Genomic DNA, 57,671 nt, shown 5'->3' on the forward strand with positions numbered 1-57,671 from the left:
TAACAGCTCCAATCTTAGTGCTAGTTTTTGCTAGTTTAATATTAAAAGAGAGGTTGTTTTTAAAAAAAGTTCTAGGGGTTGTAATAGGCCTCGTGGGCGCCGTTATATTAATTCTATATGGGAACGCAGGCGGAGAAGGAGCGAAAAGCATGATGCTTGGAAACTTACTTGTTTTTATAAACGCAGCTTCTTACGGTTTATTTTTAGTAATTGTTAGAGATATTATTCAAAAGTATAACCCAATTATATTTGTTAAATGGTTGTACCTTTTTGGTTTTTTTATGGTTTTACCGTTTGGGTGGAATGAAATTATCATTGCAAAATGGTCCTCAATGACATTTTCAATCTACTCAAAAATAGGATTTGTAATTGTTTTTTCAACCTGTGTAACATACTTGTTTAATTTATTTGCATTATCAAAACTGAAACCTACTACGGTAAGTGTATTTATTTATTTACAACCAGTTGTTGCTACTATTTACGCTTTGATGGTAGGAAGTGACTCACTTAATACCGTTAAAATTATAGCAACCATACTTATATTTACAGGAGTATATCTGGTTACAATTCAAGGAAAAGAAACTACTGATAAATAAATGTATATTTGCATCCAATAAAATTGAAATTATGATCCACTCAATGACTGGGTATGGTAAATCTATTTTACAGCTACCGACAAAAAAAATTACAATTGAAATAAAATCATTGAATAGTAAAACTTTGGACCTTAGTGTTCGAATGCCTTCGTATTATAAAGAAAAAGAACTTCAAGTAAGAAAAGGTTTAGCAAGCGATTTAGTAAGAGGAAAGATAGATTTTTCAGTTTTTGTTGAAATTACTGCAGATGAAACGACAACTACTGTAAATAAGGGGGTTGTTAAGGAGTATATGAATCAGCTAAGAAATATTATTCAATCAGGCACAGGAGAAGATGTAGAATTGCTTAACATGGCTATTAGGATGCCAGATGCCTTAAAAACAGAAAGAGAGGAGTTAGATGAAAAAGAATGGGAAGAAATTGAAAAAGGTATCAAAAAGGCTACAAAGGAGATTGTTCAGTACAGGATCGATGAGGCAAAATCTTTAGAAAGTGACTTTAAGCAAAGAATAGCAAATATTAAAAACGGGCTTTGCGATATAGAGAAGTTAGACCACGAAAGAATTGAGCATGTAAAATTACGTCTTAAAAAAGCTTTGTCCGAAATCGAAACAGAGGTAGATGATAATAGATTTGAACAAGAACTTATTTATTATCTGGAGAAAATAGATATTAATGAAGAGAAAGTACGTTTAGCTAATCATTTAGACTATTTCCTAGAACAATTAGCTACGCCAGATTCTAACGGAAAAAAATTAGGTTTCATTGTACAGGAAATCGGTAGGGAGATAAATACGACTGGATCGAAAGCCAACTACGCGCCTGTGCAGAAAAGCGTGATACAAATGAAAGATGAGCTAGAGAAAATCAAAGAACAAATTTTAAATATACTATAAATAATGGCAAAGGGTTTTCAAGGCAAATTATTCGTGTTTTCGGCACCGTCTGGATCTGGAAAAACTACTATTGTACGTCATCTTTTAGCTAAAAAACGTTTCAATCTTGAATTTTCAATTTCAGCTACTTCAAGAGCGGCAAGGAGTAATGAAAAAGACGGAGAGGATTATTATTTTATTTCTCTAGAGAATTTTAAACAAAAAATTAAAAAAGGTGAGTTTCTAGAATGGGAAGAAGTATATAAGGATAATTTTTATGGAACTTTAAAAACAGAAATTGAACGAATTTGGGATCAAAAAAAACATGTCATCTTTGATATTGATGTCGTTGGAGGGTTAAGAATTAGAGAAAAATTTCCCGATAGAACATTAGCGGTATTTGTGAAACCTCCAGATATTAATGAGCTCATTAGAAGATTAAAAAATAGAGGAGAGGAAAGTGATGAAAAAATAGCATCAAGAGTGGCAAAGGCTTCTGTTGAATTAGCAACGGCACCTCAGTTTGATAAAATTATCAAAAATTATGATTTAGAAGTAGCGCTTAAAGATGCTGAATTTTTAGTGGATGAGTTTTTAGGAATTAAATAGTTAATGAATAAAATAAATAAATAATGAGTAAGAATATTGGGTTGTATTTTGGAACTTTTAATCCTATTCATGTAGGACATTTGATTATAGCAAATCATATGGTTGAAAACTCTGACTTGGACGAAATATGGATGATGGTTACTCCTCATAACCCTTTTAAGAAAAAAAACTCGTTACTTGATAATTATCATCGATTAGAAATGGTGTATTTAGCTACTAAAGATTATGATAAAATTAAACCATCAGATTTTGAATTTAAGTTGTCACAACCAAATTATACCATAACTACACTAATACAACTTACTGAGAAATATCCAGATAATAAGTTCAGTCTTATTATGGGAGAAGACAATTTAAAAAGTTTTCATAGATGGAAAAATTATGAGGCTATTTTAGATGATTATCAGGTATATGTGTATCCTAGAATTTCAGAAGGAGTTATTGAAACTAGGTTTCACAATCATCCTAAGATTATTAGAGTAGAGGCTCCTGTAGTACAAATATCATCTACTATGATCAGAAGTGGAATTAAAGAACAAAAATCGATACGCCCACTTATCTCAGATGCTGTATGGCGTTATATTGATGAAATGAATTTTTATAAAAAATTGTAACTAGAAATCATCATAAAAAAACAGAAAACTCTCCGATAGGGGAGTTTTCTGTTTTTTTATGGCTTGATAATAAGTGTCTGTTTGATTTTTAGTTAATATTTTTTTAAAACTTTTTAAGGCTTAATGGGTCAAAGAGCTAATTAACTTTAAAAAGGTAGAAATTATGATCGTAAAATTTATTAGCAGAAATGTGTGTGTCTTTTCATTTTTAGGTTTATTAACATTGGCTTCTTGTGAATCTGATGAAGAACCATTGACAATCAATGAAGCGCTGCCTACGGAAGAAATTCAAAATGTGGTTTTGACAGACGATTATGTCGCAGACATAGAATATATAATTGAAGATAATTTACTTAAATCAGAGGTGTCAGAAAAGAAAAAGATTGTTCTTGATGATAATTCAGATTGTTTCATAAGAACTATTGAAGAAACTGAAAATGGTAAAATAGTGACGTTAAATTTTGGTGAGGGATGTGAAGGAAGAAGAGGCCGAATTTTTGCGGGCAAGATAATTATTGAATATGCTAAAGAAAATGAGATTTTTATAAAAGAGACTACTTTTGAGGAGTTTTCGGTTGATGATACTAAAGTATTCGGTAATATATATTTATCAAAGGTAGATAAGAATGATAATGGAAACCCAGAGAGAGTATTTATTGTTGATATGACAATGAGCTTATCAACAGGCGAGATAATTTCTAAAAAAGGGGAAAGAATAAAGGAGATGATTGAAGGAAGTAACTCGATAGAAAGAGAAGATGATGTTTTTTTAGTTATTGGTTTTTGGGAATCAGTCAATAAAAATGGAAAATTTTATAAAACAAGCATAAAATCTCCATTAAAGAGGAAGTATGCTTGTAAGTATATAGTAAGTGGCGTTTCTCAAATAATAAAAGAGACAGAAAGTTATGTAATAGATTTTGGAGATGGCGAGTGTGACAATTTAGCAACAATAACGGACGAAAATGGCGTAAAAAGAGAAATTGTATTGAAAGATAAAAGAAAAAGTAAAATTTAGGGGTAATGAAAAACCCGTATTATTTAATACCAAAAAGTATTAGGAAGACTTATTTATTCATTTTGTTTATTATTTTATTTTGTGATAGGTGTTCAAAGTATAATGCGGGTTTAAATTAAATGTAATAAGGTAATATTTTAAATAACACAATACTGCTCCAAAAAACAAAGATTAAATATTACCGAATATATTACCATTAATCGATAGCCAATACACTTGTGCTATTGTCAGAAATTTAAAAGGTATATAAACATTTAGTATTTATATCGAATCTGAGTATGGGCTTAAAAATAACTCGTGATTATTTGGTATAATAGATTTTTACATATTTTGAATTGAGACTTTGATTAGAGGAGGTTATTGTTTTTTATTAGTTTTTCACAAATGAGTGCTACGCCCCACAGAGCACAATATGTAAATAAAGCATATGCAGTAACATTTATGAAATAAAATCAATCCCGTATTATTTACTGGATTTTTAAAAAATTTATAAGAAGGTTTTTTTAAAATAATTTAAGTATTTGTTCTGGTGTTTAATACGGGCTCAATTCAATAAATAAAAAATATTATCAAATTAAATTTGTAAATTATAAGAATAAAAAAGACTTTTCATAGTGTTTTAATCTTCTTAAATCATATAATATTAATATTCTATAAATTTCCACATGAATGAAGCTATTTTTGTAAAACAATTAATTAGTAAAAAACATAGAGAAAAAGCTTTTAGTAAGTTACTAGATCTATACCAAGAACGTTTATATTGGCATATTAGAAAAATAGTTGGAACGCATGAAAATGCAGATGATGTTTTACAGAATACTTTTATAAGAGTTTTTAAAAGTATAGAAACTTTCAAACAAGAAAGTTCTTTACACACATGGATGTATAGGATAGCATACAATGAGTCTATTCGATTTATAGAAAAAGAAAATAGAAAAAAGACCTTGTCAATGCAGAGTTTTGATAGTCAGTTTCTAATAAATTTAAAAGGAGACGAGTATTTTGATGGAAAGGCAGCTCAGATTAGGCTAAATGAAGTTTTAGAGCTACTTTCAGAAAAGCAAAAAAGAGTTTTTCAATTGAAATATTATGATAATCTAAAATTTAGAGAAGTTGCAGAGTTATTACAGATGAGTGAAAATACGATAAAAACACATTATTATAGTGCTGTAAGGCACATAGAAAAGAATATAACAGTAGTTTCCTATATAGAAAAAATTAAAGCATAGTTTGTTATGAAGAAACAAAATAATAACTTTATGTATCGCAATACATTGGATTTGGATATAGAGAAAAAACATAAAGAGGATCTAGGTTTAGAACTACCTAAAGATTACTTTATTAAGTCAAAAAACTCGATAATAGATAAGACAATTAATAATTCTAAGAACAAAGTGATTTCTTTATCTAAAAAAATACTCTTGTGGTCTTCGGCCGCTGTAATTGCATTGGTTATAGGATTTGCTATTTACAATCCTTTCCGAAGTAATTCTTCATCGGTAGAAACAGATATTTTAATTGCAACTGCATTAGCTGATGATAATGAATTAGATGCTATATTAGATAGTTTTGTAAATGATAAACTGTTAACAGAGGAAGTTTTTACAGAGTAAGTAAAGTTATGATTAATAGTTAAAACTTTTTAATTGAAGAAGGTCAAATAAGAAAAAGATCTGTATTTGTAAAATTTTATTACAGATAGATAATAACAGAAAAGATAAAGATGGAAAAAATGAAAAATATAAGTTTAATATTGTTGTTATTGAGCTTCTTTCATGTTTTTGCTCAAAAAGAGATAGAAAAGTTGGACTTATCTAACGAGCAAAAAGAGTTGTTGAGCTCTCAAAAAGAAATGATTAAAAAAAATAGTGCATACTTTAAAGCATCGCTTTCTAAAGAACAACGAGCTATTTTAAAAAATAAAAAGTTATCTAAAATTCAAAGGCAGAGAGCGCTAAAAAAAACGCTTACGAACTCACAGAAGAAGATTATTTCAAAAAATAAAACAAATATAAGATTAGCAAAAGCCAAGTTTAGAGCAACTTTAACAACTAAGCAAAAGAATTTAATTCGCGAGCGAGTATCAAATAAAGACAAAGTCAGAGCAAAAAAAAACATAAGAAGAAATATGCAAAGAGTAAAAAACAAAAGAGTTAGAAATTGATGTGAACACAATGTTTATCGTGATATTTATAAATTAATTTTTTATAATCACCTATTTTAATATTGTATATGTTTCTAATGGAGTCTCAGATTTGAATTGAAAATTATTTTTGTTGAAAAGCAAATGAAAAATATTGTTTTATTTTTATTATTAATTATATCAGTGTCTCTAACATATGGACAAGTTATAGAACATGATTTTACTGATGATGAAAATGAAATAATAAGTAATATAATTAATGAAGAAGGTTTTGATAAATTTTTGGAGTTAGCTAAATTTAAAACAGATTTTTTAGTTATTTCTATTGATTACAATAACAATACCTACTTTTCGGGAAGGGATGTTGGAATAGATCAGTTTAATATAGCTCCTCAGATAACTTATTTTAATTCACTTGGTTTGTTTCTAAATTTTGGAGCTACCTATTTTAGTGAATTTGATCCAAAATGGGATTTTACTTCTATTTCTTTGGGTTATGGGAATAATATTGTGAAAAGTAACAGGTTGAGGTGGTCTGTTTCTTATGATCGTTACTTTTACAATAATCCAGAATATAATCCCTTTAAAAATAGCTTTAATGCAGGAGTAGAGTTTGACAATAAAGGCAAAAGTATAGGAGCTGATATCATTTTTAGCTATTTATTTGGAAGTGAAAATGCCTCTCAATTTGTATTTGGTGGCTATAAAGAATTTAAATTTTTTGAAAAAGGATCAAGTCAATTTAAATTGAAGCCAGAGTTAAGAGTTACCGTGGGTCAACAAACAGTTCAGTTGGCAAGAACTTTTACATTTAGAGGTCGTCAAATCACTTTATATCAATATCATGAAGATTATGGCTTAGTTAATACACAGTTATATGTTCCAATTCAATATTCAAATAGGAATTTTGATATAGATTTAGGTTATGTTTTTAACATACCCTCAGCGTTTGAAGGAGAAGAGAATCTGTCAAGTACCAATACCTTCTCTATATCCATTTCGTACGTATTCGATTTTAATTAGATTGGATATTACAAATACACCATGATTTAGAATCTTAAATTATCGAAATAAAACATTCTTTTGTGTCTTCTATATCAGAATTAAAAGCACATATAGCTATTAGTTGTTTTTTAACTTTTTAATTTATACAAAGAAAAAATATTCTCTTTTTCTTTTTTGGAAATTTCAAATATAAAGCGTTACCAATATTGGTGTCGAATAATCAGTCGAAGTTTTGAACTATTTATGATTCAACAGAAAATATTTTTGAAATTTTCAAAAAAAAGAAAACAGAAGATAAGATGATGAAAAAGTTAAAAGACTTCATTGTATATTTGAACTTATAAATTAGTAGACTGTGTCCAGAAAAGATAAAAAACGAAAGTTCAAACAAAAACTAACAGATAAATACCGTTTGGTAATTTTAAATGAGGATACTTTTCAGGAAAGGTTTTCATTAAAACTATCAAGATTAAATGTTTTTGTTTTAGGTGGTCTTTTTTCAATTTTATTGATAGTGTTAACAACACTCTTAATAGCATTTACGTCATTAAGAGAATATATTCCTGGCTATTCTTCGACTTCTCTAAAGAAAAAGGCGACTAGGTTAACCTATGAAGCGGACTCTTTAAAGAGTAGGTTAGAAGTTTTAGAGGCTTATACAAGCGCTTTAAAACCTGTTTTAACAGGAGAAATCAAACCAGAAAAGATAGATTCAATTGTGAACATAAATGATAATGGACTTGATTTGGATGAATCAAAACTATTAGCAACTAAAAAAGACTCTTTATTCAGAGAGCAAATTGAGAGTAAAGATAGATTTCCATTATCTGATGTTAACGAAGATAGGGCTAAAAACGTTTTTTTCGCTCCTTTAACAGGAATTATTTCACAATCTTATGATGTAAAAAGTAAACATTACGCCGTGGATATAGTATCAAAAAAAGGAACACCGGTTAAAGCAATAGCAGACGGAACTGTAATTATATCCGAATGGACAGCAGCAACAGGGTATGTCATTATGATTCAGCATTCAAATGAGTTTCTGTCAGTATATAAACACAATGGTACTTTATTAAAACAGCAAGGAGAGTTTGTGAAATCAGGAGAAGTAATCGCAAATGTAGGGTCTACTGGAGAACTTACAACAGGTCCTCATCTACACTTTGAATTATGGAACGATGGGTATTCTGTAAATCCAACTAACTATATATCTTTTGAATAAATGAGTATCAAGTCAAAATTAGCAATTCCATTTGCAAATCAAATTAGGAAACAAGTATATAAATGGGCTAGTAAGCCACACAAGACTCAAAAAAAAGTTTTTGAATATTTAGTTTCGGAAGGGTGTAAAACTGCTTTTGGAAAAGATCACGATTTTATTTCTATTAATGATTACGAAGATTTTAAAAAGCGCGTTCCTATTAATGATTATGAAGGGTTGAAACCATATATAGATCGTGTAGTTGAAGGTGAAGATAGTGTAATTTGGAAAGGAAGGCCTTTATATTATGCAAAAACCTCCGGTACTACCTCAGGAGCCAAGTACATTCCAATAACCAAGGAATCGATGCCAACTCATATAAAAGCAGCTAGAAATGCCCTTTTATTCTATATCGCAGAAACAAAAAACGCAAGTTTTGTTGATGGTAAAATGATATTTTTACAAGGAAGTCCTAAGTTGGATGATAAAAATGGAGTGAAATTAGGACGACTCAGCGGTATTGCTGCGCATTATGTACCAAATTATTTGTTAAAAAACAGATTGCCAAGTTGGGAAACTAATTGTATTGAGGATTGGGATGAAAAGGTAGATAAAATTGTAGAGGAAACCGTTTCAGAAAACATGACGGTAATAAGCGGAATACCTTCTTGGGTTCAAGTCTATTTTGAGAAATTGATCGAAAAAACAGGGAAGAAGGTTACTGAAATTTTTCCAAATTTTAACTTTTTTGTCTATGGAGGAGTTAATTTTGAACCCTACAAAAATAAATTTGAAACTTTAATAGGTAAAAAGATCGACTATGTTGAGTTGTATCCTGCATCAGAGGGTTTTATAGCATATCAAGATTCTCAAACAGAAAAAGGAATGCTATTGCAATTAAATTCAGGAATATTTTATGAATTTATTCCGTCGTCAGAATTTTATAATGAAAACCCAACAAGAATATCTTTAAAAGATGTAAAATTAGGTGTTAATTATGTAATTATCTTAAATACCTCCGCAGGCTTATGGGGTTATAATATTGGAGATACAGTTGAGTTTACATCATTAAAACCCTATAGAATAAAGGTTACAGGAAGAATTAAGCATTTTATTTCTGCTTTTGGGGAACACGTTATCGGTAAGGAAGTTGAAAAGGCTTTAAACGATGCCATTCAAGGAACAGATATAAATATAAGTGAATTTACAGTGGCTCCACAGGTAAACCCTGAATCAGGATTGCCATATCATGAGTGGTTTATCGAGTTTGAAAACGAACCAGAAAACCTCGAAGAAATGGCATTGAAAATAGATGTATCAATGCAAGCTCAGAATATTTATTATAAAGATTTAATTGAAGGTAAAATTTTAAAGACTCTAATTGTAAGGAAAGTGAAAAAAGGAGGTTTCCATGAATATATGAAGTCAATTGGTAAATTTGGAGGACAAAATAAAATACCTCAATTATCTGATAACCGAAAAATTGCGAATGTTCTTGAAAATTTTTTGATTAAAAATTAAAATTAGTCAAGTCAAAAATATTTGCAGATGGAAATTATTGCAACCAACATAGGAGAACGTAAAGAAATAGATTGGAAAGGGAAGAAAGTAATAACAGGTATTTTTAAATATCCAACAAGGCATGCTATTTTCTTGAATACAGAGAAGGTTAAAGGTGATGCTATTTGTAATAGAGAACATCATGGTGGAATTGATAAAGCAGTATACGGATATTCTTTTAAACATTATGATTATTGGAAGAAACTGTATTCTAATTTAGAATGGAACTTCGGAATGTTTGGTGAGAACTTAACTATTACTGATTTAGATGAGTCGAAAGTTTATGTTGGAGATATTTATAAGGCAGGAGAGGTAATTTTAGAGGCAACTAAACCAAGACAGCCTTGTATGAAGTTAGGAGTGCGATTTAATAATATGAAAATTGTAAAACAGTTTTGGAAACAAGATTTTTCTGGTATTTATTTTAAAGTTTTAAAAAAAGGAGAGGTTAGGGCTGGTGATAAATTACAACTAATAAAAAAATGTGCCGATAATCCAACAATTGCAGAGGTATATAGATATAAAAGGATTAAAAAAAGCTTCTTAATATAACATACTAATCATAGGGGTAATGTTTTGATAATTAGTTCAGTCTTTCAATAAAAAAAAACAATATCACGAATCGTTGTTTTTAATCCTCTATTTTTTGTCTAAAATAAAAAGAGGTTATTGATGGTGCTAAGTTTTTAGTGATATTGTTTTTATTTCAGTTTATTTATAAAGCCAACTGTTTCTTAACTCTACTATTTTTTTTGATGAATTATTACTGTCTTCAATCAGGTATAGTTGCATTACTTTTGGAGGAAAAGCTTTTCCTTTTAGAGTAATTTCTTTCTGGTTTCTTAAAACCTTTATTTCTATAATTTCATTATTCTTCCACAATAAAGATTTATCAATAATAGTCAATATATCCTGTAAGCCATTGCAATTTATATTATCAACAGAAATAAGGAGGTCATTCTTTTTTAGGCCTATTGATTTTTGCCAATCATTCATTGGATATATTCCACCGATTAACCATTTATTATTTTCGTTTCTATTTAAATAAACTCCTAAAGAATTATTTGTTGGGTGAGAGAAGTAATTAGTGCTAACTTCTTTTTCTATTAATTTCAGTCCTACTTTTTTATAAATAGAATCATATGGGATTGGAATACCTCCTTTCACATGATTATTAAAGAAATTACCGATATCTTTATCTGTGATGTTGATAATTTCATCGATAAACGTATCATCTTTAAATGGTCGTTTTTCTCCAAATTTTTCAGATAATTTTTTGATAAGCTGTAAAATTCCATACTCCCCTTTGCTTTTTTCTCTTAACATAATATCTAATGCCATGGCAACTAAAGGAGCTTTATGGTAAACATTATTATATTCTCTTGAATAGGTTTTTTTTAGTATATTTTTACTTAGAGTTGTTAAAGGAAAGCTATCTGTATATATTTTTGAATTATAGTATTTTTTCAAGAGTCTTTTGTAAAATTCATTCTCGCTAATTATATTTCGATTTACTTGATAAATATTAGAAAAATATTCGGTGACGCCTTCATAAAGCCATAGATGTTGAGACATTTCTTGTGGATTATTGTAAGTAAAGTCATGAATTTGATCAGAATGGAGTTGTAATGGTGTTAGTAGATGAAAAAACTCATGAGATAAAATATCCCTAACCCTCCCAGCAAGATAGTCGTTCCCTAGTTCTTCACTAAATATACCTTGAGTTCCAAAATAATGTTCTAAACATCCAACATCAGAGTGAAATGCAGCAGGTGTTTCGTATAAAATAATTGTATATTTCTTAGGGTATTTAAAATTACCAAGGTATTTTTTTTGTTTTATAATTAATTCTTCAATACCCTTTTTTATTCCTATTACATCTCTTTTTTCTGATTTAGAAAATAAGATGAACTCTATTTCGAGGTTATCAACATTAAATGTTATTTTTTGATGGTTACTAATAAGTATTGGATTGTCTATTACTGAAAAGTAACGATCAAATTGGAAAGAAGATATTTTGGTGCTGTCTTTAGTAATTGTAGAATAATTATTCCATAATGAAGCTATATCTAAATTTTTTGGGTACGAGATATTAATATTATAGGGTACATCTTTATGATTTGAAAAGTATCCAATAACAGCCTGCATATTGAGTAGGAAATTATCGTTTTTCTCAAAATTTGTACCAAAGGTAGCTAGCATTTGATCTTTACCATGAGATATTTTTTTTGGATTTTCTCTTTCAATTATATCGTCTACCCAATAGGTTATTTTGTGTAATTTATGAATATCATGAATATACCATGTGTTTTTATCTTTACGGTCAACTTTTAGTGTATTACCATGATTGTCTTCGGCATTTAAATTATGGATGTATTGTCCGAAATCTAAATCCACATACGTACCAGGGATTATTTCGGGAATATAAAACAAGTTAGATGTAGCTGTGAAATTATTTGCGACTAAAGTTACCTGAATTTTATCATCAACCATATTAATGAGGTCTATGAAAGCCTTAAAAGAAGTACTTTTATCAGCTTTTTTACAAGAAAAAAAAGTGAGTAGTAATAGAAGTACAGTTATTTTTTTAAGATTTATTCGATACATTTATTCGTTTTTTAAGTGTTTGTCTCTTAGATATATGTTTCCTGAAATAGTAGATAAAGTTAATTTGTTTTTACCGGAATCAACAATTCCTTGAATCTTATTTGAAATTAATTCTTTATCTGAATGCCTCAATTTAATGTCTGTATTAGAGTAAATTTTCCCTGTGATTGTCTCTGCTTGCAATACTGTGTCAGAAATAAAAATATCAATATCTCCACTAATCGTTTTTAGTTTTAAATCGTTAGTGTAGTTTTTAATAGAAATATTTCCACTGATAAGATCTAGATCTAGTTTGCTATTAATTAAAGAGCTATTAACAGAACCCGAAATACTTTTTACTTTTAAGACGATAGATTTGGGGAGGTAAATTAGATAGTTAATCTTGACCTGAGGATTACAATCATTGTGATGTTCAGTACTATTTTTATTATTTTCATGATGATATCTACTTTTATTTCCACATCCCTTAAAAAAATCACCAAAGTCAGAATAAATATTTAAAACGTTATTAGATATGTTGCTTTTCAAAGTATACATATCATTATAATCGATATTATCATCATTCTTTCTAAGGCTAACAGATGCTTCAATGTATATTTCATTTTTACCCCAGTTTTTGAGTTCTATTTCATTAGCAAATTTAAAGTTTGTATCAATATTTGATATTCCTTCAGTATGCTTCTTGAAAATTACTTTTTTTTGAGAATATAGAATGTTTAAGTTCAATAAAATCCCGATGAATAATAGTATTTTTTTCATTTTATAAGTGTTTTAGTATTATAGTTTATAATAACTAATATATAAGTCAAAATAACCTGAATTAAGCGGTGTTCTTTGATTTTACTTTCTTCTTAAGTAGATATTTCCCTGAGAAGATTTTAAGCTAATTTTTACGCCTCCCTTGTTTATAGAGCCTTTTATTTTTCTATTTTCATTATTCGCAGAAAGCTCTTCTTTGGTAGGTTTTTTAAAGTTAAAGTTAGAGTAAACAGTACCGTTTGTTTTGATATCCAAATCAGCGTTTGTAGTAGAAGGCAAACTAACATCTATTTCTCCGATTGAGGAACTTATTGTTGTAGGAGAGGATTGATTTATAGTTGAAAATTCAATATTGATACCGCCAATTTTTGAATTTACAGTAATGGGACCAGTAATATTTTTCATATTAATTTCTCCAATATTTGATTTGGCTTCAATTTCTGAAGAAAATCCAACAATAGTAATATCTGCAAATTTTTTTGATTCAATTGAAAAGTTTAGGCTCTTAGGTATCTTTATAATAATAGATTCAGCATAACGTGATTTTAGATCATTCAGATGCAATATATTATTGGTCTTCTCTACGGAAAATCCAAAGCCATTAGTGTCGTCTTTACCTCCAGGAAATATGGCAGTAAGTCCTGCTTTTTTATCCTTTTTTTTTGATTTTATTAAAGATATTTTTGAGTCGAATAATTCATTGTTTTTATTTTTTTGTAAAAAAGAAAGAGTTAAATTTTTAGTATCTACTCCAACTACTTTTATTGGGGTATTCGATTGTATTTGTACTTTTTTTATTTCTTGTAAGTTGTGAGTGTATTCTTTATTTTGTGCGTATAAAGGATATAAAACGAATAATGCTATTAGTAAACTTAATTTTTTCATATTTTTCTTAGTTATTTCCTACAAAAACTTAGCGATGTTAAGTTGTAGTTCTTGTTTTACATAATTGGGTGTGTCTTTATTTTCTAATAATTTTTTCATAGGCATAAGTGCTCTCTTTTCCTGGATGTTCGTTAATATTTGGATAAGCTCTATCTGTATAATTGGTTCATTTTCAGATTCTAATGCTTTTGTAAGAGAGGATTTAACGATCTCTAGCGATGAAAATTTTGAAAGGGCCTCTGCTGCAGCTAAGCGCACGTTGGTATTTTTATCATGAAATAATTTGCTAATGATCACCTCTATAATTCTGATACTTTCTTTAGGGAAATTTTTTGAATTCTCTACAGCTAGAATTCTTTTGCTAGCTGATTCACTATTGATTAAGCTTAAAAAGTCTTTCTTTTCTTTGGTGTTAATTTCGCTAGTAATCGTTGTGTTGTTATTTCCTTGATACCAACCTAAAAGAAATGTGCTAAAAATGATAAGAATACTTGCGGCAATTCTTATATGGGTTTTCCATTCTATTTTTGAAGTTAAAGGAGTAATTTTGTTTTTATTAACTTCTTCAAGTAATAGTTTATTGAAATTTGACGTTAACCTTTGGCTGGGTGCAGTCATTTTAACGTCAGAAATAGTCAAAAAAAGCTCTTTATATTCTTTTAACTCTTTAGTACAACTATGACAGGTTTTAATATGTGCTTCAAACTTAGAAAGTTCATTGTTGGCTAAATCGCCATCTAAGTAGTTAACTAATAATTTTTGAACATTGTTACAATCCATATTTCTTTGTTTTTCAAAGTTGTTGAAAATAAATAGTTTTTAGCTTTTTTATTGCTCGATGCATTTTAACCTTTATTGAGCCTACAGATGCTCCTGTTATTTCAGCTATTTGCTCATATTTAATTTCTTGAAAACGATGCATTACAATTAATTCTCTATCATTTTTAGAAAGTTGTAAAAGGGCATTTTTTAAATGATTTATATTGTCTTCGGTTTTGTTGTTGGTAGTTTCTGTATGGTTGTAAATGTCATCGTTTAATAAATGAACTCTTTCACGTTTGTTTTTTTGATAATGATTAGTAAAACTATTTCGAGCAATAGTGAATATCCAAGAAGTAAAATTTCCGTTTTTATAGGTGTGTCTACTTTTTAGTATTTTCATGAATACCTCTTGCGTTAAATCTTCACTAATTGTTTTGTCTTTTATCATTTTATTGAAAAAATTATATAAACGAATATGGTATCTGTCAAAGAGCGTAGACAATTTGTTAAGATCACCATTGGCTACTTTCAGCATAAGTTCTTCATCTGTAAAATTTTTCAAAAGTCTTGATTTTGATCGGTTGTTATCTTTAAAACAATTAAAAATTGAAAAGGTTACATATAAGGTAGTTTTTTTTAAATAAAAAAAACTTGCTCTAAGGCAAGTTTTTTGTTTGTTTTTCAAGTTTAAGTACTTTTTGGATCATTTTATCATCTTTTTCGCTAAGCTTGTAGAGTCCCTCGTCATTAAAAAGATCTCTTGCGATTACTGTTTTTAGGCTATTTCTTATTTTGGATTTTCTTTTATTAGAAAGTTTAAAATCTTTTATTTTAGAGAAAAAGAGTTCAGAAACTTCACGATTACTATCAAATGTTTTTATAAATTCATCAATTGATAGGGTGTTTAATGTAGCACGATTATTATCAACATAATCAAAAGCAAAGTTTTGTAATGGTATAAAAATAAAAGTAGAAATATTAGAGGTAGTGTCAATTGGAACAAAAACATCAGGTATAATTCCACCACCACCATAGACAATTTTTCCTTTTGGGGTTTTAAATTGTAAGCTATCTGTTGTTTTAATGCTGTCTTTATTAAAAAGTTCTCCATTATAGAAGCGGTTTTCTATGTCTTCTCTGTAATTCGAACTTTTTTTATTCTTTTTGTATGGTTTTTGAATTGATCGACCTGTAGGAGTGTAATAACGTGCGGTAGTTAGTCGAATAGCAGAGCCGTCACCCAAATCCATTTCTTGTTGCACTAAACCTTTTCCGAAAGATCGTCTACCTATAATGATTCCCTTGTCATTATCCTGAATAGCTCCAGCTACTATTTCTGATGCAGATGCCGAGTTTTCGTCAATCAAAACATAAAGTTTTCCATTTTCGAAACTACCTCTATTTGTTGCAAACGACTTATTTATAACTCCTTTATTATTTTTTGTGTATACAATAAGTTTGTCGTCTTCCAAAAACTCGTCAACTAACTTATTGGCAATATCAATAAAACCTCCACCATTATTTCTTAAGTCTAAAACTAAGGTTTCCATTCCTTTTGTAAGTAATGTGTCTAAGGAAGTCTTGAATTCTCTATAAGTATTTCTAGCAAAACGATTTACTTTAATGTATCCTATGTTTTCGTTTAGCATATAGGCGATATCAACACTTTTAATATTAACTTTTCCTCTTGTGATATCTATATTAAAAAGACTGTCATTTGTTTTGCGGTATATTTGAAGATTAACTTTAGTGTTTGGTTTTCCTTTTAATTTTTTTAAGATTTCACTAGACTTTATTTTTTTTCCGTATAAAGTATCATTGTCTGACATTAGAATTCGATCTCCAGCCTTTATACCAACCTTTATACTAGGACCTCCTTTTATGGCATCAACAACTGTTATGGTATCTCCTTTCATTCTGAACTGAATACCGATTCCTACAAAATTGCCTTGCATATTTTCAGTAACTGATTGGAGATTTTCCTTTGGGATATATACAGAATGTGGGTCTAATTTATCCAGCATTTCAGCAATAGCATTGTCTAATAATTGGTCTGTGTTTACCGTGTCAACATAATCGCTCTGAATGTACTCAATAAGTCGTCGTATTTTTTGTTCATTACTTGAAGTTCTTTTCGTAATGGAAGAATAAGATTTTCCATTATTAAAAAAGGTACCAATAAGTATTCCGAATATAACGGCAATTGAAAAGTAAATAGGTAAATTATTCTTGTTCATAAGGTAGATGTGTCAATTTAACTCCTGCTTTTTCAAGAAAGTTTAAACCAGAGGGGTCTTTATATGCGTCAGCATATACGACTCTTTTTATTCCTGCTTGATGGATTAATTTACTACATTGTTGACATGGAGAGAGTGTTATGTATAAAGTTGCTCCAGCACATGACTGTGTTGAGCTTGCTACTTTTAAAATAGCATTTGCTTCTGCATGAAGAACATACCATTTTGTATATCCACTCTCATCTTCACAATGATTTTCAAATCCTGACGGAGTACCATTGTAGCCATCGGAAATAATCATTCTGTCTTTTACAATAAGTGCACCTACTTTTTTTCTATCACAATGAGATAGTTGTCCCCATTCTCTAGCCATTTTTAAGTAAGCTTTGTCGTATTTCAGTTGTTTTTTATTCAAAATTTAAGGCATATACAAGTTAGGCTAAGATATGTAAAATAAGGTTAACAAAAATATAAAACAAGTATGGTAAAGTTCAGTTTTACAGATTGTTTATGTTTTTAAGTTAAAAGAGCTTTTGTGTAAAAGTCAAATTACCAAAATACCCGGTTAAACATCATTTGTAAAGCAAAGCCAACAACAATTGAAGAAGTTACAAGTATCCAATCTCTTCTATTTACACCTAAAATTGATTGAGCTAATGTTCCAATAAGTAAAATACCAACAACTATTATAATTTGTGCGGCTTCTACCCCAACAGCAAACTCTAATAAAGGTATTAGTTTACTACTGGTTTTTCCAATCATTATTTTAAAATAGTTTGAAAAACCTAATCCATGAATTAAGCCAAAAAATAAAGCGAAAAATAAATTTTGATTTTCCTTTCCTACAGAAGCTTTTTTTGCAGTCATAATATTCATTAAACCTGTTATGAATATAGTTAAAGGTATCAAGAATTCTATCCAATCAGACCGAACATTTAAGATACCAAATACAGCTAAAGTTAGCGTAATGGAGTGTCCAATTGTGAATAGAGTGATAAGCCATAAAACTTTTTTCCATTGTTTAAACTGATAAACGACTGCAAGTACTATTAAAAAAAGAATGTGATCATAGCCTTTAAGATCTAATACATGATAAAGGCCCATTTTAAAGTAAAAAATAAAATCGTTCATTTAAATTTTAATTTGTCTGTTAATTTGTTGGTCTAAAGAGATAAAGGTTTCTGTTCTTGAAACGCCTTTAATTGTTTGAATGTCTTTGTTTAATAAGTGCATTAGGTCTTCGTTGTTTTTACACATTATTTTTATAAAAATAGCATAATTACCAGTTGTATAATGGCTTTCAACAATTTCGGGAATTTCTTTTAATCTTTTTATAGCAGATGAATATAAACTTGAGGAATCTAAAAATACCCCTACGAAAGCGGTTGTATTGTAACCTAGACTTTTGGGGTTCAGTGTCATTCTATAGCCATCAATAAGGTCAGAGTCTTCCAGTTTCCTTAGTCGTTGATGAATGGCTGCACCAGAAATACCAACTTCGCGCGCAATACTTAATACAGGTGTTCTTGCATCCTTAACAAGTCGTTTTATTATAATTTTATCTATACCGTCAATTTTAAACTTTTTGGTCATAAATTTATTTATATGGGGAACGCTAATTTCAGGTGTATAGAAATTATTCCAAATTGAAATTTCAACAAAGGTATTAGAATATTTAATTTCTATTGTTAAGTAAAAATAAAAAAATCCACTAAAATTAGTGGATTTCAAGAATTCAATCTATCTATCAATATAGATCGTAATATTTTTTAACAGTATTCATCATACGCTGCGGCTAAATTTTGGGCAATAGCTTGCGCTGATCTTCCTTCAATATGATGACGTTCTAGCATATGGACTAATTTTCCGTCTTTAAATAAAGCGATTGCTGGTGAAGAAGGAGGGAAAGGAATCATGTATTCACGTGCTTTTGCGGTTGATTCCTTTTCAACACCAGCAAAAACAGTGGTTAAGTTATCGGGTACTTTATCAGCTCCTAACGAAGCCATAGCTCCTGGTCTTGCTGTTCCTGCAGCACAACCACAAACTGAATTAACAACGACTAAGGTAGTTCCTTTTTTTGCCAATGCATTGTCCACATCAGCAGCAGTATATAAAGCGTTAAAACCCACTTCGATTAATTCATCTCTCATCGGTTTTACTAATTCTTCTGGATACATAAATTAAGTTTTGTGCAAAGATAATTGTTTTTATTCATATTGAAAAAACAAAAAAACTATTTTAGGCGGTTTTTAGAGTTCTTTTTACGTGTGGTATGTATTTGTATGTATTTTTGTTTTAGGACTCTTAAAAGGTTGTTTACAGTGTTTTTTTTGATAGTTTTTTGTTATTTTTTAAATATTTTAAATAAATTTTTCTTATTATTATTGGTAGGGTTTCAAAAAAATAAACATTTTGAAAAGCGTAAAAAGTTTAATCTTTTGAAAATGAAATAATAGTATATTTGCAAAAAAAATACATGAGTAAGTTTGCTAAATGGTTAGGTGCTGGTGCAGGATTCACATTAGGAGGTCCTATAGGGGCTGTTGTAGGCTTCGTCGTGGGGAGTTTTATAGATGGAATTTCGATAGAAGACTTGGAAAGAGAGCGAGAAAAAAGTAGTTATGATAAAAGCAGATCAAAAAATAATGCGCATTCGGGTGATTTTGAAATTAGTTTACTTATCCTCTCATCTTTGGTTATTAAGGCAGATGGAAATGTAGATAAAAAAGAGTTAGATTTTGTAAGGCATTATTTTATTAGGCTTTATGGAAAAGAAAGAGCTAATAATGCTTTTAAACTTTTTAATGGAATTGTAAAAAGAGATGTTTCTTTGAGGCAGGTTTGCTTACAAATAAGGAAGTATATGTCACATTCGTCTAGATTACAGTTAATTCACTTTTTATTTGGAATTGCTTATTCAGACGGTGAAATAAAAGTAAGTGAAGAGGAAGTGATAGCAAGAATAGCTTTTTATTTCCGTGTAGGTGAAGGAGATTTCAACTCAATTAAATCAAGTTTTTTGTTGAAAACTGAAAATGCCTACGCAACTTTAGGAGTCTCTAAAGAGTCAACCGATGGAGAGGTAAAGAAGGCTTATCGAAGAATGGTTAAAAAGTATCATCCTGATAAATTAGTAGGCTTAGGAGAGGAGCATATAAAAGAAGCAAAGAAAAAATTTGAGCAGATTCAAAAGGCTTATGAAGAAATAAAGGCTGAGCGTGAAGTATAAAGTAGTTCGTGCTTTATCAGTTACTGCTAAACGTTAATTTCGACTTGTTTGGTCGAAATTAATAAGAAAAAAATTTGTTAATCTATGTTAATTACATATATTAGCGTTAATGAAAAGTTAAAGTTTTTGAAAAGAAAAACTTTAGATAAACAATAATTCTTTTTTAAGAGTGAAGAATTATTCAGATAAAATATTAAAATACACAATAATTCTTTTTTAAGAGTGAAGAATTGTTGATAAAAGATATAATAAAACCCCTATTAAAATGAGAAATTCCAAACCTGAAAAATTCTGAAGACAATTCTGTTATTCTTTGAATCATATTTCTGTGTTTTAAAAACATATTTGTTTTTAATTGCTTGAATACATTGCGTGATTTATTTTTTTTGAATTCGTAGTTGTGTCTAAGTTGTGGTATTCTTTTTTTGCACATGAGTGCACCGGTTTCATTATTACATAAGATTTTTTGGTTTTTGTGCTTAACAAAAACTTTGATGTATAGTTAAAAAATAATTTTTACCCCTTGATTATGAAGAAAAAATACTTTTCGTGTCTGAAAATAAATAGTTTAAGTACAGTGCTGTTTATTTTTATTCTATTAATAAAATCAGGAGAGATTTGTTTTAGTAATAAATCCAATGAAGTAAATTCATTCAGTTCTGGAGTTGACAAACTGACTAACAATATTCATAATTTACTTTTTATTGATGATGCTATTAAGGATAAGAATATTATAAAATCCTTCTTTGATGAAGAAGCTAATCTTTCAGAATGTTCCGAAAAAAATGATAAAAGATTTTTGATTTTTTCTCATGGAGAACCAGGAAGACTTTTGATTGATGGTAAATGGCTTGATAAAAAAGGAATTCTTAATTGGTTTCAAAACTTAGATATTGATATAGAAAGTATCGAGTCGATTAGTATTTATGGTTGTAATTTTGGCTCGGGTGAAAAGGGGAATAATGCAGTCAAATTTTTAAAAGAAAATTTAAATATACATATAGCTGCATCTTCCAATATTACTGGTATTGATGGAGATTGGAATTTAGAAATAGGAGGAAATAAAGTCAAGCAATTTAATATAAAGTCATATAATCATAATCTCCAAGATAAAGATGGTGATAGTATCTCAAATTTTCAAGATTCAGATGATGATAATGATGGTATTTTAGATGTTAATGAAGGACAGTGTAGTGTGCAGGCCCAAACTGGAGTTTGGACAATAGTTTCTTCTAATGTAGCAACTTATAATTTAGGAGGAGGTGTGGTTGTAAGGTTTACAAAAACTGTTACCAATGCTAGTTTATGGTCTTCAAATAACTTTAATAATCAGAACTTTTGGTCCGACCCATCATGGGCGGGGTCCCCTTCCTTAAGTGGAGTCTTTGATTTTGGAAATTCATTAATTGTTGGTTTTGAAGATATTAATGGGGTGCCCGTTGAGGTTACCAATCCTATATTGCACATGGATAGGATTGGAGGTAGAAATGGTGATAACACACAAAATTCTGCATTAGTTACACTTAGTGGGACTACTGTAGATGGAAATCCGCTGACATGGAATGAACTAGCTGGGACTAGTGATTTTGGCACTACTAACACAACTGCTAGAGACTCAGGAGCAGGTACAGGGGGTGTGAACCATGTTGCTGAAAGTACATTAGATGACCCTAGTGGGACGGCAGCAGGGTCAGTACAAATTAATGGTACCCTTTCTACCTTTACACTATCTTTTCCAATGGATCCAGCAGGTCCAGGATCAGGAACTCAAGATGGTATAGAATTTGCGGTAACTGCTTGTACCGGAGTAGATACAGATTTAGATGGTATACCGGATCATCAAGATGTAGATAGTGATAATGATGGATGTTATGATGCATTAGAGGCAGGGCAAGGAGTTTTTAACATCGGACAATTAGTAAATGGGTCTTTTCCAGTTGGAAGTGTCAATGCAAATGGAGTGCCAACTGCAGTTAATGGTGGTTCAGGACAAGCTACAATACCTGCTGTGACGAGCCCTTTAGATAGTTCTGCGTGTTGTGATTCTACAGTTTCTAGCGCAGTTGATTTTGATGGAGATAATGTGGCTGACGTCTGTGATTTAGATGATGATAATGATGGAATTCTTGATGACGAGGAATGTGCTTTTGTAAGACTAAAACCAGCAGATATATCCAGTAATCCTCCAACATCAAACCAAACTGGTTATAATGTCGTCAATGAAGATGTTAGTGGTGTTTTTAATTTACCGTTAGGTAGCCTTTTTGTAACAATAACCAATGCTTCAGTAAACTCATCTGCGGGAGCATGGAAAGCCAATGATGCTACAGGGAATGCTACTTTTACTTTCTCAGGTCCTTATGCAAGTTTGGCATATATGAAAGTAGCACATGCAGGTGCTTTGGCTCAAGGGAGTCAAGATGGATTTATAGCGACTAATGGAGAAAGATTTAAATTTACATCGACTAGTTTAGTCGGTGATTTTGTGCTTAAAAGCCAAGGAAATACATTTGTTGCTGAAAACCCTACAGGAGGATCGGAAACAAGTAACGGTCAACCTTTTGAGTGGACTTCAGAAAACCCAGGCGTTCAGAGTGTTGAGGTGTTTTCTAACGGAGGAAATGGAAATAATCAGTATTTTATAGAGCTAAGGCTATGTGATACAGATAGAGATGGAATTCTTGATCATTTAGATGTAGATAGTGATGGTGATGGATGTTATGATATTTTAGAAACCTCAGGAGGGTTTGTCCATACTGCCGTGCCTTCAGGATCTTTTCCTAGCAATAATGTAAATTCAAATGGAGTTCCTAATACTGTTAACGGAGGAGCAGGGCAAGCTACAGAAGCGGCAGTTACAGATGCTGACCCTAATTCAGCTTGTTGTGATCCATTAGTTTCTGGTTTTGATGATGCAGACGGTGATGGTGTTGCAAATTCATGTGATTTAGATAATGATAATGACGGTATATTAGATGTTTCCGAAGCTTATTGTGATCAACCAGAAGTTGCAAATTCGGAATCAGGATTAGGTGTTAATCAAGATAAATTTTATATTTTTAACTGGGATGGGGCAGACTTTATAAACGGAATTCAAGATGGGGATTCACAAACTTTTAATCTCTCTAATGGCGTTACAGTAGTTGCTACTATATCAAATGCAGTAGGTGACACTTCTTCTTTCGTGTCTCAAGATTTAAGTACTTTTCCAGCAGCTAAGTTTCAAAATTTATATGATACACCTGGAACTAATGAAGCATTTTATTCAAGTGTTAATGGTGCAGACGTTTCATTTACAATAACATTTACAGCAACTATATCAGGAAATCCATATCCTCTTGAATTATTGGTTTTTGACGCAGAAGAGACCGCGGCAGGAGCTCAGGAAAATACTATTTTTATTACAAATGGAGAGGTTTGGCGTTTTGTTGAGTCAGGAGGAGGAGGAACCGGTGGTTTTAGTGGTGAGGGAACGAAAACTTTAATTGTTAATGAGACCCAAACAGGAACCTCTATTTATGCTTCTAAGAATACAACGGAAATTAATGTGAATATAAACCAAGGAGGCCTTCAAGCTGTTGCTTTTGGTTTCAGGTTGTTGTGTGACTCAGATAATGATGGAATATTTAATTATTTAGATACCGATAGTGATAATGATGGTTGTTTTGATGCTTTAGAGGCTGCCGGAACTTTTACTATTGCTAATGCCCCATCTGGTGTTTTTGCTTCGGTTAATTTAACGACAGGAATACCCAACGATGTTGATCAATCTGTAGGGCAAGCTACTAATTCTGCTGTAACAGATGTCAATGATAGTACTACATGTTGTGATGTCAATGTTTCTGGTTTTACAGATATTGACAATGATGGTATCGTAGATCAATGTGATGACGATAGTGATAATGATGGAATTTTAGACTCAGATGAATGTCAAACAACTCCAGCGAGTTTTGTTTTTGACTCACAGGCAGGAGGTACGTTCAGCCTACCAAACTCAAATGGAGTGGCTAATTGGACGATGACGCAAACAGGTGGTGTTGTTGCGTCCTCTGGCACAACAGATAATGATGAACTATATTACGTTTATAACGGGAATAGTCCTGATTGGGATTTATCAGCGACATTCGAGATAAATAGTTTACCGGTCGGGTCAGACCTGCAATTAAAACTTTTTGGATTTGTAGATAAGACCACTTCTGATTTTTCTGCAGATTTTGGTTCTAAGTTTAATACTTATACTATATCGTGGGTTGGTGGAGATGGCAATGCAAAAGTATTTGATCCAGCAGGAAACCAAATAGTGAATAGTACTGGAGGAGAATTAGCCATTAATAACGGTGGGAGTTTTACCCAGACAGTATCTACTGATAGAGGAAATGGAGCATGGAATAACAATAATTTACAATGGTACGTTGTCTTTCCTACAGGAGCAACACAGTTTACGATTGAAGCTGTTGGTGGTGCCAATATGGAAGGTTTTAGATTTTCTGTAGATGAAAAATTCTGTCCAGATACCGATGGTGATGGTACGCCAAATTATAGAGATTTGGATAGTGATAATGATGGTATTTATGATGTTATTGAAAGTGGTGTCGGATCAAGAGACACCGATGGAGATGGAGATATCGATATTAGTGATGGATTGTTTGTGGATGCTAATAATAACGGAGTTGATGATGTGGCAGAGAGTACCGATCCAACGGATAGTGATGGAGATGATGTTCCAGATAGTTTAGAGATAGACTCAGATGGTGATGGATGTAATGATGCTGTAGAGGCAGGTTATACCGATACAGCACCTGCTGATGGAATTGTTGATGGATCAGGTTTCGATTTAACAAATGGTACTGTTACAGGTAGTGATGGTTATACAACACCTGCAGATAGTGATGCTAACAGTACTTCAGACTACCAAGAAGTGGGTCCAGATACAGATAGTAATGGAACGATGGATTGGTGTCAGGATAGTGATAACGATGGAGTAGTTGATGCAGAAGATTTAGATGACGATAATGACGGTATTTCTGATATAGAAGAAGGGACAGCTGATAGTGATGGCGATGGCATTTTAGATTATTTAGATTTAGACAGTGATAATGATGGTATTTTCGATATTGTTGAAGGAGGGAATGGAGCTGCTGATACTAATAATGATGGAATGTCTGATGGAGTTGATGCAGACAATGATGGTATGGATGATGCTCTAGAGGGTACAACACCAATAGATTCAGATGGAGATGGGATACTTGATAGTCAGGAGATAGATTCAGATGGTGATGGATGTAACGATGCTGTAGAAGCAGGTTATACCGATACAGCACCTGCTGATGGAATTGTTGATGGATCAGGAATTGATTTAACAAATGGTACTGTTACAGGTAGTGATGGTTATACAACACCTGCAGATAGTGATGCCAACAGTACTTCAGATTTCCAAGAAGTAGGTCCAGATGTAGATGGTAATGGAACTATGGATTGGTGTCAGGATACAGATAATGATGGAATACCAAATTCTATTGATTTAGATGACGATAATGATGGTATTTCTGATGTAGAAGAAGGGACATCTGATAGTGATGGCGATGGCATTTTAAATTATTTAGATTTAGACAGTGATAATGATGGTATTTTCGATATTGTTGAAGGAGGGAATGGAGCTGCTGATACTAATAATGATGGAATGTCTGATGGAGTTGATGCAGACAATGATGGTATGGATGATGCTCTAGAGGGTACAACACCAATAGATTCAGAAGGCGATGGCATTTTAGATTATTTAGATTTAGATAGTGATAATGATGGTATTTTCGATATTGTTGAAGGAGGGAATGGAGCTGCTGATACTAATACTGATGGAATGTCTGATGGAGTTGATGCAGACAATGATGGTATGGATGATGCTCTAGAGGGTACAACACCAATAGATTCAGATGGAGATGGGATACTTGATAGTCAGGAGATAGATTCAGATGGTGATGGATGTAACGATGCTGTAGAAGCAGGTTATACCGATACAGCACCTGCTGATGGAATTGTTGATGGAACAGGAATTGATTTAACAAATGGTACTGTTACAGGTAGTGATGGTTATACAACACCTGCAGATAGTGATGCTAACAGTACTTCGGACTACCAAGAAGCGGGTCCAGATACAGATAGTAATGGAACGATGGATTGGTGTCAGGATAGTGATAACGATGGGGTAGTTGATGCAGAAGATTTAGATGACGATAATGATGGTATTTCTGATGTAGAAGAAGGGACATCTGATAGTGATGGCGATGGTATTTTAGATTATTTAGATTTAGACAGTGATAATGATGGTATTTTCGATATTGTTGAAGGAGGGAATGGAGCTGCTGATACTAATAATGATGGAATGTCTGATGGAGTTGATGCAGACAATGATGGTATGGATGATGCTCTAGAGGGTACAACACCAATAGATTCAGATGGAGATGGAATACTTGATAGTCAGGAGATAGACTCAGATGGTGATGGATGTAACGATGCTGTAGAAGCAGGTTATACCGATACAGCACCTGCTGATGGAATTGTTGATGGATCAGGTTTCGATTTAACAAATGGTACTGTTACAGGTAGTGATGGTTATACAACGCCAATTGATAGCGATGCTAACGGTACTTCAGATTTCCAAGAAGCGGGTCCAGATACAGATAGTAATGGAACGATGGATTGGTGTCAGGATAGTGATAACGATGGAGTAGTTGATGCAGAAGATTTAGATGATGATAATGACGGTATTTCTGATATAGAAGAAGGAACATCTGATAGTGATGGTGACGGTATTTTAGATTATTTAGATTTAGACAGTGATAATGATGGTATTTTCGATATTGTTGAAGGAGGGAATGGAGCTGCTGATACTAATAATGATGGAATGTCTGATGGAGTTGATGCAGACAATGATGGTATGGATGATGCTCTAGAGGGTACAACACCAATAGATTCAGATGGAGATGGAATACTTGATAGTCAGGAGATAGATTCAGATGGTGATGGATGTAACGATGCTGTAGAAGCAGGTTATACCGATACAGCACCTGCTGATGGAATTGTTGATGGAACAGGAATTGATTTAACAAATGGTACTGTTACAGGTAGTGATGGTTATACAACACCTGCAGATAGTGATGCTAACAGTACTTCAGACTACCAAGAAGCGGGTCCAGATACAGATAGTAATGGAACGATGGATTGGTGTCAGGATAGTGATAACGATGGGGTAGTTGATGCAGAAGATTTAGATGATGATAATGACGGTATTTCTGATATAGAAGAAGGGACAGCTGATAGTGATGGCGATGGCATTTTAGATTATTTAGATTTAGACAGTGATAATGATGGTATTTTCGATATTGTTGAAGGAGGGAATGGAGCTGCTGATACTAATAATGATGGAATGTCTGATGGAGTTGATGCAGACAATGATGGTATGGATGATGCTCTAGAGGGTACAACACCAATAGATTCAGATGGAGATGGGATACTTGATAGTCAGGAGATAGATTCAGATGGTGATGGATGTAACGATGCTGTAGAAGCAGGTTATACCGATACAGCACCTGCTGATGGAATTGTTGATGGATCAGGAATTGATTTAACAAATGGTACTGTTACAGGTAGTGATGGTTATACAACACCTGCAGATAGTGATGCCAACAGTACTTCAGATTTCCAAGAAGTGGGTCCAGATGTAGATGGTAATGGAACTATGGATTGGTGTCAGGATACAGATAATGATGGAATACCAAATTCTATTGATTTAGATGACGATAATGATGGTATTTCTGATGTAGAAGAAGGGACATCTGATAGTGATGGCGATGGTATTTTAGATTATTTAGATTTAGACAGTGATAATGATGGTATTTTCGATATTGTTGAAGGAGGGAATGGAGCTGCTGATACTAATAATGATGGAATGTCTGATGGAGTTGATGCAGACAATGATGGTATGGATGATGCTCTAGAGGGTACAACACCAATAGATTCAGATGGAGATGGGATACTTGATAGTCAGGAGATAGACTCAGATGGTGATGGATGTAACGATGCTGTAGAAGCAGGTTATACCGATACAGCACCTGCTGATGGAATTGTTGATGGATCAGGTTTCGATTTAACAAATGGTACTGTTACAGGTAGTGATGGTTATACAACGCCAATTGATAGCGATGCTAACGGTACTTCAGATTTCCAAGAAGTAGGTCCAGATACAGATAGTAATGGAACGATGGATTGGTGTCAGGATAGTGATAACGATGGAGTAGTTGATGCAGAAGATTTAGATGATGATAATGACGGTATTTCTGATATAGAAGAAGGGACAGCTGATAGTGATGGCGATGGTATTTTAGATTATTTAGATTTAGACAGTGATAATGATGGTATTTTCGATATTGTTGAAGGAGGGAATGGAGCTGCTGATACTAATAATGATGGAATGTCTGATGGAGTTGATGCAGACAATGATGGTATGGATGATGCTCTAGAGGGTACAACACCAATAGATTCAGATGGAGATGGAATGCTTGATAGTCAGGAGATAGATTCAGATGGTGATGGATGTAACGATGCTGTAGAAGCAGGTTATACCGATACAGCACCTGCTGATGGAATTGTTGATGGAACAGGAATTGATTTAACAAATGGTACTGTTACAGGTAGTGATGGTTATACAACACCTGCAGATAGCGATGCTAACGGTACTTCAGATTTCCAAGAAGTAGGTCCAGATACAGATAGTAATGGAACGATGGATTGGTGTCAGGATAGTGATAACGATGGAGTAGTTGATGCAGAAGATTTAGATGATGATAATGACGGTATTTCTGATATAGAAGAAGGAACATCTGATAGTGATGGTGACGGTATTTTAGATTATTTAGATTTAGACAGTGATAATGATGGTATTTTCGATATTGTTGAAGGAGGGAATGGAGCTGCTGATACTAATAATGATGGAATGTCTGATGGAGTTGATGCAGACAATGATGGTATGGATGATGCTCTAGAGGGTACAACACCAATAGATTCAGATGGAGATGGAATACTTGATAGTCAGGAGATAGATTCAGATGGTGATGGATGTAACGATGCTGTAGAAGCAGGTTATACCGATACAGCACCTGCTGATGGAATTGTTGATGGATCAGGAATTGATTTAACAAATGGTACTGTTACAGGTAGTGATGGTTATACAACACCTGCAGATAGTGATGCTAACAGTACTTCAGACTACCAAGAAGCGGGTCCAGATACAGATAGTAATGGAACGATGGATTGGTGTCAGGATAGTGATAACGATGGGGTAGTTGATGCAGAAGATTTAGATGATGATAATGACGGTATTTCTGATATAGAAGAAGGGACAGCTGATAGTGATGGCGATGGCATTTTAGATTATTTAGATTTAGACAGTGATAATGATGGTATTTTCGATATTGTTGAAGGAGGGAATGGAGCTGCTGATACTAATAATGATGGAATGTCTGATGGAGTTGATGCAGACAATGATGGTATGGATGATGCTCTAGAGGGTACAACACCAATAGATTCAGATGGAGATGGAATACTTGATAGTCAGGAGATAGATTCAGATGGTGATGGATGTAACGATGCTGTAGAGGCAGGTTATACCGATACAGCACCTGCTGATGGAATTGTTGATGGATCAGGAATTGATTTAACAAATGGTACTGTTACAGGTAGTGATGGTTATACAACACCTGCAGATAGTGATGCCAACAGTACTTCAGACTTCCAAGAAGTAGGTCCAGATGTAGATGGTAATGGAACTATGGATTGGTGTCAGGATACAGATAATGATGGAATACCAAATTCTATTGATTTAGATGACGATAATGATGGTATTTCTGATGCAGAAGAAGGGACATCTGATAGTGATGGCGATGGCATTTTAGATTATTTAGATTTAGATAGTGATAATGATGGTATTTTCGATATTGTTGAAGGTGGGAATGAAGTTGCTGATATAAACAATGATGGAATGTCTGATGGAGTTGATGCAGACAATGATGGTATGGATGATGCTCTAGAGGGTACAACACCAATAGATTCAGAAGGCGATGGCATTTTAGATTATTTAGATTTAGATAGTGATAATGATGGTATTTTCGATATTGTTGAAGGAGGGAATGGAGCTTCTGATACTAATACTGATGGAATGTCTGATGGAGTTGATGCAGACAATGATGGTATGGATGATGCTCTAGAGGGTACAACACCAATAGATTCAGATGGAGATGGATTGCTTGATACTCAGGAGATAGATTCAGATGACGATGGATGTAACGATGCTGTAGAGGCAGGTTATACCGATGCAGCACCTGCTGATGGAATTGTTGACGGATCAGGAATTGATTTAACAAATGGTACTGTTACAGGTAGTGATGGTTATACAACACCTGAAGATAGCGATGCTAACAGTATTTCAGACTACCAAGAAGTGGGTCCAGATACAGATAGTAATGGAACGATGGATTGGTGTCAGGATAGTGATAACGATGGGGTAGTTGATGCAGAAGATTTAGATGATGATAATGACGGTATTTCTGATATAGAAGAAGGGACGTCTGATAGTGATGGCGATGGCATTTTAGATTATTTAGATTTAGACAGTGATAATGATGGTATTTTCGATATTGTTGAAGGAGGGAATGGAGCTGCTGATACTAATAATGATGGAATGTCTGATGGAGTTGATGCAGACAATGATGGTATGGATGATGCTCTAGAGGGTACAACACCAATAGATTCAGATGGAGATGGAATACCTGATAGTCAGGAGATAGATTCAGATGACGATGGATGTAACGATGCTGTAGAGGCAGGTTATACCGATACAGCACCTGCTGATGGAATTGTTGATGGATCAGGAATTGATTTAACAAATGGTACTGTTACAGGTAGTGATGGTTATACAACACCTGCAGATAGTGATGCTAACAGTATTTCAGACTACCAAGAAGCGGGTCCAGATACAGATAGTAATGGAACGATGGATTGGTGTCAGGATAGTGATAACGATGGGGTAGTTGATGCAGAAGATTTAGATGATGATAATGACGGTATTTCTGATATAGAAGAAGGGACAGCTGATAGTGATGGCGATGGCATTTTAGATTATTTAGATTTAGATAGTGATAATGATGGTATTTTCGATATTGTTGAAGGAGGGAATGGAGCTTCTGATACTAATACTGATGGAATGTCTGATGGAGTTGATGCAGACAATGATGGTATGGATGATGCTCTAGAGGGTACAACACCAATAGATTCAGATGGAGATGGAATACCTGATAGTCAGGAGATAGATTCAGATGGTGATGGATGTAACGATGCTGTAGAAGCAGGTTATACCGATACAGCACCTGCTGATGGAATTGTTGATGGAACAGGAATTGATTTAACAAATGGTACTGTTACAGGTAGTGATGGTTATACAACACCTGCAGATAGTGATGCCAACAGTACTTCAGATTTCCAAGAAGTAGGTCCAGATGTAGATGGTAATGGAACTATGGATTGGTGTCAGGATACAGATAATGATGGAATACCAAATTCTATTGATTTAGATGACGATAATGATGGTATTTCTGATGTAGAAGAAGGGACAGCTGATAGTGATGGCGATGGTATTTTAGATTATTTAGATTTAGACAGTGATAATGATGGTATTTTCGATATTGTTGAAGGAGGGAATGGAGCTTCTGATACTAATACTGATGGAATGTCTGATGGAGTTGATGCAGACAATGATGGTATGGATGATGCTCTAGAGGGTACAACACCAATAGATTCAGATGGAGATGGAATACTTGATAGTCAGGAGATAGACTCAGATGGTGATGGATGTAACGATGCTGTAGAAGCAGGTTATACCGATACAGCACCTGCTGATGGAATTGTTGATGGATCAGGTTTCGATTTAACAAATGGTACTGTTACAGGTAGTGATGGTTATACAACGCCAATTGATAGCGATGCTAACGGTACTTCAGATTTCCAAGAAGTGGGTCCAGATACAGATAGTAATGGAACGATGGATTGGTGTCAGGATAGTGATAACGATGGGGTAGTTGATGCAGAAGATTTAGATGACGATAATGATGGTATTTCTGATGTAGAAGAAGGGACATCTGATAGTGATGGCGATGGTATTTTAGATTATTTAGATTTAGACAGTGATAATGATGGTATTTTCGATATTGTTGAAGGAGGGAATGGAGCTGCTGATACTAATAATGATGGAATGTCTGATGGAGTTGATGCAGACAATGATGGTATGGATGATGCTCTAGAGGGTACAACACCAATAGATTCAGATGGAGATGGAATACTTGATAGTCAGGAGATAGACTCAGATGGTGATGGATGTAACGATGCTGTAGAAGCAGGTTATACCGATACAGCACCTGCTGATGGAATTGTTGATGGATCAGGTTTCGATTTAACAAATGGTACTGTTACAGGTAGTGATGGTTATACAACGCCAATTGATAGCGATGCTAACGGTACTTCAGATTTCCAAGAAGTAGGTCCAGATACAGATAGTAATGGAACGATGGATTGGTGTCAGGATAATGATAATGATGGAGTAGTTGATGCAGAAGATTTAGATGATGATAATGATGGTATTTCTGATGTAGAAGAAGGTACATCTGATAGTGATGGCGATGGCATTTTAGATTATTTAGATTTAGATAGTGATAATGATGGTATTTTCGATATTGTTGAAGGAGGGAATGGAGCTGCTGATACTAATACTGATGGAATGTCTGATGGAGTTGATGCAGACAATGATGGTATGGATGATGCTCTAGAGGGTACAACACCAATAGATTCAGATGGAGATGGGATACTTGATAGTCAGGAGATAGATTCAGATGGTGATGGATGTAACGATGCTGTAGAAGCAGGTTATACCGATACAGCACCTGCTGATGGAATTGTTGATGGAACAGGAATTGATTTAACAAATGGTACTGTTACAGGTAGTGATGGTTATACAACACCTGCAGATAGTGATGCTAACAGTACTTCAGACTACCAAGAAGCGGGTCCAGATACAGATAGTAATGGAACGATGGATTGGTGTCAGGATAGTGATAACGATGGGGTAGTTGATGCAGAAGATTTAGATGATGATAATGACGGTATTTCTGATATAGAAGAAGGGACAGCTGATAGTGATGGCGATGGCATTTTAGATTATTTAGATTTAGACAGTGATAATGATGGTATTTTCGATATTGTTGAAGGAGGGAATGGAGCTGCTGATACTAATAATGATGGAATGTCTGATGGAGTTGATGCAGACAATGATGGTATGGATGATGCTCTAGAGGGTACAACACCAATAGATTCAGATGGAGATGGAATACCTGATAGTCAGGAGATAGACTCAGATGGTGATGGTTGTAACGATGCTGTGGAGGCGGGTTATACCGATACGACACCCGCAGATGGTGAGGTTGATGGGACAGGAATTGATCTAACTAATGGAACGGTTACAGGTAGTGATGGTTATACAACGCCAATTGATAGTGATGCTAACGGCACTTCAGATTTCCAAGAAGTAGGTCCAGATGCAGATAGTAATGGAACTTCTGATTGGTGTCAGGATACAGATAATGATGGAATACCAAATTCTATTGATGTTGATGACGATAATGATGGCATACCTGATGTAGTTGAAGGTATAGATGATACTGATGGGGATAATATTCCAGATTTCCTTGATTTGGATAGCGATAATGATGGTATTTTAGATGTAGATGAAGGAGGGAATGGTGATCAAGACACTAATGAAGATGGTGTTATTGATTCGAATGATACAGGTTATACCGATAATGATAATGATGGACAGGCTGATAATTCAGTGGATGTAGATGAAGAGCCTGATACGGATAATGATAGTATACCTGACTATAAAGATTTGGATAGTGATAATGACGGCATTAATGACGTTATTGAAAATGGAAACGGTACTTCTGATACGAATAACGATGGTGTAATCGATTCGAATGATACAGGAGGAGCTGATACCGATGGCGATGGTATTTCGGATAGTGTAGATGGTAATTTGGACCCTAATAACATAGGTGAAGGTCCAGGAGGTGAGGGAGATACTGTTGACTCAGATGGAGATACTGTACCAAATTATCAAGATCTAGACAGCGATGACGATGGCGTAAATGACATTACTGAAGGTGGTAATGAGGATGAAGATGGAAACGGTATGGTTGATGGTCCTGATACTGATGGTGACGGAATAAAAGACGAAGTTGATGAAGATGATTCTAATTTTGGAGATTCAGGAAATACAGATGTTAATGATTCAGATCCTACTGATCCTGACAGTGGAGGAGATGGTACCGTTCCGGACAGTGGTACGGATGCCGATGGTGACGGAATTGCGGATAGTGTAGATGGGGATGACACTGTATTTGGTGATGCAACTGATACAGATGGAGATGGAATTCCAGATGTAGCAGATTTAGATGATGACAACGATGGTATCCCTGATGTGGAAGAAGGTACAGAAGATTTAGATAATGATGGTATCCCTAATAGTTTAGATTTAGATAGTGATAATGATGGTATCCTTGATGTAGATGAAGGAGGAAATGGCGATCAAGATACTAATGGAGATGGTGTTATTGATTCTAATGATACAGGCTACACTGATAATAATAATGATGGACAAGCTGATAATTCAGTGGATGCAGATGAAGAACCTGACACAGATAACGATGGAGTACCGGATTACAAAGATTTAGATAGTGATAATGATGGTATCAATGATGTGATTGAGAATGGAAATGGAAGTCAGGATACTAATAATGATGGCGTAATCGATTCGAGTGATACAGGAGGAGCTGATACCGATGGTGATGGGATTTCTGATAGTATAGATGCTGATGTAAATCCAAACGATTTTGGCGAAGGTTCAGGAGGTGAAGGTGATACTGTTGATTCAGATGGTGATGGTGTACCAGATTATCAAGATCTAGATAGTGATGATGATGGAGTGAATGATATTACTGAAGGAGGTAATGAAGATGAAGATGGAAATGGTATGGTTGATGGCCCAGATACTGATGGTGATGGTATAAAAGATGAAGTTGATGAAGATGATTCTAATTTTGGAGATAACGGTAATACGGATGAAAATGATACTGACCCAACAGATCCTAATAGCGGAGGAGACGGTACTGTAACAGATAGTGGGACAGATTCAGATGGTGATGGAATACCTGATTCAGTAGATGGCTTAGATGGCTTTGGCGATTCATCAGACACCGACGGAGATGGCGTACCAGATAGTCTCGATTTAGATGATGACAACGATGGTATTCCAGATGCAGAGGAAGGTGAGGGCGATTTAGATGGTGATGGAATTCCAAATAATTTAGATTTAGATAGTGATAATGATGGTGTCCTAGATGTAGATGAGGGTGGAAATGGTGATCAAGATACTAACGGAGATGGAGTTATCGATTCGAATGATGATGGATATAAAGATGATAATAACGATGGACAAGCAGATGATTCGGTAGATGAAAACGAGGAACCAGATACTGATGGTGATGGTGTTCCAGATTATAAAGATTTAGATAGTGACAATGATGGTATCAACGATGTTATTGAAAATGGTAATAAAGACGCAGATACTAATAATGATGGAGTTATAGATAGTAATGATACTGGTGGTTCAGATGTCGATGAAGATGGTATATCAGATAGCGTAGATTCAGATCCAGATAATCATGGAGAAGGTTCAGGAGGTGAAGGTGATACTGTTGATTCAGATAGTGACGGCGTTCCAGACTATAAAGATCTAGATAGTGATGATGATGGAGTTAACGACGTTAACGAAGGTGGAAATGAAGATAAAAATGGAGATGGAATGGTTGATGGCCCTGATAATGATGGAGATGGCATAGTTGACGATGCCGATGGAGATGGAATAAGTGATGAAGCAGATCAAGATGATGCCAACTTTGGAGATGGAGATAACACAGATGAGAATGATACCGATCCAACTGATCCTAATAGTGGTGGTTCAGGGGTAATGCCAGATAGTGGAACAGATGCTGATGGTGACGGTATCTCTGATAGTGCAGATTTAAATGATGAAGTCTTTGGAGATGCAGTTGGTTTAGATAGTTGTGTAGTTGTTTACAATGAATTTACACCGAATAATGATGGTTTAAATGATACACTTATCATCAATTGTTTGGAAAATTATCCTAATAACAGATTAGAAATATTCAATAGGTGGGGTAACACGGTATATAGTAAAAGTCAATACGATAATTCTTGGAAAGGAGAGTCTAATGGACGTGTAAATGTTCAGGTTGATGAAGGACTCCCCTCTGGTACCTATTACTATGTGTTAGACCTAGGAAATGGAGAAAAACCAAAAGTTGGCTGGATTTATATTAATAGAAAATAACCAATTCAGAATTAAGGTTGCTGTATCCTTTAAAAAGCAGCTAAAATTTAAGACTTAAGTGTATTTGTTAGTACATGATTTCAAATACACTTAGTCTCTAAAAATTTAAGATAAGATGTATAGTGATGGTTTATGATAGTATTCTTTTGAACGAATAACAAGGTTATTTGATCTAAGGATACGGCTCTAAAATCGATCTACAATAAGAAAATACTTAGTAAGAACTACCTTAGTTTAAGTAAATCGGGCTTTTAAGAACATTTATTGAGAAGAATAGACTGAAGATAACTGATCTAGGTAAGGATATTCAAGATAATTAAGATAAGAAGATCAAAAGTATAAAAAGATGAATAAGATAGTACAGAACCTTATAATACTGGGGCTTTTAGTTGCTGGTGTTAAACTTTACGGGCAACAAGACCCACATTACACACAGTATATGTTTAATACAATGAGTGTAAATCCTGCTTACGCGGGTTCTAAAGGGCATGGTGTTATTAATTTACTAGGAAGAGCTCAATGGATCGGTATTGATGGAGCTCCTCAAACTTTCACTTTAAGTTATGATACACCATTGGGGTTTAGCGGAGTTGGTTTGGGTATAAACTTAGCCAATGATGTTATAGGACCTTCTCGTGAAACTTACATAGATGCGAATGTATCTTATACTGTAAGAACTTCTGACGTGGGTAATTTATCTTTTGGTTTAAAACTAGGAGGAAGATTGTTCAATATAGACTGGACCAAGGGAATCTATAGAGATAGGGGAGATGAACAGTTGGAAGCTCCTATTAATAGATTTTTACCGACGATAGGTGCAGGTATTTATTATTATACGAATAAATGGTATGTAGGTCTGGCTGTTCCTAATATTTTAAGAACAGACCATTACGATGACACTTTAGCTGGTGGGAGTGTTGCTGTAGAGCGTATGCATTACTTTTTTATAGCAGGGTATGTTTTCGATTTAAGTGAAAGTGTAAAGTTTAAGCCTGCTGTACTAACCAAAGTCGTCAGTGGGGCGCCACTTTCATTAGATGTATCTGCTAACTTTTTATTTAATGAGAAGTTTCGAGCAGGTCTGGCATGGCGCTGGGATGATTCGATCAGTGCACTGTTAGGATTTCAAATTACTAGACCATTGCATATAGGCTATGCTTACGATTTAACAACATCGAATTATAGTAATTATAATTCAGGTACTCATGAAGTTTTGCTTCGCTATGAGTTATTTAGGCCACAAACGGTAAAGTCACCAAGATTTTTTTAATATAATATAAGGATTACAAAAACAGGAGAGTATGAAACGGATTATTGTTATACTATTATTAAGTATATGTTTTAGTGGTTATGGTCAACGACGTTACGCGGCTGACCGTTACTTTCAAGAGTATGCTTACACTAAATCAGCGGAGTTATATCAACAACTTTATGATAAAGGAGATCGTTCTTATGAGGTTATCAGCAGGCTGGCGGATTCTTATTATTTTATTTCGTCATTTGGTGAGGCTGAAAAGTCATATAGTGATTTAATTGATAATTTTGAAGAAAAAGCTTTACCAGAACATTTGTTTCGTTATTCACAGGTACTGAAGAGTAACGGAAAGACATCAGATTCAGATAAGTGGTTGCTAAAGTTAAAAAGTTTAAAAGCTGATGATAGCAGGGCTTTAGAGTTAGAGGCAAACAAAAAATATTTTTCAGATTATACTAATCGACCCAAAACATATATTAATATTCAAAATATTGCCGTTAACACAAGTTATTCGGATTTTGGAGGATTCGTTCATGATGGATATTTTTATTTTTCTTCGACTCAACCCGACTCAGAAAACAAGAAATTATATAAGTGGAATAATCAACCTTATTTGAATATTTACAGGTCTTTAGAACAGCCTTTACAAGATAAGGGTAACTTAGATGTTGGTTCTGCCGAGAAGGTAACTTCTTTAAGTAGTAAACTTCATGAATCCAATGCAATTCTTAACAAAGATGGGACGATAATATATTTTACAAGAGATAATACTTCAGGAGACAAGAGTAAGACAGCCAAATTGAAAATTTATAAAGGATACAAACAAAATGATGGAAGTTGGGGAGCGGTAGAAGAATTACCATTTAATAATGATAATTACTCAACAGGTCATCCTTCTTTAAGTTTGGATGAAAAGACACTTTATTTTGTTTCCGATATGCCAGGAGGGTTTGGAGAAACGGATTTATACAAAGTTTCGATTCTATCAGATGGAAGCTATGGTGATCCAGAAAATTTAGGCAGTAAAATTAATACAGAAGGAAGAGAGATGTTTCCTTATATAGGTTCTAATAATCGTTTATATTTTGCTTCAGATGGTCATTTAGGGTTGGGAGCTTTAGATAATTTTGAAAGTACCATTGAGGGATCAGATTATGGAGCCCCGATTAACATAGGTGCGCCAGTAAATGGCCCAATGGATGATTTTGGTTTTATATTAGATGAAGGTCGAAAAGCAGGATACTTTTCATCTAATAGAGAAGGGGGCAAAGGAGATGATGATATATATAGTTTTCGTATCTATCGATGTAAAGAGACAATTAATGGAGTTATAAGTGATGCAACTACAGGTTCACCTATTTCAGGCGCATCGGTTCGTTTAATCAATGGAAAAGGAGAACCAGTTTCAGAGCAAGTTACAGGTAGCAATGGAACCTATAATTTTACGGAGCTTGATTGTGAGCAAAAATTTACAGTAGTGGCTTCAAAATCAGATTATAAGCAAGGGCAAAAGGAACAGTCAACTCTTGATGAAGATAAGAAGTCACTGAATGTAAATATTTCTTTACAATCATTGATAGTTGAAGATCAAATAGTAATTAATCCTATTTATTTTGATTATGACCTATATACAATTCGAGCAGATGCAGAGTATGAATTAGAGCATATTATTAGCGTATTAAAAGCGCACCCGAACATGATCATCCGTATTGAATCGCACACTGATAGTCGTGGAACTAAGAATTACAATAAAACACTATCACAAAAAAGAGCTAATTCGACAAGAGATTATATCTTGTCAAGAGGGATAGCTCCTGAGCGAATAGAAAGCGCAATAGGGTACGGTGAGAGTCAGTTACTTAATGACTGTTTATCAGATTGTTCAGAAAAGCAACATGAAAAAAATAGAAGATCATATTTTTTTATAACAAATGCCCCAGATAACATAAAAGCAATAAATAAATAATAAGTATCCTAGCTAAGAAAATTGCAGTTAGAGGTTTTTAATCTCTAACTGTTTTTTGTTTTAAAAAACTTCATGGGTGCTACATAAATATATGGAAATAATGAATCCTATTATTTATTATAATATCGAGTTAGCTAACTCGATTTTTTTTGATATGTTAAAATATACCTTTTTATTCTTCAATAGAAAATTGACTTATTTTAACCATAATATTTTCCACTTTTCTTTATCTAATAATAATTTTTAAATTCTAGTCAAAACTGCTCTTTAAATGTGTTTTGGGTTAAAAATGAACACATTAAAAGGCTATGTTTTTTTAACTCACAATCTTAAGAATTACAAGAAAATACGTAATTTCGCACTTTCAACAAATACGATGACAAAATGAGTAAAAAGTTTACTGAATACAAAGGATTGGATTTGCCAAAAGTAGCTGAGGAAATATTAAACTACTGGGAAGAGAATAAAATCTTTGAAAAGAGTATTACTAGCCGTGAAGGAAACGAGCCATTTGTATTTTTTGAAGGTCCGCCCTCTGCTAATGGTTTACCTGGTATTCATCATGTAATGGCACGTGCTATTAAAGATATTTTTTGTCGATATAAAACCCAAAAAGGATATCAAGTTAAACGAAAAGCAGGATGGGATACACATGGTTTACCTGTTGAATTGGGAGTAGAAAAAGAGCTAGGTATTACCAAAGAAGATATAGGTACTAAAATTTCTGTTGAAGAATATAATATTGCTTGTAAAAAAGCAGTGATGCGATACACTGATATATGGAATGATTTGACCCAAAAAATGGGATACTGGGTGGATATGGATGAACCATACATTACTTATAAGTCTAAATATATGGAGTCTGTTTGGTGGCTTTTAAAGCAAATCTATGATAAAAATCTGCTTTATAAAGGATATACTATTCAACCATACTCACCCAAAGCAGGAACAGGTTTAAGCTCACACGAATTGAATCAGCCTGGAACTTATCAGGATGTTACTGATACTACAGTGGTAGCACAGTTCAAAGCGATTAAAGAAACATTACCAAACTTTTTGAAAGTTGATGGCGATGTTTACTTTTTAGCATGGACAACAACGCCTTGGACATTACCTAGTAACACCGCGTTAACTGTAGGACCTAAGATAGAATATGTTTTAGTAAAAACATTTAATCAATACACATTTGAGCCAATTCAAGTTGTATTGGCTAAAAACTTAGTAGGAAAGCAATTTACAGGTAAAAAGTTTATTCAGGTTGAAAATATAGAAGATATAGCAACTTATGAAGCTGGAGCGAAGCAGATTCCTTATTTTGTAGACAGAGAGTTTATAGGTAAAGACTTGGTTGGCATAAAATATGAACAACTATTGAATTATGTTTTACCAAACCAAAATCCAGAGAATGCTTTTAGGATTATTGCAGGAGATTTTGTGACAACTGAAGACGGAACAGGTATTGTTCATACAGCTCCAACTTTTGGAGCAGATGATGCTTTAGTGGCAAAACAGGCAACTCCAGAGGTTCCTCCTATGCTAATTTTAGATGAAAATGAAAATTTAGTTCCTCTCGTTAATTTGCAAGGTAAGTTTAGACCTGAATTAGGAGATTTAGCAAACAAATACGTGAAGAATGAGTACTATGCGGATGGAGAGGCACCAGAAAAGTCTGTAGATGTTGAAATCGCTATTAAATTGAAAACTGAGAATAAAGCTTTCAAGGTCGAAAAGTATGTACACAGTTATCCTAATTGCTGGCGTACAGATAAACCAATATTATATTATCCTTTAGACTCATGGTTTATAAAAGTAACCGATATTAAGGATAAAATGTTTAGCTTAAACGAAACAATCAATTGGAAGCCTAAATCAACAGGAGACGGACGTTTTGGAAATTGGTTAAAAAATGCCAACGATTGGAACTTATCTCGCTCTCGTTTTTGGGGTATTCCTTTACCGATATGGAGAACAGAAGACGGAACAGAACAAATTTGTATCGGATCTGTTGCTGAATTAAAAGAAGAGATAATAAAAGCAGTTGAGGCAGGCGTGATGTCAGAGGATATTTTTGCTGATTTTGAGGTAGGGAATATGTCTGAAGAAAACTATGAAAAAATTGACTTACATAAAAATGTTGTTGATAAAATTGTTTTAATTTCTTCTACAGGAAAAACAATGCGAAGAGAATCTGATTTGATAGATGTATGGTTTGACTCAGGATCAATGCCATATGCTCAATGGCATTATCCTTTTGAAAATAAACACTTAATAGATAATCAAGAAAGTTACCCTGCTAATTTTATTGCCGAAGGCGTTGACCAAACTCGAGGTTGGTTTTATACGCTTCATGCTATAGGTACGATGGTTTTTGACTCTGTAGCTTATAAAAATGTAGTATCTAATGGTCTAGTTTTAGATAAAAATGGACAGAAAATGTCAAAGCGTCTTGGAAATGCTGTTGACCCATTTAAAACCTTAAGTAAATATGGTCCTGATGCCACTCGCTGGTATATGATTTCAAATGCAAATCCATGGGATAATTTAAAGTTTGATATCGAAGGTATTGAAGAGGTTAAACGTAAGTTTTTCGGAACGTTATATAATACGTATTCCTTTTTTTCGTTATATGCAAATATTGATAATTTTACTTTTAGTGAAGCAGATATTCCAATTAAAGAAAGACCAGAAATTGATAGATGGATTTTATCAGAGTTAAATACATTAATTTTACAAGTAGATAAATTTTATGGAGATTATGAGCCTACAAGAGCTACAAGAGCAATTTCAGATTTTGTACAAGATCATTTAAGTAATTGGTATGTACGCCTTTGTAGAAGAAGATTTTGGAAGGGAGAGTATGCTCAAGATAAAGTTTCAGCTTATCAGACGTTATATACATGTATGCTTACGGTTTGTAAATTAGCGGCCCCAGTAGCACCGTTTTTTATGGATAGATTATATAAAGATTTGACAAATGCGACTAGTGTTGAAGATTCAGAAAGTGTTCATATCGCTAAATTCCCTGAGTTTAAAGAAAGTTTTGTCAATAAGGTCTTGGAGCGTAAAATGGAAAATGCACAAATTATTTCTTCATTAGTTCTTTCTTTAAGGGCTAAAGAAAAAATCAAAGTTCGTCAGCCATTACAAAAGATTATGATTCCTATATTAGATGAAACTCAGAGAGACGAAATTATAGAGGTGTCTGACATAATAAAATCAGAAGTTAATGTTAAAGAAATTGAACTGTTAGATGACGCTTCTGGTATTTTGGTAAAGCAAATTAAACCTAACTTTAAAGTTTTGGGGCCTAAATTTGGAAAAGATATGAAGCTTATAGCTACTAAAATTAGTGATTTTACGCAAGAAGATATAGCGATTTTAGAAAAAGAAGGAGAAGTTAATGTGGAAGTTAATGATAAAATGATTAATTTAGTTTCTGATGATGTTGAGATTTCATCAAAAGATATAGAAGGTTGGTTGGTCGCAAATTCAGAAGGTTTGACTGTTGCTTTAGACGTAACAATATCAGAAGATTTGCGAAAAGAAGGTGTTGCTAGAGAACTAATCAACCGCATTCAAAATGCTCGTAAAGATTCTGGCTTAGAAGTAACAGATAGAATAAGATTAACTTTCTTGACCTATGCGGACTTACAAGAATCAGTATTGGCAAATGAGAATTATATTAAAACAGAAACTTTAACCAACGAACTAGTTTTTGTAGATGCGTTGGAAGATGGCTTAGAAATAGAATTTGATGCTATCAAAAGTAAAATGTTAATTGAAAAAATATAACATTATGGATGATGTAAAAGCAAGATATTCAGACGATGATTTACAGGAGTTTAGAGAAATTATCCTAGATAAAATCGATAAAGCTGAAAACGACCTAAATTTATTAAGAGATTCTTATAAGAATGGATCAGATAATGGAACAGACGATACCTCTCCAACATTCAAGTCCTTCGAAGAAGGAAGTGATACAATGGCAAAGGAAGCTAATATGCAACTTGCAATAAGGCAAGAGAAGTTTATTCGCGATCTGAAAAATGCTTTGATTAGAATTGAAAATAAAACTTATGGTATTTGTAGGGTAACAGGAAAGTTGATTCAGAAAGAAAGATTAAAACTGGTTCCACATGCTACCCTCAGTATTGAAGCAAAACGTAAGCAATAGAAAGTATACTGAAACATAACTAATGAATATAAAAATAGGATTTCTAATTTGAAATCCTGTTTTTTTGTTTTAGTACAAATAAAAAACTTTATTATACGGTACCCTTTATAAATATGAGATTAGTATTTTTTATTACTTATGTATTATGGATAAGCCCCGTAGTTCTATCACAAGAAATATGGAGTAAGATTTATGAAACTCATACAGATGAAATTGTTATTAATGGAGAAGGATTAGATGATTTGATAATCAAAAATTCAAAAGATAAGTTTATACGAATTCTTTTACGAACGGAAAAAAAAGGAGAATACAGTATAATAACAAAATCACTTCAAGATCAAGAGGTGTTTTACTTTCAAGTAAAAAAAGATACTTATAGATTTAACGATAAAAAAGTATTTCGAAAATATATAACGAGAAGAATATCAAATACAAGTGCAATTATTGAGATACCGAAAGATAAATCAGTTGTTGTCAATGGAGAAAATTTAGGTGTTAATTCATATAGTTATATCGGAAACCTCCATATTGCTATACATAGAGGTAATATTTATTTGAATACTGTTGAAGGATTTTATAAAGTAGATTTTTTTCAAGGAAATTTGTATGTTAATAATAGTGAATTTAGAAAAGAATTTTGGTCCAATAAAGGAACAATAATGTTTGAAGAAAAAAGAGTTAATTCCCCTTTTAAGAAACAAATAGAGGAAAAAGAAAAACAACTTTTTGTAAACTCTGTTTTGGGGAATATTTTTGTAAACGGAATCTAGAACAATAGATATTTACCTTCAAAAGTTTAGTGAACAAAATTATTATTTCTATACATGTAACAGATTTTAATTTTTGAAGACTTATAACTTATAAGAAAAATAGAATACATGAATAGAATAGTAATTTTAGGGGTAATTACAGTATTACTCTTTAGTAGTTGTGGCTCAACAAAAAATACAAAGAGCAACGATTTAGCTATCAAATCACCCATCAAAGCACAGCTTGATTTAACGAAAGTTAAAGAAGATAAGCTTCCTGTAATTATAAATCCAGGACGATTTACAAAAGATAAAGTAATTTATAGGTTACCTCGTGTAGTTCAAGGAACCTATTCAGTTAGCGATTTTGGTAGGTATATTGACAATTTAAAAGCTATTGATTATAACGGTAATGATTTACCAGTAGTTAAGGTTGATACAAATACATGGGAAATTAGTAAAGCAACACAATTAGATAAGATAATCTATTTAGTAAATGACACCTTTGACCAAGAGCTCCAGGGAGGTATAGGAAAGAAGGTGCCTTTTTCACCCGCGGGAACTAATATAGAGCCTACAAATTACGTTCTAAATCTTCATGGGGTTATTGGTTATTTTGACTCTTTGAAGAATAATCAATATAAGTTAGAAGTAGTTTCTCCTCTCAATTATAAAAGAACTTCGGCTTTACAAGAAGTAGCTTCAGAAACAAATTCAGATAGCAATACAATAACATCTAGTTATTTTGCACCAAGATATTTTGATATTACTGATAATCCAATGTTTTTTGGAGAATTGGATGTTGAGGAGTTTCAGGTCGGAGATATAAAGATAGTGTTAAGTGTTTATTCACCAAATAAAACTCACTCTGCGAAAAAAATTAAAGAAGTGGTTCAAAGAATGATGCAAGCACAGAAAACGTATTTAGGAAGCATTAATAGTACTGCTCGTTATGATATTTATTTGTATTTATCTGATGGAACAGAAAAAGCACCAAAAGGGTTTGGCGCACTGGAGCATCATACTTCTACAGTGGTTGTATTACCGGAAGCAATGCCAGATCAGGCACTTGCAAAAAGTATGATAGATGTTGTTTCGCATGAATTTTTTCATATTGTAACTCCGTTAAGTGTTCATTCTGAAGATGTACATTATTTTGATTATAACCAACCAACATTTTCAAAGCATCTATGGATGTATGAAGGTGTAACAGAATATTTTGCAACGCTATTTCAAATAAATCAAGGTTTGGTAAAAGAGGATGAGTTTTATAGTAAAATTTTAGGTAAAATTCGCGCAGCTTCTTCAATGGATGATACTATGAGTTTTACAAAGATGAGTGAAAATATTTTAGAAGAGCCTTATGCATCTCAATACCTAAACGTATATCAAAAAGGAGCGCTAATTGGAATGTGTATAGATATAATTCTTAGGGAAGAGAGTAATGGAGCAAGGGGGATTTTATCTTTAATGAAAGAGTTGGCTTTAAAATATGGTAAAAGTAAACCTTTTAACGATGAAAAATTAATTGAAGAAATTACTAAAATGACTTACCCATCTATTGGTATATTTTTAAATACGCATGTTGTTGGAAATACCCCTATAGATTATAGTAAGTTCTTTTCCAAGGTAGGGTTACAAGAAAGAGAAATTAAAGAGAAAACAAATTATATTGAAAATAATGGACAGATTATCTTTAATCCTGATAAGGTAACTCAGACAGTTAAATTTACGAATGCTGTAAAAAATAATAGTTTTTGGACTGAAAATGGTGTATTACCAGATGATGTCATAAAAGAAGTTGACGGTATTAAGGTAGCTAAAGAAACAGCAAGGGAGGTTTTTATGAAAATGTATATGTGGAAACCAGGAACTGATGTAGAAGTAAAGTTGGATAGGAAAGGGAAAGAAATATTAATTAAAACAACCTTAACTCAATCTTATACTAAAGTTTCAGGATTGGAAGTGAATTCAAAAGCTTCTATTCAAGAAAAACAGTTGAAAGAGGCTTGGTTAAAAGGATAAAATAAGTTTTCCTAAAAAGGTAAAAGATCAATATTAATTTATTGATCTTTTTTGTTTCTAGTCCTCGTTGTATTCAGTAATAGTGTTAATTTAAAAATTTAGACATTAGTTCTTCAGTTGGTGAGTAACAATATTTTCTTTTTCCGAACCATTTATAACGATTTCTGGCTATATAATTATAAATAAAGTTTGTTATAAATGATGGAATAATTAAAAATATGACTAATAGACTAATTGGAAACTTTAGTTTTGAGGCTATTAATAAAACTGCTTTTGATCCATAATATATTTTTTTTTCTGCGGTATATAAAAAAACAGAGTCCACCGATTTTATTTGACTTTTAAAATGATTGAAAATTTTCTCTCCAGTTTTACCTTTTATTGGAGTAAATAAAAAGTGCTCTTTTACATCATATTTTATTATAAATTGGACACTACTATTGCATAAGTTACAAACTCCATCAAATACAACTAGTTGTTTTCCTTTTGGAATATCAGGTAGCATAGATACGTTATTTTATTTACATTGTTAATTTTATGGTTTTTAAGATTTTAATTAAACCAATTGTTCTTCTTGTTTTTGATTTGATATTGTATTTAACTAATCCACATTGATTACAATGGTTAAATTGCTTATCGTTGAAAGCAGAAGTTAAAAGATTTCTTGATTTATGGGTAGACTTTGCCATTGGACTATTATCTTCTAAAATTTTAGGACCATCTTGAATCAATGTTTTTTGAGATGCTGGTTTCCTATTGGTGATTTTTCTAATTAAAATATTTTCTTTATTTGGAAACCATTTTATGATTTTGTCCATTAGGGGATTAAGTGTTATATTGGGAATCCTTTCGATGTCACCATCTACACCTATTAGCCATAACTCCATCCTGTTTTTAAATCCTATAGATAATGCAAAATGTTTTCCTTCAGGAGTCCAGTAAATAGAATGTACTTCTTCTTTTTTGGGAATATTTAAAGGAATAGTTTTTCCATTTTTTATTGTTAAAACTATTTTAGAAGTACCACCATGCTTCCCATGATAATAATTATTTTTAGGATTTACACGAATTCCTATTGGTTTGAGCATCGGTTGAGATAATTCTGATATTGTAAAACACACAATAGGGTTTGTCAGAATCATATATTTTTTATTGGGGAATATGTAGGTTTTCAGAAGTTTTGTAGTACATAAGATTTTTAGAATATCCTCGCTAGAAGCTTTCCAAATATTTTCTTTGTTTTTTGTTTTATCAGTTTGAGCAATTGCTATTTTTTCATCAACTAAAAACATGCTTATTATTGAGCATATAAAAAATAGACTTTCCATAATTGTAATAATTTAATAGATAGCAATGAAATTACAAAGAGTGGGGAGTAACTAAAATAAAAAAATAGAGTGGTTTAGGTATATCAACCAAGGTTTAATTTTTTTGTTAAAGAGATAAATAATCACGCTTACAAATTTATTCATTATAATTAATGATTACTTATTTTTTCAAAAATATAATTTAAATTCCTTCCAATTCTTTTCTTATTTTTGTCATCGTTAATTCTTGAAAATGACAAAACAAAATATAGCAATCGTAACAGTTTTTTTGGCAATTCTAATTGATCAAATTAGTAAAATTTATGTAAAAACTCATTTTACTTTGGGAGAAGAAGTAGTAGTTTTTGCCGATTGGTTTAAAATTCATTTTACAGAGAATAACGGAATGGCTTGGGGTGTTGAGTTAGGTGGAAGAGCAGGCAAACTCTTTTTGACGTTATTTCGATTATTTGCTGTTTCTGGAATTATATATTGGTTGATTCAAAATATTAAAAAGAATACTCATATTGGCGTAATTATAGCTATTTCCTTAATACTTGCAGGTGCTATTGGGAATATAATAGATTCTGTATTTTATGGAGTTATATTTGATTCATCGCATGGACAAGTTGCGACACTTTTTGCAGAGAATCCCTATGGTGAATTATTTTATGGGAAAGTTGTTGATATGCTATATTTCCCAATGTATAGAGGAGAGAGTTTTACTTTTTTTAATGCTATTTTCAACGGTGCTGACTCATGGATTTCTATTGGAGTAGTCTTATTATTTATTTTTAATAAGCAAGCATTTCCTAAAGAGAGTTAATTATTAATTGAGAGAAAAAGCAAGCCTTTTATTTGCAGTTTTAATACCCAAATATTACTTTGATATTATTAAGGGTGAGATTTTAATTTTTTTTGAAACTAACTGAATAGTAGTAATATAAGAATACAATATGTTGCTAAAAATGTTTAGGAAGTAAAAATAAATTTTAAGAAATAGATTAAACCTTCTTAAATATTGTAAGTCTTACCATTATAAAAGTTTTATCTAATGAGAAGTTTATTAATTATTCTAATTATGCTATTCGGGTTTTTAACAATATCATGTTCACAAAGAGTGGTAGTTAAGAGGCCTGCACAAAAAATTGTAGTTGTAAAAAGGCCTGCAAAATACAAAGTGGTTCGTGTAAAGGGTAAAAAATATTATTTTTGGAAAGGACGTTATCACAAAAGAACTTCTAAAGGATATGTTGTAGTTAAAATTTAAGCTTTTAATAAGTAAAATAATGTTAATGAGGGAGTTTTTTATGAGTTAAACCATAAAGAAATGCTCCTAATACGGCTCCAATAAGAACTATAATAATTGGAAATACACCGTTTCCGATAAGAACAAAGATAGGTGCAGGACAAGCTCCGGCTAATGCCCACCCTAATCCAAATATTGTACCACCGATTAGTGTTCTGAACCAACCTTTTTGTTTGTCTTTGATTATGATTTTTTGTCCTAAAAAGTTTTTAATAACCCCTTTCTTGAAGAAGAATATAAACACTGTAGAAAAAGCAACCGCTGTTCCAATGATTCCATACATGTGGAATGATTGAAATTTAAACATTTCATATATTCGATACCAAGAAATAGCTTCTGATTTTGTCAATACAATTCCAAAAAATATGCCTATCAATAAAAATCTAAATAATTTCATACTAATTAAAAATTAAAGGGAATATAACCCAAGTCATAAACAATCCTCCTATAAAAAATCCTATTACAGCTACTAAAGAAGGTAGTTGTAAACTACTAATACCAGTTATAGCATGCCCTGAAGTACAACCACCAGCGTATCGTGTTCCAAATCCAATAAAAATACCCGCAATTAGAAGTAAGCTAAAGCCTTTCATGGTAAATAATTGGTCAACAGAATATAATTCTTTAGGAACGTATGTTTTACCAGCATCAGTAAAACCCATAGATTCAAGATCTTTTATTGTTACAGGATTTAGACTAATTTCTGAAGATGAAGTTAGCCCGGTTTTGGTAAAAAAGCCACCAATAATTAAACCAATAAGAAAAATAAGAGACCATTTTTTTGATTTCCAGTCTTTTTTAAAATAATTACTAACTTTGTCAGCACCTGCTATGGTGCATAAAGTTTCAAGATTTGAAGAAACACCAAAGTTTTCTCCAAAGTAAAAAAATAAGAATAATACAAAAGCTATGAGTACTCCTGATACGTACCATGGCCATGGTTGTAATAATAGATCTAGCATAAATTATTTTTTATATATTCCAAAATTATTTTTGTAGCACCAGTATTTTTGGTGATATAGTTAAAGTTTATGGCTCCCATTTTCTGTCTTAACTCATTATTAGTTCTTAGATCTACAAAATTATGAATTAATTCTTTTTTGTTTGTAACAATTGTTACTCCTCCTAAATTTAATAAATCAACGGCCTCTTGGAATTTTTTATATTTAATACCACCAAAAATAATTGGAATCCCAAAAATAGCGGGTTCCAGTATATTATGAAGTCCAGTGGCTAATCCCCCACCTACATAGGCAATGTCTGCATAAGAATAAATTTTAGTTAACAAACCAACTGTATCAATAATTAAAACTTGACAAGTTTTAAAATTAACTAATTTCTGTTGTGAGAGTAATGCAACATTTTTAGAAATAGAAGCTTTTAATTCACGTATTTTATTTTTATGAATATTATGCGGAACAATGATAATTTTTTCATTGTTTAATAAATGATTATTAATGTAGTCAACAATAAATTTTTCATCTTCAGGCCATGTACTACCCGCTACTATTGTATGTTTATCGTTTATAAATTCTTCAATAGAGGTTATTTGATTATTTTGCTTTAAAATATCATTTACACGATCAAACCTAGTGTCACCACTTCTTATAGCATTAGTAAAGTTAATTGATCTTAATAGTGAAAGTGAGGTGCTATTTTGGACAAAAAAATAATCAAAAGTGTTTAGTTTTTTTCTCATATATTTTCCATACCATTTGAAAAATAATTGATTCTTTCTAAAAATTCCAGAGATTAAAATTGTTTTGATTTTTTTTCTCTCGAGTTGATCTAAGAGGTTGGGCCAAAATTCATATTTTATAATAAAAGCAATGGTAGGATGTATTAAAGAAACAAATTTTCTCATGTTGCTTTCTGTGTCGAAGGGAAGGTAACAAACAAAATCGGCGTAAGGATAATTTTTTCGTATTTCATAGCCTGATGGAGAGAAAAATGTTACTACAATTTTATAGTCAAAATAAGTATCTCTTATTGTTTCAATAATAGGCCTGGCTTGTTCAAATTCTCCAAGTGAGGCGGCATGAAACCAGAAAACTTTATCGGTTGTTTTAATACCACTTAGAATATGAAAACTTTTTTTTCTGCCCTCAGTAAATAGCTTTAATTTTTTGCTTACAAAAGAAATTTTTTTTAAGAAAAAATAGGTCGTTGAAATAATAATATTGTAAATAAGTTTCATGGTACGAAGGTAGACAATAAAAAAAACCAGTACAAAAGTACCGGTTTTTATTAACTATATTTAGTTGAATAACTAACTAAGAATTCATTTCAAAATCTTCCATAAATTTAGTGGTATAATTTCCTGCAACATAATCTGGATGATCCATCAGTTGTCTATGAAAAGGTATGGTTGTTTTTACACCTTCGATTACATACTCATCTAAAGCTCTTTTCATTTTGTTAATAGCTTCCTCTCTTGTTTGAGCAGTTACGATTAATTTGGCAATCATAGAATCGTAGTTTGGAGGAATCATATAACCAGAATATACATGCGTATCAATCCTAACTCCATGCCCACCTGGAGCATGATAAGAATTTATTTTTCCAGGAGCAGGTCTAAATCCATTGTGAGGATCTTCAGCGTTAATTCTACATTCAATTGAATGAAGCTGAGGCATATAGTTTTTCCCAGAAATAGGTACTCCTGCTGCCACTAAAATTTGTTCTCGAATTAAATCATAATCGACCACTTCCTCTGTAATGGGGTGCTCTACCTGAATACGAGTATTCATTTCCATGAAATAGAAATTACGATGCTTATCTACTAAGAATTCAACAGTACCAGCACCTTCGTAATTTATAAATTCAGCAGCTTTTACCGCAGCTTCTCCCATTTTTTGACGTAATTCGTCTGTCATGAATGGAGAAGGTGTTTCTTCGGTTAATTTTTGATGACGACGTTGGACAGAGCAATCTCTTTCGGAAAGGTGACATGCTTTACCAAAAGCATCTCCAACCACTTGTATTTCAATATGGCGAGGCTCTTCAATAAGTTTTTCCATATACATACCATCATTTCCAAAAGATGCTTTCGCCTCCATACGAGCAGAGTCCCATGCATCGAGAAGGTTATCTTTTTTCCAAACAGCACGCATTCCTTTACCACCACCTCCTGCGGTTGCTTTGAGCATAACAGGGAACCCCATTTCTACAGCAAGTTTCTCAGCTTCTTCATAAGACCCTAAAATCCCCTCTGAGCCAGGAATGCAAGGAACACCAGCAGCAATCATAGTTGCCTTTGCTGTAGCTTTATCTCCCATTTTTTCAATCATTTCTGAGGAAGCACCAATAAATTTAATTTCGTGCTCTTCACATAGTTTTGAAAACTTAGCATTCTCTGATAAAAAGCCATATCCTGGATGTATAGCGTCTGCATTTGTTATCTCAGCTGCAGCAATAATATTTGCCATTTTTAAATAAGACTCACTACTTGGGGCAGGACCAATACATACAGCTTCATCAGCAAAACGAACATGTAAGCTTTCTGCATCTGCTTTTGAATAAACAGCAACTGTTTTTATTCCCATTTCTTTGCAGGTTCTAATTACACGTAATGCAATTTCTCCTCTATTGGCTATTAGTATTTTTTTAAACATAATATAAAGATTTAGAGTTAGAATTACGGATTTAGAAAGTGAAAATAGTTACAATTCTAAATACTCGTTTATCTAAGAACTACAATTATGATGGATCAACTAAGAAAAGAGGTTGGTCAAATTCTACAGGTGTAGAATCATCTACCAATACTTTAACTATTTTTCCTGAAACTTCAGATTCAATTTCATTGAATAATTTCATAGCTTCAATAACACAAACGGTATCTCCAATTTTAATATCACTACCAACTTCTACAAACGTAGGCTTATCAGGCGATGGTTTTCTGTAAAAAGTTCCAATTATTGGCGATTTTACAGTTACATATTTAGAATCATCGTTAACAGGAGCTTCTTTTACTGGAGTTGCAGAAACTTCAGTCTGAGCAATCTGAGGAGCTGTAGCAACTACTTGTGGAGCAGTAACCTGTGGAGCTGCCTGAATAATAGTTGTTTCAGGTACGTTACTTCCTGTTTTTATAGTGATTTTCGTTTCACCCATTTCTAACTTTACTTCGCTTGCACCAGATTTAGCTACAAACTTTATAAGATTTTGAATTTCTTTAATATCCATTTTCCTAAATTTAAGTTGTTTGGTTTTTTGAATTATACGCCCATTTTAAGTAGATGGCTCCCCAAGTGAAGCCTCCACCAAATGCAGCAAAAATTAAGTTATCTCCTTTTTTTAAGTCTTTTTCGTAATCCGCTAATAATAATGGTAAAGTTGCTGATGTAGTATTACCATATTTATGGATATTCATCATAACTTTTTCTTCTTCTAAACCTACTCTATTTGCAGTTGCTTCAATGATTCTTTTATTGGCTTGATGAGGTACTAACCATTGAATATCTTCTTTTGTTAGGTGATTACGAACTAGCATTTTTTCGGCAACATCAGCCATATTGGATACAGCGAATTTAAAAACGGTTCTACCCTCTTGATGAACAAAGTGTTGACCTTTTTTTACTGTTTCCTCTGAAGAAGGAAGTATTGATCCCCCAGCTTCAATTTTTAAATATTCTCTACCGATTCCATCACTACGTAAATATTCATCTTGTAAACCTAAATTTTCTGAATTAGGTTCAAATAAAACAGCGCCTGCACCATCACCAAAAATAATACAAGTAGCTCTGTCTGTATAGTCGATAATCGAAGACATTTTATCAGCACCAATCACTAAAACTTTTTTATACCGACCACTCTCTATGTATCTTGAAGCAGTTGACATGGCATACAAAAAACTAGAACAAGCAGCTTGTAGATCATAAGAAAATGCATTTATAGCTCCTATTTTAGAAGCAGTGTAGGCTGCTGTAGAAGCTACAGGAAGATCAGGCGTAGCCGTGGCAACAATGACCACTTCAATTTCAGAGGCATTTACTCCAGATTTATTTAATAGATCTTCGGCTGCTCTAATAGCCATAAATGATGTTCCAGCACCTTCCTCTTTTAAAATTCTACGTTCTTTTATACCCGTTCTGGTGGTTATCCACTCGTCATTGGTATCAACCATAGATTCAAGCTCTTTATTTGTAAGAGTATGCTCAGGAACATATTTTCCTACTGCTGTAATAGCTGCAGTTATTTTAGTCATAGTTGTTTGTATTGTTGTAAAACGAGAGACCAAAGAAATGAAATTTATTTCACTTTTTTAAAGAAAAAAAAATGAAAACTTACTTTTTTTACTTCAAATACACTAAAAAACCCTCAAAAAGAGGGTTTTATATATTTATTAAAAGGTCTTATGTATTATGCCTCAGCTACTTTTGATTCTAAAACTACTTGACCTCTGTAGTACAACTTTCCTTCGTGCCAGTGAGCTCTATGATATAAATGAGCTTCTCCAGTAGTTGGATCAACCGCTATTTGAGGAACAGAAGCTTTGTAATGTGTTCTTCTTTTGTCTCTTCTAGTTTTAGATATTTTTCTCTTAGGATGTGCCATTTTATGTTTTATTTATCTGTTAGTAAATCCTTTAATTTATCCCATCTAGGGTCTGTTGAATCCTGATTTTTAATAGGATTATTTTCTTTTATTTTTAATTCTTCTAGCTTTTTCAATGCTTCTGATTTCATGGTGCCATCCAAAACTTTTGGATGTATTCTTTTACTAGGAACTGATAAAATGATTAGTTCATATATATATTGTGAGACGTTAATTTGGTATTCCTCGTGAGGAATGATCAACACATCTTCATTGTCATCATTAAACTCATGACCAAACTTTACAATTAAATGTAAATCTCCTTTAATTTTTTGATCAAATAGTTCACTTGTAATATCACAAGGGACATTCACAAATCCTTTAACATTGAAATCAAGCTCTAAAAAGGTGCTTTTCTTTTCTAAATTAACATTTACAGCAATATTACAATTGTTGAATTCATCAAAATTATAAGCATCAAAGAACTTTTTATTAATTTGATACTCAAATAAATGACTTCCCTGTTTTAATCCTATAAAGGATATGTTGAAATCTTTTAAGTCTTTCATTTATAATACCAATTTGAGCCTGCAAATATACAAAAAATGTTCTTATAAATATAGTGCACAGTTTTTTTTTAAAAATTTAAGATTTTAGCGCGTTTTTTATAAGTTTTTGGTATTCAATTCTATTTTTATATAATTGTAAAGAGCTAAATAATGCTTCTTGAAAAGACAGATGATTGGCTTTATTTTTTCCTGCAATATCAAACCCAGTCCCATGGTCTGGCGAAGTTCTTATTTTATCTAATCCAGCAGTAAAGTTAACGCCATTGCCAAACGAAAGTGCTTTGAAAGGCGCTAAACCTTGATCATGATACATTGCTAGTACACCATCAAATTGCTCATAAGTTTTAGAACCAAAAAAGCCATCTGCAGGATATGGACCATAAACTAATTTACCCGTTGTTTGAATCTCTTTTATAGTTGGTTTAATAATTTTGTCATCTTCGGAACCGATTACACCGTTATCACCACAATGAGGATTTAACCCAAGTACTGCAATTTTAGGTTTATTAATATTGAAATCTTGCTTTAACGAATTATACATAATTTCTACTTTCGATTTGATAAGCTCAGGAGTAATAGTTTCTGATACTTTAGAAACAGGGATATGTCCTGTTATTAAGCCTATCCGTAACTTTTCAGCTACTAAAATCATTAGACTTTTACCTTGTAGCTCATTTTCTAAGTATTCTGTATGACCAGCGAAAGAGAAGTCTGTAGACTGAATATTTTCTTTATTAATAGGGGCTGTTATTAAAATATCTACCTTGTTGCTTTTAAGAGCTTCAACTGCCGCTTTCAACGAAAAAAAAGCGTATTTTCCTCCGTTTTCGGTCAATTTTCCTATTTCAAGCTTAACGTCTTCTTTCCAGACGTTTACAAGGTTTATCTTTTCATGTGTAATTTTATCTACATTTTGAAGAACTTGAATACTATTATTAAGTTTTAGAATTTTTTTATGGATAGAAATTACTTTGTTGGAGGCAAATAAAACAGGAGTGCAAAAATCAAGCATACGCTTATCTTCAAATGTTTTCAGTATAATTTCAATACCTATTCCATTAATATCTCCAACCGAAATGCCAACAATAATTTTGTTTGATTTGTCCATAGTTACGTTTTCTAAAGTCGTATTTTTGATCCAAGCAAAAGTAATTAAAATTTAGAGAATGTTTACTGGAATAATTGAAACTCTTGGGATTATAACAAGATTAGAAAAAGAACAAGAAAACTTGCATTTAACTGTTAAAAGTCAATTTACGAATGAGCTGAAAATCGATCAAAGCGTTGCACACAATGGAGTGTGTTTAACTGTTGTTGCAATTGAAGATGATGAATATACCGTAACAGCAATTAAAGAAACTTTAGATAAGACCAACATAGGGAATTTGAAGGTAAATGAAACCGTAAACCTTGAACGTGGTATGAAATTAGGCGCTAGGCTTGACGGACATATTGTGCAAGGACACGTTGATCAAACAGCAGAGTGTATTCGTATTGAAAATGCTGAAGGTAGTACAATTTTTACATTTAAATATGATTTTAATGGTGATAACATAACAATAGAAAAAGGATCCATAACGGTTAATGGTGTAAGTTTAACAGTTGTGAATTCTAAAAGAAATGAGTTCAGTGTAGCGATTATACCTTTTACATTGGAGCATACTACATTCAATACTTTTAAGATTGGGTCTACGGTAAATTTAGAGTTTGATGTCATCGGTAAGTATGTCTCTAAATTACATAAAATTGGCTAGTTACTTTCAACGGACTATTACTAAAGAATTGTTTTATTTCAAAAAACAAAAGAAATCTGTTGTTTTTAGTTATTTCATATTAATCAGTAATTTTTCGTATTTGGAATCATTTAGTAAGCGCTTGAGATAAAAATAATAACTGTTTTATTTTTTGCTTTTTAAATGCTTTGATGAAAAAATAATTGAAAAAAGAAACTATGATTTTGAGTAATTATTACATTCAAAAAAAGCGAGTATTCAGTTAGCAACCAAAAAAATATACTACATAAAAAATTAACAAATTTCCTTATAAGTTTATTTCATATTGTTTTTAGGATTGTTGTTTAAGTTGATGTTGTTGAGATAGTTGTTAGTTTATTCTTGGTGGTCAAGAAAATTATCATATCGTTATTTGTAATAGATTTATTCAATAATTA

The 57,671-nt window shown here is 32.6% G+C and carries 44 protein-coding genes (1 of these 44 running past the window's edge); 23 read left to right on the plus strand and 21 right to left on the minus strand.

The genetic code is table 11. The features are described 5' to 3' along the window. From ACSIGE_RS11105 to ACSIGE_RS11160, 12 genes are all read left to right on the plus strand, one after another. Positions 1-596: the 3' portion of a DMT family transporter gene (locus ACSIGE_RS11105; RefSeq protein WP_440879939.1), read on the plus strand. Its footprint begins 304 nt before the window's first position; the window shows 596 of its 900 coding nt (coding positions 305-900); its start codon lies beyond the left edge, outside the window; the stop codon is at positions 594-596. A gap of 31 nt (positions 597-627) precedes the next feature. Beyond that, the gene (locus ACSIGE_RS11110) at positions 628-1,494 is read left to right on the plus strand and encodes a YicC family protein (protein WP_440879940.1); all 867 of its coding nucleotides are present in this window, start codon (positions 628-630) and stop codon (positions 1,492-1,494) included. 3 nt (positions 1,495-1,497) lie between these two features. Further along, positions 1,498-2,082, plus strand: coding sequence for a guanylate kinase (gene gmk / locus ACSIGE_RS11115; RefSeq protein WP_440879941.1), 585 nt, complete (start codon positions 1,498-1,500; stop codon positions 2,080-2,082). Between the two features lie 23 nt (positions 2,083-2,105). Beyond that, positions 2,106-2,696 (plus strand): nicotinate (nicotinamide) nucleotide adenylyltransferase, encoded by a 591-nt coding sequence (gene nadD, locus ACSIGE_RS11120; RefSeq protein WP_440879942.1) that lies wholly within the window; start codon positions 2,106-2,108, stop codon positions 2,694-2,696. Between the two features lie 163 nt (positions 2,697-2,859). Continuing rightward, the gene (locus ACSIGE_RS11125; protein WP_440879943.1) at positions 2,860-3,714 is read left to right on the plus strand and encodes a hypothetical protein; all 855 of its coding nucleotides are present in this window, start codon (positions 2,860-2,862) and stop codon (positions 3,712-3,714) included. Between the two features lie 665 nt (positions 3,715-4,379). After that, the gene (locus tag ACSIGE_RS11130; RefSeq protein ID WP_440879944.1) at positions 4,380-4,943 is read left to right on the plus strand and encodes an RNA polymerase sigma factor; all 564 of its coding nucleotides are present in this window, start codon (positions 4,380-4,382) and stop codon (positions 4,941-4,943) included. Between the two features lie 6 nt (positions 4,944-4,949). Beyond that, positions 4,950-5,327: a hypothetical protein gene (locus ACSIGE_RS11135; RefSeq protein WP_440879945.1), complete on the plus strand. Its 378-nt coding sequence runs from the start codon at positions 4,950-4,952 to the stop codon at positions 5,325-5,327. Between the two features lie 119 nt (positions 5,328-5,446). Beyond that, the gene (locus ACSIGE_RS11140) at positions 5,447-5,878 is read left to right on the plus strand and encodes a hypothetical protein (protein ID WP_440879946.1); all 432 of its coding nucleotides are present in this window, start codon (positions 5,447-5,449) and stop codon (positions 5,876-5,878) included. A 123-nt stretch (positions 5,879-6,001) separates the two neighbouring features. Further along, positions 6,002-6,880 carry a hypothetical protein gene (locus ACSIGE_RS11145; protein WP_440879947.1) on the plus strand — a complete coding sequence of 293 codons (879 nt, stop codon included), beginning with the start codon at positions 6,002-6,004 and terminating at the stop codon, positions 6,878-6,880. 337 nt (positions 6,881-7,217) lie between these two features. Continuing rightward, the gene (locus tag ACSIGE_RS11150; RefSeq protein ID WP_440879948.1) at positions 7,218-8,084 is read left to right on the plus strand and encodes a M23 family metallopeptidase; all 867 of its coding nucleotides are present in this window, start codon (positions 7,218-7,220) and stop codon (positions 8,082-8,084) included. Next, positions 8,085-9,584 (plus strand): GH3 auxin-responsive promoter family protein, encoded by a 1,500-nt coding sequence (locus tag ACSIGE_RS11155; protein ID WP_440879949.1) that lies wholly within the window; start codon positions 8,085-8,087, stop codon positions 9,582-9,584. A 27-nt stretch (positions 9,585-9,611) separates the two neighbouring features. Next, on the plus strand, positions 9,612-10,175 hold the full coding sequence (locus tag ACSIGE_RS11160; protein ID WP_440879950.1) for an MOSC domain-containing protein: 564 nt from the start codon (positions 9,612-9,614) through the stop codon (positions 10,173-10,175). A gap of 159 nt (positions 10,176-10,334) precedes the next feature. Here the strand turns inward: ACSIGE_RS11160 and ACSIGE_RS11165 are convergent, their stop codons facing one another. The 10 genes from ACSIGE_RS11165 to ACSIGE_RS11210 form a co-directional block, all read right to left on the minus strand. Then, positions 10,335-12,230 carry a M61 family metallopeptidase gene (locus ACSIGE_RS11165; protein ID WP_440879951.1) on the minus strand — a complete coding sequence of 632 codons (1,896 nt, stop codon included), beginning with the start codon at positions 12,228-12,230 and terminating at the stop codon, positions 10,335-10,337. After that, positions 12,231-12,989 carry a DUF4097 family beta strand repeat-containing protein gene (locus ACSIGE_RS11170; protein ID WP_440879952.1) on the minus strand — a complete coding sequence of 253 codons (759 nt, stop codon included), beginning with the start codon at positions 12,987-12,989 and terminating at the stop codon, positions 12,231-12,233. 81 nt (positions 12,990-13,070) lie between these two features. Beyond that, entirely contained in the window at positions 13,071-13,874 is an 804-nt protein-coding gene (locus ACSIGE_RS11175) for a DUF4097 family beta strand repeat-containing protein (RefSeq protein ID WP_440879953.1), read from the minus strand. An 18-nt stretch (positions 13,875-13,892) separates the two neighbouring features. Beyond that, positions 13,893-14,654 (minus strand): HEAT repeat domain-containing protein, encoded by a 762-nt coding sequence (locus tag ACSIGE_RS11180; RefSeq protein WP_440879954.1) that lies wholly within the window; start codon positions 14,652-14,654, stop codon positions 13,893-13,895. A gap of 13 nt (positions 14,655-14,667) precedes the next feature. Next, positions 14,668-15,198, minus strand: coding sequence for an RNA polymerase sigma factor (locus tag ACSIGE_RS11185; protein ID WP_440879955.1), 531 nt, complete (start codon positions 15,196-15,198; stop codon positions 14,668-14,670). Between the two features lie 94 nt (positions 15,199-15,292). Next, positions 15,293-16,873 carry a S41 family peptidase gene (locus ACSIGE_RS11190; RefSeq protein WP_440879956.1) on the minus strand — a complete coding sequence of 527 codons (1,581 nt, stop codon included), beginning with the start codon at positions 16,871-16,873 and terminating at the stop codon, positions 15,293-15,295. Next, positions 16,860-17,291, minus strand: coding sequence for a deoxycytidylate deaminase (locus tag ACSIGE_RS11195; protein WP_440882213.1), 432 nt, complete (start codon positions 17,289-17,291; stop codon positions 16,860-16,862). Before ACSIGE_RS11195 ends, ACSIGE_RS11190 begins: the two co-directional genes overlap by 14 nt. Positions 17,292-17,422: 131 nt before the next feature. Continuing rightward, the gene (locus ACSIGE_RS11200) at positions 17,423-18,004 is read right to left on the minus strand and encodes a HupE/UreJ family protein (protein ID WP_440879957.1); all 582 of its coding nucleotides are present in this window, start codon (positions 18,002-18,004) and stop codon (positions 17,423-17,425) included. Next, positions 18,005-18,466: an Lrp/AsnC ligand binding domain-containing protein gene (locus ACSIGE_RS11205; protein ID WP_440879958.1), complete on the minus strand. Its 462-nt coding sequence runs from the start codon at positions 18,464-18,466 to the stop codon at positions 18,005-18,007. 176 nt (positions 18,467-18,642) lie between these two features. After that, positions 18,643-19,053, minus strand: a complete 411-nt coding sequence (locus ACSIGE_RS11210; RefSeq protein WP_440879959.1) for a BrxA/BrxB family bacilliredoxin — start codon at positions 19,051-19,053, stop codon at positions 18,643-18,645. Positions 19,054-19,352: 299 nt separating this feature from the next. On the opposite strand from ACSIGE_RS11210, the gene ACSIGE_RS11215 reads away from it, so the two are divergent. The 8 genes from ACSIGE_RS11215 to ACSIGE_RS11250 all read left to right on the plus strand — a co-directional run bounded on the left by ACSIGE_RS11215 (position 19,353) and on the right by ACSIGE_RS11250 (position 46,781). After that, entirely contained in the window at positions 19,353-20,105 is a 753-nt protein-coding gene (locus ACSIGE_RS11215; RefSeq protein WP_440879960.1) for a TerB family tellurite resistance protein, read from the plus strand. A 529-nt stretch (positions 20,106-20,634) separates the two neighbouring features. Next, entirely contained in the window at positions 20,635-36,612 is a 15,978-nt protein-coding gene (locus ACSIGE_RS11220) for a gliding motility-associated C-terminal domain-containing protein (protein ID WP_440879961.1), read from the plus strand. A 346-nt stretch (positions 36,613-36,958) separates the two neighbouring features. Further along, positions 36,959-37,882 (plus strand): PorP/SprF family type IX secretion system membrane protein, encoded by a 924-nt coding sequence (locus ACSIGE_RS11225; RefSeq protein WP_440879962.1) that lies wholly within the window; start codon positions 36,959-36,961, stop codon positions 37,880-37,882. Between the two features lie 31 nt (positions 37,883-37,913). Then, a complete protein-coding gene (locus ACSIGE_RS11230; RefSeq protein ID WP_440879963.1) occupies positions 37,914-39,833 on the plus strand; it encodes an OmpA family protein in 1,920 nt (639 codons plus the stop codon). Positions 39,834-40,217: 384 nt separating this feature from the next. Next, positions 40,218-43,625 carry an isoleucine--tRNA ligase gene (gene ileS / locus ACSIGE_RS11235; RefSeq protein ID WP_440879964.1) on the plus strand — a complete coding sequence of 1,136 codons (3,408 nt, stop codon included), beginning with the start codon at positions 40,218-40,220 and terminating at the stop codon, positions 43,623-43,625. Positions 43,626-43,629: 4 nt separating this feature from the next. Then, the gene (locus ACSIGE_RS11240) at positions 43,630-44,007 is read left to right on the plus strand and encodes a TraR/DksA family transcriptional regulator (protein WP_440879965.1); all 378 of its coding nucleotides are present in this window, start codon (positions 43,630-43,632) and stop codon (positions 44,005-44,007) included. 113 nt (positions 44,008-44,120) lie between these two features. After that, a complete protein-coding gene (locus ACSIGE_RS11245; protein WP_440879966.1) occupies positions 44,121-44,777 on the plus strand; it encodes a hypothetical protein in 657 nt (218 codons plus the stop codon). A gap of 108 nt (positions 44,778-44,885) precedes the next feature. Next, a complete protein-coding gene (locus tag ACSIGE_RS11250) occupies positions 44,886-46,781 on the plus strand; it encodes a M61 family metallopeptidase (protein WP_440879967.1) in 1,896 nt (631 codons plus the stop codon). Positions 46,782-46,866: 85 nt separating this feature from the next. On the opposite strand, the gene ACSIGE_RS11255 is transcribed toward ACSIGE_RS11250, so the two are convergent. Both ACSIGE_RS11255 and ACSIGE_RS11260 read right to left on the minus strand, forming a co-directional pair. Then, positions 46,867-47,286, minus strand: a complete 420-nt coding sequence (locus ACSIGE_RS11255; RefSeq protein WP_440879968.1) for a thiol-disulfide oxidoreductase DCC family protein — start codon at positions 47,284-47,286, stop codon at positions 46,867-46,869. A gap of 16 nt (positions 47,287-47,302) precedes the next feature. Continuing rightward, complete coding sequence (locus ACSIGE_RS11260) at positions 47,303-48,109, minus strand: hypothetical protein (protein WP_440879969.1); 807 nt, start codon at positions 48,107-48,109, stop codon at positions 47,303-47,305. A 232-nt stretch (positions 48,110-48,341) separates the two neighbouring features. Here ACSIGE_RS11260 and ACSIGE_RS11265 point away from each other — a divergent pair, with 232 nt between their 5' ends. After that, entirely contained in the window at positions 48,342-48,914 is a 573-nt protein-coding gene (locus tag ACSIGE_RS11265; RefSeq protein WP_440879970.1) for a lipoprotein signal peptidase, read from the plus strand. Positions 48,915-49,142: 228 nt separating this feature from the next. Continuing rightward, positions 49,143-49,358, plus strand: coding sequence for a DUF6515 family protein (locus ACSIGE_RS11270; protein WP_440879971.1), 216 nt, complete (start codon positions 49,143-49,145; stop codon positions 49,356-49,358). 22 nt (positions 49,359-49,380) lie between these two features. Here the strand turns inward: ACSIGE_RS11270 and ACSIGE_RS11275 are convergent, their stop codons facing one another. From ACSIGE_RS11275 to pdxA, 9 genes are all read right to left on the minus strand, one after another. Further along, a complete protein-coding gene (locus tag ACSIGE_RS11275; RefSeq protein ID WP_440879972.1) occupies positions 49,381-49,794 on the minus strand; it encodes a DUF6691 family protein in 414 nt (137 codons plus the stop codon). Position 49,795: 1 nt separating this feature from the next. Beyond that, the gene (locus tag ACSIGE_RS11280) at positions 49,796-50,359 is read right to left on the minus strand and encodes a YeeE/YedE family protein (protein ID WP_440879973.1); all 564 of its coding nucleotides are present in this window, start codon (positions 50,357-50,359) and stop codon (positions 49,796-49,798) included. Then, on the minus strand, positions 50,353-51,594 hold the full coding sequence (locus ACSIGE_RS11285) for a 3-deoxy-D-manno-octulosonic acid transferase (RefSeq protein ID WP_440879974.1): 1,242 nt from the start codon (positions 51,592-51,594) through the stop codon (positions 50,353-50,355). The genes ACSIGE_RS11280 and ACSIGE_RS11285 overlap by 7 nt, the downstream gene beginning before the upstream one ends. Positions 51,595-51,670: 76 nt before the next feature. Then, complete coding sequence (gene accC / locus ACSIGE_RS11290; RefSeq protein WP_440879975.1) at positions 51,671-53,011, minus strand: acetyl-CoA carboxylase biotin carboxylase subunit; 1,341 nt, start codon at positions 53,009-53,011, stop codon at positions 51,671-51,673. 85 nt (positions 53,012-53,096) lie between these two features. Then, on the minus strand, positions 53,097-53,582 hold the full coding sequence (gene accB / locus ACSIGE_RS11295) for an acetyl-CoA carboxylase biotin carboxyl carrier protein (protein ID WP_440879976.1): 486 nt from the start codon (positions 53,580-53,582) through the stop codon (positions 53,097-53,099). A gap of 10 nt (positions 53,583-53,592) precedes the next feature. Continuing rightward, positions 53,593-54,603 carry a beta-ketoacyl-ACP synthase III gene (locus tag ACSIGE_RS11300; RefSeq protein WP_440879977.1) on the minus strand — a complete coding sequence of 337 codons (1,011 nt, stop codon included), beginning with the start codon at positions 54,601-54,603 and terminating at the stop codon, positions 53,593-53,595. A gap of 155 nt (positions 54,604-54,758) precedes the next feature. Next, positions 54,759-54,953, minus strand: a complete 195-nt coding sequence (gene rpmF, locus ACSIGE_RS11305; protein WP_440879978.1) for a 50S ribosomal protein L32 — start codon at positions 54,951-54,953, stop codon at positions 54,759-54,761. Positions 54,954-54,961: 8 nt separating this feature from the next. Further along, positions 54,962-55,501, minus strand: a complete 540-nt coding sequence (locus ACSIGE_RS11310; protein ID WP_440879979.1) for a YceD family protein — start codon at positions 55,499-55,501, stop codon at positions 54,962-54,964. 76 nt (positions 55,502-55,577) lie between these two features. Next, on the minus strand, positions 55,578-56,609 hold the full coding sequence (gene pdxA, locus ACSIGE_RS11315; RefSeq protein WP_440879980.1) for a 4-hydroxythreonine-4-phosphate dehydrogenase PdxA: 1,032 nt from the start codon (positions 56,607-56,609) through the stop codon (positions 55,578-55,580). A gap of 58 nt (positions 56,610-56,667) precedes the next feature. Between pdxA and ACSIGE_RS11320 the strand changes: the two genes are divergently transcribed. Continuing rightward, a complete protein-coding gene (locus ACSIGE_RS11320) occupies positions 56,668-57,255 on the plus strand; it encodes a riboflavin synthase (RefSeq protein WP_440879981.1) in 588 nt (195 codons plus the stop codon). Positions 57,256-57,671: the final 416 nt, after the last annotated feature.

Source organism: Tenacibaculum profundi (assembly GCF_052050075.1).
Classification (GTDB): domain Bacteria; phylum Bacteroidota; class Bacteroidia; order Flavobacteriales; family Flavobacteriaceae; genus Polaribacter.

What these genes read in the sequence shown, in the direction of transcription:
- ACSIGE_RS11300 (WP_440879977.1), bottom strand. Translation starts at nt 54,603, where the DNA reads ATGACTAAAATAACTGCAGCTATTACAGCAGTAGGAAAATATGTTCCT.
- nadD (WP_440879942.1), top strand. Translation starts at nt 2,106, where the DNA reads ATGAGTAAGAATATTGGGTTGTATTTTGGAACTTTTAATCCTATTCAT.
- ACSIGE_RS11155 (WP_440879949.1), top strand. Translation starts at nt 8,085, where the DNA reads ATGAGTATCAAGTCAAAATTAGCAATTCCATTTGCAAATCAAATTAGG.
- ACSIGE_RS11130 (WP_440879944.1), top strand. Translation starts at nt 4,380, where the DNA reads ATGAATGAAGCTATTTTTGTAAAACAATTAATTAGTAAAAAACATAGA.
- pdxA (WP_440879980.1), bottom strand. Translation starts at nt 56,609, where the DNA reads ATGGACAAATCAAACAAAATTATTGTTGGCATTTCGGTTGGAGATATT.
- ACSIGE_RS11175 (WP_440879953.1), bottom strand. Translation starts at nt 13,874, where the DNA reads ATGAAAAAATTAAGTTTACTAATAGCATTATTCGTTTTATATCCTTTA.
- ACSIGE_RS11255 (WP_440879968.1), bottom strand. Translation starts at nt 47,286, where the DNA reads ATGCTACCTGATATTCCAAAAGGAAAACAACTAGTTGTATTTGATGGA.
- accC (WP_440879975.1), bottom strand. Translation starts at nt 53,011, where the DNA reads ATGTTTAAAAAAATACTAATAGCCAATAGAGGAGAAATTGCATTACGT.
- ACSIGE_RS11225 (WP_440879962.1), top strand. Translation starts at nt 36,959, where the DNA reads ATGAATAAGATAGTACAGAACCTTATAATACTGGGGCTTTTAGTTGCT.
- ACSIGE_RS11260 (WP_440879969.1), bottom strand. Translation starts at nt 48,109, where the DNA reads ATGGAAAGTCTATTTTTTATATGCTCAATAATAAGCATGTTTTTAGTT.
- ACSIGE_RS11165 (WP_440879951.1), bottom strand. Translation starts at nt 12,230, where the DNA reads ATGTATCGAATAAATCTTAAAAAAATAACTGTACTTCTATTACTACTC.
- ACSIGE_RS11160 (WP_440879950.1), top strand. Translation starts at nt 9,612, where the DNA reads ATGGAAATTATTGCAACCAACATAGGAGAACGTAAAGAAATAGATTGG.
- ACSIGE_RS11310 (WP_440879979.1), bottom strand. Translation starts at nt 55,501, where the DNA reads ATGAAAGACTTAAAAGATTTCAACATATCCTTTATAGGATTAAAACAG.
- ACSIGE_RS11125 (WP_440879943.1), top strand. Translation starts at nt 2,860, where the DNA reads ATGATCGTAAAATTTATTAGCAGAAATGTGTGTGTCTTTTCATTTTTA.
- ACSIGE_RS11200 (WP_440879957.1), bottom strand. Translation starts at nt 18,004, where the DNA reads ATGAACGATTTTATTTTTTACTTTAAAATGGGCCTTTATCATGTATTA.
- rpmF (WP_440879978.1), bottom strand. Translation starts at nt 54,953, where the DNA reads ATGGCACATCCTAAGAGAAAAATATCTAAAACTAGAAGAGACAAAAGA.
- accB (WP_440879976.1), bottom strand. Translation starts at nt 53,582, where the DNA reads ATGGATATTAAAGAAATTCAAAATCTTATAAAGTTTGTAGCTAAATCT.
- ACSIGE_RS11110 (WP_440879940.1), top strand. Translation starts at nt 628, where the DNA reads ATGATCCACTCAATGACTGGGTATGGTAAATCTATTTTACAGCTACCG.
- ACSIGE_RS11190 (WP_440879956.1), bottom strand. Translation starts at nt 16,873, where the DNA reads ATGAACAAGAATAATTTACCTATTTACTTTTCAATTGCCGTTATATTC.
- ACSIGE_RS11275 (WP_440879972.1), bottom strand. Translation starts at nt 49,794, where the DNA reads ATGAAATTATTTAGATTTTTATTGATAGGCATATTTTTTGGAATTGTA.
- ACSIGE_RS11270 (WP_440879971.1), top strand. Translation starts at nt 49,143, where the DNA reads ATGAGAAGTTTATTAATTATTCTAATTATGCTATTCGGGTTTTTAACA.
- gmk (WP_440879941.1), top strand. Translation starts at nt 1,498, where the DNA reads ATGGCAAAGGGTTTTCAAGGCAAATTATTCGTGTTTTCGGCACCGTCT.
- ACSIGE_RS11145 (WP_440879947.1), top strand. Translation starts at nt 6,002, where the DNA reads ATGAAAAATATTGTTTTATTTTTATTATTAATTATATCAGTGTCTCTA.
- ACSIGE_RS11140 (WP_440879946.1), top strand. Translation starts at nt 5,447, where the DNA reads ATGAAAAATATAAGTTTAATATTGTTGTTATTGAGCTTCTTTCATGTT.
- ACSIGE_RS11240 (WP_440879965.1), top strand. Translation starts at nt 43,630, where the DNA reads ATGGATGATGTAAAAGCAAGATATTCAGACGATGATTTACAGGAGTTT.
- ACSIGE_RS11285 (WP_440879974.1), bottom strand. Translation starts at nt 51,594, where the DNA reads ATGAAACTTATTTACAATATTATTATTTCAACGACCTATTTTTTCTTA.
- ACSIGE_RS11205 (WP_440879958.1), bottom strand. Translation starts at nt 18,466, where the DNA reads ATGACCAAAAAGTTTAAAATTGACGGTATAGATAAAATTATAATAAAA.
- ACSIGE_RS11210 (WP_440879959.1), bottom strand. Translation starts at nt 19,053, where the DNA reads ATGTATCCAGAAGAATTAGTAAAACCGATGAGAGATGAATTAATCGAA.
- ACSIGE_RS11220 (WP_440879961.1), top strand. Translation starts at nt 20,635, where the DNA reads ATGAAGAAAAAATACTTTTCGTGTCTGAAAATAAATAGTTTAAGTACA.
- ileS (WP_440879964.1), top strand. Translation starts at nt 40,218, where the DNA reads ATGAGTAAAAAGTTTACTGAATACAAAGGATTGGATTTGCCAAAAGTA.
- ACSIGE_RS11265 (WP_440879970.1), top strand. Translation starts at nt 48,342, where the DNA reads ATGACAAAACAAAATATAGCAATCGTAACAGTTTTTTTGGCAATTCTA.
- ACSIGE_RS11180 (WP_440879954.1), bottom strand. Translation starts at nt 14,654, where the DNA reads ATGGATTGTAACAATGTTCAAAAATTATTAGTTAACTACTTAGATGGC.
- ACSIGE_RS11320 (WP_440879981.1), top strand. Translation starts at nt 56,668, where the DNA reads ATGTTTACTGGAATAATTGAAACTCTTGGGATTATAACAAGATTAGAA.
- ACSIGE_RS11245 (WP_440879966.1), top strand. Translation starts at nt 44,121, where the DNA reads ATGAGATTAGTATTTTTTATTACTTATGTATTATGGATAAGCCCCGTA.
- ACSIGE_RS11250 (WP_440879967.1), top strand. Translation starts at nt 44,886, where the DNA reads ATGAATAGAATAGTAATTTTAGGGGTAATTACAGTATTACTCTTTAGT.
- ACSIGE_RS11135 (WP_440879945.1), top strand. Translation starts at nt 4,950, where the DNA reads ATGAAGAAACAAAATAATAACTTTATGTATCGCAATACATTGGATTTG.
- ACSIGE_RS11170 (WP_440879952.1), bottom strand. Translation starts at nt 12,989, where the DNA reads ATGAAAAAAATACTATTATTCATCGGGATTTTATTGAACTTAAACATT.
- ACSIGE_RS11280 (WP_440879973.1), bottom strand. Translation starts at nt 50,359, where the DNA reads ATGCTAGATCTATTATTACAACCATGGCCATGGTACGTATCAGGAGTA.
- ACSIGE_RS11230 (WP_440879963.1), top strand. Translation starts at nt 37,914, where the DNA reads ATGAAACGGATTATTGTTATACTATTATTAAGTATATGTTTTAGTGGT.
- ACSIGE_RS11215 (WP_440879960.1), top strand. Translation starts at nt 19,353, where the DNA reads ATGAGTAAGTTTGCTAAATGGTTAGGTGCTGGTGCAGGATTCACATTA.